At 74.8% G+C, this 57,671-nt stretch carries 43 protein-coding genes and 1 pseudogene; 10 read left to right on the plus strand and 34 right to left on the minus strand.

The window, feature by feature from the left end; translation table 11 throughout:
• The 13 genes and pseudogenes from ACZ6ZI_RS37195 to ACZ6ZI_RS37255 form a co-directional block, all read right to left on the minus strand.
• The coding region (locus ACZ6ZI_RS37195; RefSeq protein WP_469528934.1) for an amino acid adenylation domain-containing protein at positions 1 to 6,361 on the minus strand (6,361 nt) is incomplete at its 3' end.
• Positions 6,362 to 6,466: 105 nt separating this feature from the next.
• Positions 6,467 to 7,735: pseudogene (locus ACZ6ZI_RS37200) on the minus strand (condensation domain-containing protein); the annotation flags it as partial.
• Positions 7,736 to 7,941: 206 nt separating this feature from the next.
• The gene (entS, locus tag ACZ6ZI_RS37205) at positions 7,942 to 9,327 is read right to left on the minus strand and encodes an enterobactin transporter EntS (protein ID WP_469528823.1); all 1,386 of its coding nucleotides are present in this window, start codon (positions 9,325 to 9,327) and stop codon (positions 7,942 to 7,944) included.
• Between the two features lie 33 nt (positions 9,328 to 9,360).
• Positions 9,361 to 9,636: a phosphopantetheine-binding protein gene (locus ACZ6ZI_RS37210; protein WP_469528825.1), complete on the minus strand. Its 276-nt coding sequence runs from the start codon at positions 9,634 to 9,636 to the stop codon at positions 9,361 to 9,363.
• Between the two features lie 200 nt (positions 9,637 to 9,836).
• Entirely contained in the window at positions 9,837 to 10,049 is a 213-nt protein-coding gene (locus ACZ6ZI_RS37215; RefSeq protein ID WP_469528826.1) for an MbtH family protein, read from the minus strand.
• Between the two features lie 98 nt (positions 10,050 to 10,147).
• The gene (locus ACZ6ZI_RS37220; protein WP_469528827.1) at positions 10,148 to 13,003 is read right to left on the minus strand and encodes a condensation domain-containing protein; all 2,856 of its coding nucleotides are present in this window, start codon (positions 13,001 to 13,003) and stop codon (positions 10,148 to 10,150) included.
• A gap of 6 nt (positions 13,004 to 13,009) precedes the next feature.
• Entirely contained in the window at positions 13,010 to 14,410 is a 1,401-nt protein-coding gene (locus tag ACZ6ZI_RS37225; protein ID WP_469528830.1) for a lysine N(6)-hydroxylase/L-ornithine N(5)-oxygenase family protein, read from the minus strand.
• Between the two features lie 206 nt (positions 14,411 to 14,616).
• On the minus strand, positions 14,617 to 15,522 hold the full coding sequence (gene argB, locus ACZ6ZI_RS37230) for an acetylglutamate kinase (protein ID WP_469528831.1): 906 nt from the start codon (positions 15,520 to 15,522) through the stop codon (positions 14,617 to 14,619).
• Positions 15,523 to 15,547: 25 nt separating this feature from the next.
• A complete protein-coding gene (locus ACZ6ZI_RS37235) occupies positions 15,548 to 16,198 on the minus strand; it encodes an isochorismatase family protein (RefSeq protein WP_469528832.1) in 651 nt (216 codons plus the stop codon).
• A gap of 245 nt (positions 16,199 to 16,443) precedes the next feature.
• Entirely contained in the window at positions 16,444 to 16,797 is a 354-nt protein-coding gene (locus ACZ6ZI_RS37240; RefSeq protein WP_469528833.1) for a UBP-type zinc finger domain-containing protein, read from the minus strand.
• On the minus strand, positions 16,794 to 18,329 hold the full coding sequence (locus ACZ6ZI_RS37245; RefSeq protein WP_469528835.1) for an ATP-binding protein: 1,536 nt from the start codon (positions 18,327 to 18,329) through the stop codon (positions 16,794 to 16,796). The genes ACZ6ZI_RS37240 and ACZ6ZI_RS37245 overlap by 4 nt, the downstream gene beginning before the upstream one ends.
• A complete protein-coding gene (locus tag ACZ6ZI_RS37250) occupies positions 18,326 to 20,002 on the minus strand; it encodes an FAD-dependent oxidoreductase (protein ID WP_363062290.1) in 1,677 nt (558 codons plus the stop codon). The genes ACZ6ZI_RS37245 and ACZ6ZI_RS37250 overlap by 4 nt, the downstream gene beginning before the upstream one ends.
• Positions 20,003 to 20,200: 198 nt before the next feature.
• Positions 20,201 to 21,598 (minus strand): helix-turn-helix domain-containing protein, encoded by a 1,398-nt coding sequence (locus ACZ6ZI_RS37255; RefSeq protein ID WP_469528838.1) that lies wholly within the window; start codon positions 21,596 to 21,598, stop codon positions 20,201 to 20,203.
• 213 nt (positions 21,599 to 21,811) lie between these two features.
• Here ACZ6ZI_RS37255 and ACZ6ZI_RS37260 point away from each other — a divergent pair, with 213 nt between their 5' ends.
• Together ACZ6ZI_RS37260 and ACZ6ZI_RS37265 are read left to right on the plus strand one after the other, a co-directional pair.
• The gene (locus ACZ6ZI_RS37260) at positions 21,812 to 22,597 is read left to right on the plus strand and encodes a DUF4232 domain-containing protein (protein ID WP_469528840.1); all 786 of its coding nucleotides are present in this window, start codon (positions 21,812 to 21,814) and stop codon (positions 22,595 to 22,597) included.
• Between the two features lie 115 nt (positions 22,598 to 22,712).
• A complete protein-coding gene (locus ACZ6ZI_RS37265; protein ID WP_469528842.1) occupies positions 22,713 to 22,949 on the plus strand; it encodes a hypothetical protein in 237 nt (78 codons plus the stop codon).
• 55 nt (positions 22,950 to 23,004) lie between these two features.
• Here ACZ6ZI_RS37265 and ACZ6ZI_RS37270 read toward each other — a convergent pair whose 3' ends face one another.
• Both ACZ6ZI_RS37270 and ACZ6ZI_RS37275 read right to left on the minus strand, forming a co-directional pair.
• Positions 23,005 to 23,226: a hypothetical protein gene (locus ACZ6ZI_RS37270; protein ID WP_469528844.1), complete on the minus strand. Its 222-nt coding sequence runs from the start codon at positions 23,224 to 23,226 to the stop codon at positions 23,005 to 23,007.
• A gap of 171 nt (positions 23,227 to 23,397) precedes the next feature.
• A complete protein-coding gene (locus ACZ6ZI_RS37275) occupies positions 23,398 to 24,852 on the minus strand; it encodes a short-chain fatty acyl-CoA regulator family protein (protein WP_469528846.1) in 1,455 nt (484 codons plus the stop codon).
• Positions 24,853 to 25,088: 236 nt separating this feature from the next.
• On the opposite strand from ACZ6ZI_RS37275, the gene ACZ6ZI_RS37280 reads away from it, so the two are divergent.
• Genes ACZ6ZI_RS37280 through ACZ6ZI_RS37290 form a run of 3 tightly spaced genes read left to right on the plus strand, consistent with a single transcriptional unit; the run spans position 25,089 to position 28,694 of the window.
• On the plus strand, positions 25,089 to 26,630 hold the full coding sequence (locus ACZ6ZI_RS37280) for an MmgE/PrpD family protein (protein ID WP_469528849.1): 1,542 nt from the start codon (positions 25,089 to 25,091) through the stop codon (positions 26,628 to 26,630).
• A complete protein-coding gene (gene prpB, locus ACZ6ZI_RS37285; protein ID WP_469528852.1) occupies positions 26,630 to 27,535 on the plus strand; it encodes a methylisocitrate lyase in 906 nt (301 codons plus the stop codon). Before ACZ6ZI_RS37280 ends, prpB begins: the two co-directional genes overlap by 1 nt.
• A gap of 19 nt (positions 27,536 to 27,554) precedes the next feature.
• On the plus strand, positions 27,555 to 28,694 hold the full coding sequence (locus tag ACZ6ZI_RS37290) for a bifunctional 2-methylcitrate synthase/citrate synthase (RefSeq protein ID WP_469528854.1): 1,140 nt from the start codon (positions 27,555 to 27,557) through the stop codon (positions 28,692 to 28,694).
• Between the two features lie 41 nt (positions 28,695 to 28,735).
• On the opposite strand, the gene ACZ6ZI_RS37295 is transcribed toward ACZ6ZI_RS37290, so the two are convergent.
• The 5 genes from ACZ6ZI_RS37295 to ACZ6ZI_RS37315 all read right to left on the minus strand — a co-directional run bounded on the left by ACZ6ZI_RS37295 (position 28,736) and on the right by ACZ6ZI_RS37315 (position 34,295).
• On the minus strand, positions 28,736 to 29,491 hold the full coding sequence (locus ACZ6ZI_RS37295; RefSeq protein ID WP_469528856.1) for a class I SAM-dependent methyltransferase: 756 nt from the start codon (positions 29,489 to 29,491) through the stop codon (positions 28,736 to 28,738).
• Positions 29,492 to 29,546: 55 nt separating this feature from the next.
• Complete coding sequence (locus ACZ6ZI_RS37300; RefSeq protein ID WP_469528936.1) at positions 29,547 to 30,752, minus strand: aminotransferase class V-fold PLP-dependent enzyme; 1,206 nt, start codon at positions 30,750 to 30,752, stop codon at positions 29,547 to 29,549.
• Between the two features lies 1 nt (position 30,753).
• Positions 30,754 to 32,070, minus strand: a complete 1,317-nt coding sequence (locus ACZ6ZI_RS37305) for a pyridoxal-phosphate dependent enzyme (protein ID WP_469528858.1) — start codon at positions 32,068 to 32,070, stop codon at positions 30,754 to 30,756.
• Positions 32,067 to 33,557: a type III PLP-dependent enzyme domain-containing protein gene (locus ACZ6ZI_RS37310; protein ID WP_469528859.1), complete on the minus strand. Its 1,491-nt coding sequence runs from the start codon at positions 33,555 to 33,557 to the stop codon at positions 32,067 to 32,069. The genes ACZ6ZI_RS37305 and ACZ6ZI_RS37310 overlap by 4 nt, the downstream gene beginning before the upstream one ends.
• 186 nt (positions 33,558 to 33,743) lie before the next feature.
• Entirely contained in the window at positions 33,744 to 34,295 is a 552-nt protein-coding gene (locus ACZ6ZI_RS37315) for a GNAT family N-acetyltransferase (protein WP_469528861.1), read from the minus strand.
• Between the two features lie 293 nt (positions 34,296 to 34,588).
• On the opposite strand from ACZ6ZI_RS37315, the gene ACZ6ZI_RS37320 reads away from it, so the two are divergent.
• Both ACZ6ZI_RS37320 and ACZ6ZI_RS37325 read left to right on the plus strand, forming a co-directional pair.
• Complete coding sequence (locus ACZ6ZI_RS37320) at positions 34,589 to 35,326, plus strand: DJ-1/PfpI family protein (protein WP_469528862.1); 738 nt, start codon at positions 34,589 to 34,591, stop codon at positions 35,324 to 35,326.
• Between the two features lie 251 nt (positions 35,327 to 35,577).
• Complete coding sequence (locus tag ACZ6ZI_RS37325; RefSeq protein WP_469528864.1) at positions 35,578 to 35,955, plus strand: hypothetical protein; 378 nt, start codon at positions 35,578 to 35,580, stop codon at positions 35,953 to 35,955.
• Between the two features lie 218 nt (positions 35,956 to 36,173).
• Here the strand turns inward: ACZ6ZI_RS37325 and lysA are convergent, their stop codons facing one another.
• Positions 36,174 to 37,508: a diaminopimelate decarboxylase gene (gene lysA, locus ACZ6ZI_RS37330; protein ID WP_469528866.1), complete on the minus strand. Its 1,335-nt coding sequence runs from the start codon at positions 37,506 to 37,508 to the stop codon at positions 36,174 to 36,176.
• An 11-nt stretch (positions 37,509 to 37,519) separates the two neighbouring features.
• Positions 37,520 to 37,858: an SAV_915 family protein gene (locus tag ACZ6ZI_RS37335; protein ID WP_363062271.1), complete on the minus strand. Its 339-nt coding sequence runs from the start codon at positions 37,856 to 37,858 to the stop codon at positions 37,520 to 37,522.
• 320 nt (positions 37,859 to 38,178) lie between these two features.
• Between ACZ6ZI_RS37335 and ACZ6ZI_RS37340 the strand changes: the two genes are divergently transcribed.
• Positions 38,179 to 38,694, plus strand: coding sequence for a universal stress protein (locus ACZ6ZI_RS37340; protein WP_469528868.1), 516 nt, complete (start codon positions 38,179 to 38,181; stop codon positions 38,692 to 38,694).
• Between the two features lie 34 nt (positions 38,695 to 38,728).
• Here the strand turns inward: ACZ6ZI_RS37340 and ACZ6ZI_RS37345 are convergent, their stop codons facing one another.
• The 8 genes from ACZ6ZI_RS37345 to ACZ6ZI_RS37380 form a co-directional block, all read right to left on the minus strand.
• Positions 38,729 to 39,391: a spherulation-specific family 4 protein gene (locus tag ACZ6ZI_RS37345; RefSeq protein WP_363062267.1), complete on the minus strand. Its 663-nt coding sequence runs from the start codon at positions 39,389 to 39,391 to the stop codon at positions 38,729 to 38,731.
• Positions 39,388 to 40,296 carry an NAD-dependent epimerase/dehydratase family protein gene (locus ACZ6ZI_RS37350; RefSeq protein ID WP_469528870.1) on the minus strand — a complete coding sequence of 303 codons (909 nt, stop codon included), beginning with the start codon at positions 40,294 to 40,296 and terminating at the stop codon, positions 39,388 to 39,390. Before ACZ6ZI_RS37350 ends, ACZ6ZI_RS37345 begins: the two co-directional genes overlap by 4 nt.
• 7 nt (positions 40,297 to 40,303) lie before the next feature.
• Positions 40,304 to 41,017, minus strand: coding sequence for a nucleotidyltransferase family protein (locus ACZ6ZI_RS37355; protein ID WP_469528872.1), 714 nt, complete (start codon positions 41,015 to 41,017; stop codon positions 40,304 to 40,306).
• A gap of 77 nt (positions 41,018 to 41,094) precedes the next feature.
• Positions 41,095 to 42,096, minus strand: coding sequence for a GDP-mannose 4,6-dehydratase (locus ACZ6ZI_RS37360; RefSeq protein WP_469528873.1), 1,002 nt, complete (start codon positions 42,094 to 42,096; stop codon positions 41,095 to 41,097).
• A 174-nt stretch (positions 42,097 to 42,270) separates the two neighbouring features.
• The gene (locus tag ACZ6ZI_RS37365) at positions 42,271 to 43,680 is read right to left on the minus strand and encodes a hypothetical protein (protein ID WP_469528875.1); all 1,410 of its coding nucleotides are present in this window, start codon (positions 43,678 to 43,680) and stop codon (positions 42,271 to 42,273) included.
• Complete coding sequence (pelF, locus tag ACZ6ZI_RS37370; protein ID WP_469528878.1) at positions 43,677 to 45,272, minus strand: GT4 family glycosyltransferase PelF; 1,596 nt, start codon at positions 45,270 to 45,272, stop codon at positions 43,677 to 43,679. The genes ACZ6ZI_RS37365 and pelF overlap by 4 nt, the downstream gene beginning before the upstream one ends.
• A gap of 86 nt (positions 45,273 to 45,358) precedes the next feature.
• Positions 45,359 to 47,503: a hypothetical protein gene (locus ACZ6ZI_RS37375; RefSeq protein ID WP_469528881.1), complete on the minus strand. Its 2,145-nt coding sequence runs from the start codon at positions 47,501 to 47,503 to the stop codon at positions 45,359 to 45,361.
• Positions 47,504 to 47,904: 401 nt separating this feature from the next.
• Complete coding sequence (locus ACZ6ZI_RS37380; RefSeq protein ID WP_469528883.1) at positions 47,905 to 48,429, minus strand: hypothetical protein; 525 nt, start codon at positions 48,427 to 48,429, stop codon at positions 47,905 to 47,907.
• A 526-nt stretch (positions 48,430 to 48,955) separates the two neighbouring features.
• On the opposite strand from ACZ6ZI_RS37380, the gene ACZ6ZI_RS37385 reads away from it, so the two are divergent.
• Together ACZ6ZI_RS37385 and ACZ6ZI_RS37390 are read left to right on the plus strand one after the other, a co-directional pair.
• Positions 48,956 to 51,661, plus strand: coding sequence for a helix-turn-helix transcriptional regulator (locus tag ACZ6ZI_RS37385; protein ID WP_469528886.1), 2,706 nt, complete (start codon positions 48,956 to 48,958; stop codon positions 51,659 to 51,661).
• Positions 51,662 to 51,859: 198 nt separating this feature from the next.
• Complete coding sequence (locus tag ACZ6ZI_RS37390; RefSeq protein ID WP_469528888.1) at positions 51,860 to 52,873, plus strand: AraC-like ligand-binding domain-containing protein; 1,014 nt, start codon at positions 51,860 to 51,862, stop codon at positions 52,871 to 52,873.
• 75 nt (positions 52,874 to 52,948) lie between these two features.
• On the opposite strand, the gene ACZ6ZI_RS37395 is transcribed toward ACZ6ZI_RS37390, so the two are convergent.
• The 4 genes from ACZ6ZI_RS37395 to ACZ6ZI_RS37410 all read right to left on the minus strand — a co-directional run bounded on the left by ACZ6ZI_RS37395 (position 52,949) and on the right by ACZ6ZI_RS37410 (position 57,610).
• Positions 52,949 to 53,650 (minus strand): GPR1/FUN34/YaaH family transporter, encoded by a 702-nt coding sequence (locus ACZ6ZI_RS37395; protein WP_469528891.1) that lies wholly within the window; start codon positions 53,648 to 53,650, stop codon positions 52,949 to 52,951.
• 17 nt (positions 53,651 to 53,667) lie between these two features.
• The gene (locus ACZ6ZI_RS37400) at positions 53,668 to 55,542 is read right to left on the minus strand and encodes an amidohydrolase (RefSeq protein ID WP_469528940.1); all 1,875 of its coding nucleotides are present in this window, start codon (positions 55,540 to 55,542) and stop codon (positions 53,668 to 53,670) included.
• Between the two features lie 14 nt (positions 55,543 to 55,556).
• Entirely contained in the window at positions 55,557 to 56,546 is a 990-nt protein-coding gene (locus ACZ6ZI_RS37405) for an alpha/beta hydrolase (RefSeq protein WP_469528893.1), read from the minus strand.
• Between the two features lie 233 nt (positions 56,547 to 56,779).
• Positions 56,780 to 57,610: an alpha/beta fold hydrolase gene (locus ACZ6ZI_RS37410; protein WP_469528896.1), complete on the minus strand. Its 831-nt coding sequence runs from the start codon at positions 57,608 to 57,610 to the stop codon at positions 56,780 to 56,782.
• Positions 57,611 to 57,671 lie beyond the last annotated feature (61 nt).

The following is a 57,671-nucleotide window of genomic DNA, read 5'->3' on the forward strand; positions in this document are numbered from 1 at the left end:
GCGGACGCGCGGTGTCGTTCCAGCCGTGCAGGACGAGCTCGCGCTCGGCCTCGCCCATCACCTCCACCTGCGAGACCCGCACCCCCGGATCGGCGACCACGGCGGTCAGCACGCGCACGAGACGGTGGGTCAGGGCCCACACCGTCTCCTCGTCGAACAGGTCGACGGCGTAGCGCACCCCGCAGGTCATCCCCGTCGAGGCCGCGTCCTGCTCGGACGGGGTCCGGCGGAAGAGGATCTCCAGGTCGAACTTGGCCGCGCCGGCCGCCGGCGCGACCTCCTCGGCGGGGATCCCGGCGAACCCGCCGGTCGCCGCTCCGGCGGGACCGGAGCCGCCCTCGTAGGCCACCATCGTCTGGAACAGGGGATGACGGGCGAGCGAACGCTCCGGGTTGACGGCCTCCACCACCGAGTCGAAGGGCAGGTCGGCGTGGTCCAGCGCCGCCGTGACCGTCGCGGCCGTGCGCTCCAGCAGCTCCGTGAAGGTGGGCGCGCCGGACAGGTCCGCCCGCAGGACGACCGTGTTGACGAAGAAGCCCACGAGCCGGTCGAGGGCCTCGTCACCGCGCCCGGCGACCGGGCTGCCGAGGGGGATGTCCTCGCCCGCGCCCAGCCGGTGCAGCAACGCGGCCACGGCGGCCGTGACCACCGTGAACACCGTCGTCCCCGTCGAGCGGGCCAGGGCGTCCAGCCCCTCGACCAGCGCCGCCGGCAGCCGCGTCTCCACCGTCGCACCGCGGTGCGAGGGGATCGCCGGACGCGGCCGGTCCGCCGGAACGCTCAGCTCCTGCGGCAGCCCGGCCAGGGCCTCCCGCCAGTACCCGGACTGCCGGTGGGCGAGCGAGCCCTCCCGCCCCGGCTCGCCGAGCAGCTCGCGCTGCCACAGCGCGTAGTCGGCGTACTGCACCGGCAGCGGGGCGAAGTCCGGCGCCCCGCCGCCCAGTCGGGCCGCGTAGGCCCGGCCCAGGTCGGCCAGCAGCGGGCCGGCCGACCACTCGTCGGTGGCGATGTGGTGCACCAGCAGGACCAGCGTCCAGCCCTGTGCGCCGGCGTCCAGCAGGGTCACCCGCAGCGGGGGCTCCGCCCCCAGGTCGAACGGCCGACCCGCGGCCTCCTCCGTCCGCTCGGCCAGTTCCCCGGCCGGCACCCGGACCAGGTGGAAGGGCACCACGGCCGCCCCGGGCTCCAGCACCCGCTGGTACGGGCCGCTCGCGTCCTCGGCGAACGCGGTACGGAGCGACTCGTGCCGGGCCACCACGTCCGCGACCGCCGCCCGCAGCGCGGCCGGGTCCACCGCGCCGCGCAGCCGCAGCACGTGCGGGATGTTGTAGGTCGCGTTGGGTCCCTCCAGGCGGTGCAGGAACCACAGTCGGGCCTGGGCGTACGACAGGGGCAGCCGCTCGGGCCGCGCGGCCGCCACCAGGGCCGGGCGCACGGTCGACCCCCGCCCGTCCACACGGGCCGCCAGGGCGGCGACCGTACGGGCCTCGAACACGTCCCGCACCGAGCAGTCGTCGCCGGCCGCGCGGAGGCGGGCGGCCACCCGGGTGGCCAGCAGCGAGTGTCCGCCGAGTCGGAAGAAGTCGGCGTCGGCGCCGACGGACGCCAGCCCCAGGGCCTCCGCGAACACCGCGGCGACCCGCTCCTCGGCCGCACCGCGCGGCGCGCGGCCCACGGGCTCCTCGCCCGCCGCCGGGGCGGGCAGGGCCGCCCGGTCCAACTTGCCGCTGATCGTCGTCGGCAGCTCCGCCAGTCCCACCACGGCCGCCGGGACCATGTGCTCCGGCAGCAGCGGCGTCAACCGCGCGCGGATCGAAGCCGGGTCGGCGGTGCCGGTCACGTAACCGACCAGTCGCCGGCCGCCGGCCACGTCCTCCCGTACCACCACCGCGGCCGCGGAGACCCCGGGCAGGGCGGACAACGCGGACTCCACCTCGCCGAGTTCCACGCGGAAGCCGCGGATCTTCACCTGGTCGTCGGAGCGGCCCAGGAACTCCAGCAGGCCGTCGGCCCGCCACCGGGCCAGGTCGCCCGTCCGGTACATGCGCTCGCCGGGCCCGCCGAACGGGTCGGCGACGAACCGCTCCGAGGTCAGCGCCGCGCGCCCCAGGTAGCCGCGGGCGTTCTGCGTTCCCGACAGGTACAGCTCACCGGGCACCCCGACGGGCAGCGGACGCAGCCGGGAGTCCAGGACGTGGGCCCGCGCGTTGTCCAGGGGCCGTCCCACGACCGGGGTGGGGCAGTCGCCCACCCGCGCGACGAGCGCGTCGACCGTGAACTCGGTCGGTCCGTAGTAGTTGACCACCTCGACGTCGGGCAGCTCGCGCAGCTCCGTCCACAGCGCGGCGGGCACCGCCTCGCCGCCCAGGAGGAACAGCGCCGGCCGCCACGGACCGGCCAGCAGACCGGCGTCGACCAGCTGGCGCCCGTACGAGGGCGTCACGTCCAGCGCGTCGATCTCCGCGGCGCGCACGTACGCCACGACCGCCTCGGCGTCGCGCCGTTCGAACTCGTCCAGCACGTGCAGCTCGTGGCCGGCGACCAGCCACAGCAACTGCTCCCAGGAGGAGTCGAAGGAGAAGGAGGCGGTGTGCAGGGCCCGCACCCGGCGGCCCGACCGCGCGGCGACGGGCAGGTACAGCTCCCGCTCGTGGTCGCGGAACAGGGCGGTCAGGCCGGCGTGCCGCAGCACCACGCCCTTCGGGCGTCCGGTGGAGCCCGAGGTGTAGATCACGTACGCGGCGTTCTCGGGGTCCACCGCCACGTCCGGCCCCGGCACGGCCGCGGCGAGCCGGGCCTCGGTCAGCGGATCGTCCAGGACCACCGCGGGGGTGCCCGCGACGAGGTCCGCCACCGCGCGGGTGGTCACCGCGCACACCGGGGAGGCGTCCTCCAGCATGAACGCAAGCCGCTCGGCGGGGTGGTCGAGGTCCAGCGGCAGGTAGGCGCCGCCCGCCTTGAGGACGGCGAGCACGGCCACCACGGCGTCGACGGAACGCGGCACCGCGAGGGCCACCACGGAATCCGGACCCACGCCCTCGGCGACCAGTACGGCGGCCAGCCGGCCCGCCCGCTCCGCGAGCCCGGCGAAGGTCAGCCGGTCCTCGCCGGCCACGACGGCGACGGCGTCCGGGGTCAGGGCGGCCCGCTCCGCGAACACCTCGGCGACGTTCGCCGCCGGCACCGCGCGGTCCGTGGCGTTCCAACGCGCCATCAGGGCCCGCTCGTCGGCGTCGCGCAGCTCCCAGGCCGACACCGGGCGCGAGGGATCGGCGACCGCCTCGGCCAGGGTCCGCAGCAGCCGGTCGGTGAAGGTCTCCACGGTCGCCCGGTCGAACAGCCCGGTGGAGTAGAAGACCTCCAGCTCCAGGTCCTCGCTGTGCGCCGCGTCGGCGAAGGTGATGTCCAGGTCGAACTTGGTGACCCCGGGGTCCACCCGGTCCACCCGCGTGGGCAGGCCGAAGAGGGTGCGGACGTCCTGGGTCACCGTGCTGTAGGAGACCATCGTCTGGAAGAGCGGGTGACGGGCGAGCGTGCGCTCCGGGTTGACGGCCTCCACCACCTGCTCGAAGGGCAGGTCGGCGTGGTCCAGGGCGGCCAGGTCGGCGCCGCGGACGCGCTCCAGCAGTTCACCGAAGGACGGGTCGCCGGACAGGTCGGTGCGCAGCACCAGCGTGTTGACGAAGAAGCCGACCAGATCGTCCAGGGCGCTGTCCGAACGACCGGCGACCGGGCTGCCGAGCACGATGTCCTCGCCGGCGCCGAGCCGGTGCAGCAGCGCGGCCACGGCGGCGTGCACCACCATGAACACACTGGTGCCGCTCTCCCGGGCCAGCCGCCGCACGCCGAGGGCCAGCTCGCGCGGGACCTCGCGGTACAGCAGGGCCCCGGCGTGCGCGGCCACCGCCGGACGCGGCCGGTCGGCGGGCAGTCCCGCCTCCTCGGGCAGCGCGGCGAGCGCCTCCCGCCAGTACGCGGCCTGCCGCGCGGCGAGGGAACCGGGCTCCTCCACGGCGCCCAGCAGGTCGCGCTGCCACAGCGCGAAGTCGGCGTACTGGACCGGGAGGGGGGCGAAGAGCGGTTCCTCGCCCGCGCACCGGGCCTCGTACGCCCGCTCCAGGTCGCGCAGGAACGGGCCCATGGACCACTCGTCGCTCGCGATGTGGTGCAGCAGGACCACGAGCGCGTCGCCACCGCCCTCGCGGTCGCGCAGCAGGGTGACGCGCAGCGGCGCCTCGGCCTTCAGGTCGAAGAGGTGCGCGAGGGCCGCCGTCACCGCCTCGTCGAGACGGCCGTCGGCCACCTCGACGATCCGCAGCCGCACCCCGGCCTCCGCCGGGTCGACCACGCGCTGGTACGGGACTCCGTCGTGCTCCCCGTACACCGTCCGCAGGGCCTCGTGGCGGGTGGCGACGTCGGCGAGCGCCGCGTCCAGGGCGCCCGCGTCGAGCGTCCCGTCGAAGCGCACCGCGAAGGGGATGTTGTAGGTGGTCGCGGGTCCCTCGACCTGGTCGAGGAACCACAACCGGCGCTGCGCGTACGACAGCGGCAGCGGATCGGGACGTACGCCCGCCACGGGCGCCGTGCGGCCGGCGGACGTGCGTCCGGCGAGCCGGGCGGCGAGGCCGGCGACGGTGCGGGCCTCGAACACGTCGCGGATGCCGCACTCGGCGCCGAGGGCGGTCCGCAGCCGGGCGATCACCCGGGCGGCCAGCAGGGAGTGTCCGCCCAGGGAGAAGAAGTCGTCGTCGCCGCCGACCGAGGCCAGCCCCAGCACCTCCGCGAAGACCCCCGCGACGATCTCCTCGTGGGCGCCGCGCGCGGCACGCCCGCCGCCGGAGAGACCGGAGAGGTCGGGGGCGGGCAGCGCGCGCCGGTCGACCTTGCCGTTCGCGGTCAGCGGGAAGGCGTCGAGCGCCACCACCGCCGACGGGACCATGTACTCCGGCAGCACCTCGGCCGCGGCCGCGCGCAGGGCCGCAGGCTCGGGGGCGGGGCCGTCGGCGGACGGGGTGACGTAGCCGACCAGGGCGGGGAAGCCCGGCAGGTCCTCGCGGACCAGCACCACGGCACGGCCCACGCCCGGCGCGGCCGTGAGGGCCGCCTCGATCTCGCCGAGTTCGATGCGGAAACCGCGCAGCTTGACCTGGTCGTCGACCCGGCCCAGGAACTCGATGCGGCCGTCCGCGTCGCGCCGGGCCAGGTCGCCCGTCCGGTACATGCGCTCGCCGGGCTCCCCGTGGGGGTCGGCGACGAACCGCTGCGAGGTCAGCGCCGGACGGCCCAGGTAGCCGCGGGCCAACTGGGACCCGCTCAGGTACAGCTCGCCGGGGCGGCCGGGGGCCACCGGGCGCAGGGCGGAGTCCAGGACGTGGGCGCGGGTGTTCCAGAACGGCAGGCCGATGTCCGGGACGCCCGTGTGCGCCGGGTCCAGGTCGGCGGAGGTGGCCCAGACGGTGACCTCGGTGGGGCCGTAGACGTTGGTGACGGACAGGGCGGTACGGGCCAGGCGCTCGGCGAGCGCGGCGGGCAGTGCCTCGCCGCCGACCAGGACGCGCGTGCCGTCCAGGGAGGTGGGGCGCCCGTCCTCCAGCAGCGCGTGCCACAGGGAAGGGGTGGCCTGCATGACGGCCGGCCGGTGCGCGTCGACGAGGGCGGCCAGCGCGGCCGGGTCGCGGACGGTGTCGCGGTCGGCGAGGACCACCGTCGCCCCGCACAGCAGCGGGGTGTGGATCTCCAGCGCGGCGATGTCGAAGGCGATGGTGGTGACGGCGACGAGCCGGTCGCCGGGCACGAGTTCGAGGACGTCGGCCTGCATGTGCAGGAAGTTGGCGAGCGCCGCGTGGCCGATCACCACGCCCTTGGGACGGCCGGTCGAGCCGGAGGTGTAGATCACGTAGGCCGGCTGGTCCGCGGCGGGCGGCGCGGGCGCCGGGGCGGCGGTGTCGACGTCCGCCAGCGCGGCCAGGGTGTCGGGGGCGTCCAGCACCACGACCTCCACGCCCGGTACGTCGGGGGCGAGCGCGGCCTGGTCCAGGGTGGTCAGCACGCAGACGGGACGGGCGTCCTCGACCATGTACGCGAGTCGCTCGGCCGGGTAGTCCAGGTCCAGGGGGAGGTAGGCGCCACCGGCCCGCCAGACCGCGAGCAGGGCCACCACCAGGTCGGCCGTACGGGGCAGGGCCAGTCCGACGATGCCCTCGGGGCCCACGCCGCGGTCGGCCAGCACCCGGGCGAGCCGGGCCGCCCGGTCGTCGAGGCCCGCGTAGTCGAGGGTGACCCCTCCGGCGACGACGGCGGGCAGCTCCGGGTGGCGGCGGGCCTGCGCGGCGAACGCCTCGACGACCGTGCCCGCGGGCAGGGCGTGCGCGGTCGCGTTCCCCGTGCGCAGGGCGCGCTCCAGGGCCTCGGGCTCCAGCAGGTCGTGCCGGCCGACGGGGGCCTGCGGTCCCGCCGCGGCGGCGGCGCGCAGGAAGCGGGCGAACTCGCCGCAGCGCGCGCCGAGCGAGTCGGCGTCGTAGGCCAGGGGGTTGCCGTCGAACTCGAACCGGATCCGTCCCTCGGCGGCGTCGTGGTAGACGCCCAGGGTGAGGTCCTCGACGGGGCCGGCGGCGACGTTGTGCACGGTGCCCGGGGAGCCGGCGAAGTCGAGGTCGTTGTCGAAGGCCTTGACGTTCACCATGGGGCCGAGCAGCCCCTGCGCCCGGCCGGACAGGCCCAGTTCGCGGCGGATGTCCTCGGCGCGGTAGCGCTGGTGGCGGCGCAGGTCCCGGATCCCGGCGGCGACCTCGCCGACCAGTTCCGCCAGTTCCGCCCCCGGGCGGACCGCCACGCGCAGCGGCAGCACGTTGACGACCATCGCCGGCACCTTGAGCGCGGCCGAACCGAGCCGGGCCATGGCCGGCAGCGAGAGCAGCACGTCCCGGGTGCCGGTGGCCCGGTGCAGGAAGGCCGCGAAGGCGGCCGTCATCACGTCGGCCCAACTGGCGCGCGCGGCGCGGGCGATGTCGAGCAGTCCAGTGGTCTCCTCCACGGAGAGGGTGGCCCCCTCGCGCAGGAAGGCGTGGGCGGCGGGGAGCGAGGCGCCGCTCAGCGGTTCCGGCTCCGGGCAGTCCGCCAGCCGCTCCAGCCAGTAGGCGCGGTCCGCCTCGAACCGCTCGGAGGAGCGGTACTCCCGCTCCTCGTCGGTCACCACGCTCAGCCCGCCGAAGGGGGTCGGCGCGGGCTGCTCGCCGGCGACCAGCGCGCTGTACACCTCGGCCGTGCGGCGGGAGAGCAGGGAGAAGCCGAAGGCGTCGAGGGCGATGTGGTGGGCGCGCTGGTACCAGAGCGTGCGGTCCGGGCCGACCCGGTGCAGGGAGAAGACGTACAGCGGATCGCGCAGCGGGTCCACGGGGGTCGCCATGTCCCGGTGCATGAGGGAGAGCGCCACGCCGACCGGGTCCTCCTGGCCCGTGTGGTCGAGGGTCGCCACGATCGGGCCGGCGGCCGGGCCCGGCCACACCGTCTGGTACGGGACGCCGTCCGCGTCCTCGCCGAACCGGGTGGTCAGCGCCTCGGTCTCGGCGACGGTCCACCGCAGGGCGGTGACGAACAGGTCCGGGTCCAGCGCGCCGTTGATCTCGACGTACTGGCCCACGTTGTAGACCGGGGACTCGGGGTCGAGCCGCTGTCCGTACCAGACACCGGTCTGGGCCCCGGTGAGGGGCAGGCGCTGGGAGGGTCGGTCGCTCATGGGGATCGTGCTCCAGGGTTCGGCGACGGCAGGGCGCGTCGGCCTCGGGGCGGAAGGCCGGCGGGGCGGGCGGCCCGGAGGGCGGGCAGGCCGGGGGCCCGAAGGGCGGGATGCCTCGGGACGGGGCGAGAGGGTGGTGCTCGGTGCTCGGTGCTCGGTGCTCGGTGCTCGGGGCCCCGGGCGCGCGGGGCCCCGAGCGCGCGGGGTCAGCGCTCGGCGGGGCGGGGCGCGGGGTCCTCGGCGGGGTCGGAGGCGGGGCGGGGTGCGCCGGGGTGCTCGGTGCCGCGTTCGGCCGCGCCCGCGTCCCGGGTCCCGTCGTGGTCCCCGGCCCCGTCCTCGTGCTCGTCCTCGTGGGGCAGCGTGGCCCGGCGGAGGCCGGGTACGGCCACGGCCACGGCGACGGCCGCGACGGCGCAGACGGCGCCGTTCAACACGGCCGCTCCGGCCGGGCTGAACCAGCGTGCGACGGCGGCCACCTCGGCGTCCCCGACGACGCCGCCCGTGGTGCCCTGGGCGGTGATGACGCTGACGATGCGGCCGCGCAGCCGGTCCGGCGTGCTGTGCTGGACGAGGGCGTACTCCAGGATCTCGTACACCGTGCCGGCGGCTCCGCCGACGGCCAGCATCACGAAGGCGACGGCGACGTTGCCGCTGAGGCCGAAGCCGATGGTGGCGAGGCCCCCGGTGAAGGCGGCGGCGAGCAGCATCCGTCCGGGACGGGCGGTGCGCGACAGCCACCCGCTGGTGGCCGACACCAGGACGGCGCCGACGGCCGGGGCGGTGTACAGCAGGCCCAGCATGACCTCGTCGCCGTGGAACTGACGGTCGACCATCTCGGGGAAGAGCACGACGGGGACGTTGAACACGGCGACGACGCCGCCGAGGAGCACGAGCCCGCCGACCACACGGTTGCGCAGCGCGTACTTGAACGCCACCAGCGGCGATCCGCTGTCCTTCCCGTACTCCTCGTCCTCGTCCGCGCCGATGCCGGGGGGCAGCGGGCGGATGCGGGAGATGAGGAGGGTGGTGACGGCCGTGGTGACGGCGGCGAAGGCGTAGACGGGGCCGGGACCCCAGGCGGCGAGCAGCAGGCCGCCGAGGAACGGGGCGCTGATGGAGCCGATCTCGCCGGTGAGGGAGATCAGGGCGCCTGCTGCGGGGAGTTGGTCGGGGCGGACCAGGGTCGGTGCGACGGCCATCAGCGCGGTCACGCTGACGCCCGTGGCGAGGCCGTCCCAGGCCACGCACGCGTAGATCGCCCACAGGGAGGGATCGGGCAGCATGGCGTTCACGGCGAGTCCGGCGAAGGCGAGGGCGGCCGCACCGCGCGCGCAGACGATGAGCCGCTTGCGGTCGGTGCGGTCGGCCATCACGCCGCCCCACAGCGATCCGAGGAGCACCGTCACGCTCATGATCATGCTGGTGACGGCCACATCGAACGTCGACCGGGTCATCGCGTAGACCTGTGCGGACAGCGCCACGGTGGCCATGCCGAGGCCGAAGAGGGAGACCACCCGCGCGGTGAAGATGGCCCGGAAGTCGGGGCTCGTGCGCAGGGGGTCGATGTCGATGAGGAGGTCACGCAGGGGCACTGGGGGCTCCGTTGACGGCAGGGGTGTCGCGGGTCAGGCGGCGGGGGACAGGAGCGCGGCCCATTCGCGCAGGGTCGGGCGCTCGGCGAGGTCCACGAAGCTGATCCGTGCGCCTTCGGCGCGCCATCTCTCCACGAGGGTCATCAGCCGTATGGAGTCGAGCCCCTGGTCGATGAGGTCCTCGTCCGGGGAGATGTCGGAGGGCTCCACGTAGAGGACCTCGGCCACGTCGTGGACGAGCCGGTCGAGGTCGAGGGACCCGGGGGTGAGCGGGAGGGCGGAGGGGCCTGAGGCGGCGGTGTCGGGCATGGGTGCTTCCTTCGTCCGGAAAGGCGTGGCGAGGATACTTAGGTAAGCCTAACCTAAGTTATTGATCACGGAAGACGCCGGCGCCCCCGATTCCCCGTCGGGGAAGGTCCCCGACGAGGCGGGAGCGGTGCGGGAGTTGCCGGGGCCGGTGACGACGCACCGGCCCCGGTGCCGCGCGGGGCGCGCCGGCGGGCGCCGGATCAGCCCTGGGCGGCGATCAGGCTCGCGGGGCGCATGTCGGTCCAGTGGGCGTCGGTGTACGCGGCGCACCCGGCTCGGGTGTCCTCGCCGTGCGCGACGGTCCAGCCGGCCGGGACGGCGGCGAACGCGGGCCACAGGGAGTGCTGGTTCTCGGCGTTCACCAGCACGAAGTAGCGCGCGTCGTCGTCCTCGAAGGGGTTGGTGGTGGACATGGCTGTTCTCCTTGGTGACGGGGTGGAACGGTGGTGGGGGAGCGGTGGTTCGGTGAAGGCGCCCTCGGCGAGGACGCGTTCGGCGTGACGGGGGTGGTTCAGGAGCCGGCGCCGCCGGAGCGCGCGTCGCCTTCGGGCTCGGACCGACGGGCCGACAGCGCGCGGACGGTGGCGGTGGCCTCCTCGGCCAGTTCCCGGGCCTCGGCGGCCCCGAAGAGCCGGTCCGACCAGCGCCAGCGCAGCGTGAGCGCGGTCCTCCCGTCCGCCGGCGCCTCCGCGTACGCGGTGACCTCCAGCGGCCCCGTCAGGGGGAGCGGCGTGCCCGTGGGCTCCAGGGCCCGCCACTCGGAGGCGGGGGCGGGACCCCAGCCCCCGGAGCCCGGGGCGGCCCGCAGCGCGTTCCGGCGCCGGTAGCGGATCCCGCAGCGCGGCAGGTCCGCGAGGCGGCCCGCGGTCTGGGGGTTGAGGTGGCGCAGCTGGTCGAGCCCCCGGCCCCGGTCGGGGACCGCGGCCAGCTCGCGCACGACGCGCCCGTACGTCTCCGCGGGGCCGGTCGTCGAGGACGGGCCGCAGGCGTCGAGCGCGAGGCGCAGCAGGTGCGCGGAGGTGAGCCTGCCCGCCGTGCGCGGGGCCGCCTCCGGGCGGGGCAGCTCCAGGTCGACGAGCAGTCCGGTGCCGTCGTGCAGGCGGGGCCTGCCGTTCGCGAGCCGGGCCAGCGCCGTCAGGAGCAGGGCGTCGACGGCGTGTCCGTCGCCGGGTTCCGGACGGGATCCGGGCCCGGAGGGGGCCGGCGGCAGGGTCAGCAGGGTGGTCACGAGGTGGCCGCCCTCGGTGGCCGCCCAGGCCCTGCCGGCCGGAGCGGCGGCGAGCGCGCGCCAGTGGGGCAGCTCCCGTGCCCGGTCCGTGGACTGGGCCTCGGCGCTCAGTCGCGCCGCCCAGTCTACGAGGCCTCCGGCCGGGGCCATCCGGGCGTCGGCGGCGGATTCCCCGTAGGCGAACTCCTCGTACAGGGGGACCAGTTCGTCGGTCAGGGCCTGCCAGGTGACGTCGTCCACGGAGAGCTCGTGTCCCAGCAACAGCAGGCGACCCTCCTCGCGCGGACCGGCGTCGAACCAGACCGCGCGCAGCACGGTGGCCGTACGGGGGTCCAGCGCCTCGGCGGCGGTCCGCGCCGCGGCCGCGACCAGGCGCTCCCGTTCCTCCCGCGGACGCCCGGCGACGCCGATCCGGCGCAGGGTGGCGGGATCGGTGACCGCCGGGGCCGAGACGGCCGGTCGGATCTCCTGGGTCCACACCCCCTCGGTGCGGTGCAGCGCGAGCCGCAGCGCCGGATGCCGCCGGGCCAGGGCCGCGAGGGCCTGGCGCAGCGGAGCCGCCCGCAGCCCGGCGGGGACCCTCAGCAGCACCGACTCGTGCAGTCGCTCCACGGCGCAGCGCGCCTCGCGCAGCCGGTGCGCGGAGGGCAGCAGGGGCAGGGTGCCCGTCTCGGTGTCGTGTCCCGGTCCGCCGGGCCGGGTGCCCGTCGGGGCGCCGACCGCGCGAGGCGCGGCGGACGCGTCCGGTGCGCGGTGCGCGGACGGCGCGGCGGCGGGCCGGCGCAGTACCTCGCCGAGGGGACGGCCGGGTTCCCGGGCCAGGGCCACCAGGGCTCCCGCGCAGGCGTCGGCGTGCCGGGCCAGCGAATCCGCGTCGTACAGCGCCGGGTTCGCGTCGAAGTCCAGGCGCAGTCGTCCGTCGGGAAGCCCGGCCGCCGAGACGGACAGGTCGTCCACGGGCCCGGAGGCCAGGGTGACCACGTGCCCGCGGGTCCCGGCGAAGTCCAGCTCGGTCTCGAAGGGCCGCAGGTTGATCAGGGGGCCGGGGACGCGGCTGCCCGGCAGCGCCGGCCACAGGGCCTTGGCCAGTTCCTCGCCCCGGACCCGCTGGTGGCCGCGCAGGAAGGTCAGTTCGGCCGCCGCGCGACCCAGGAGGGTGCGGAAGGTGTCTCCGGACCCGACCGGGATCCGCGCCGGCAGGACGTTGACCGCCATCCCGGGCACGCGCAGGGTGCCGGGGGCGGTGCGGGCCGTGGCGAAGAGGGCGAGGGTGGCCTCCTTGGCCCCCGTCCGTTCGGTCAGGTGGACGGCGGTCGCGGCGACCACGGCCTCGCCCCAGGTCACCCCGGCCGTACGGGCGGCGGCGGAGACGGCCGCGCCGTCGGCGCGGCCGAGCACGACGGTCCGCCGCAGGGCGGTGTCGCCGGCGGGGGCCGTGCGGCCCGAGGGCCAGACGGGGTCCGGCAGGTCGGCGTAACGTTCCTGCCAGGCCGCCAGCTCGGTGGCGTGCGCGGCCGACGCGGCGTAGGCGCTCTCGGCGTCCGCGAGGACCGACACCGGGGCGAACGGCGACGGGGTCACCGGCGTGCGGCCGACCAGGGCCGTGTAGCGCTCGGCGATGCGCCGGCTGAGCAGGGCCACGCCGTAGCCGTCGACGACGAGCTGGTGGAAGTACTGCACGAGCAGGTGGTGCCGGGGTCCGGCGGTGACCAGCACCGCGCCCGCGAGATCGGGCACCGCGTCCGGCCGCACCGGGTCGACCAGCAGCTCCAGCCGGGGCGGGCAGGCGAGTTGGCGTCGCACGAGGTCCACGGCGGCGGCCACCGGATCGGCGGCTCCCGAGGTGTCCAGGCGGGGCAGCCTGCGCACCCCGGTCCGGGCCGGCGCCGGCGCCTGACGGTAGCGACCGGCCTCGCTGGTCACGCTGAAGCGCAGCCAGGGGGCCTCGTCGAAGGTCCGGCTGACGGCCTCGTCCAGGGCCTCGACGTCGAGCGGGCCGACCAGTTCGATGTACTGGCCGACGTTGTGCCCGGCGTACGAGGGGGCCGCGGTCTGCGCGGCGAGCACGTGGGCCTGGGCCGCGGTCAGGTTGACCGCGGGCGGCGCGGCGGGGGCCAGGGGGGTCTGCGTGGGGGACACCGGGGCTCAGCCCCGGTTCGCGGGGACGGCGGGCGCGGTGCCCGCGGCGGCGTCCGTCGGTCCGGTCCGCAACTCGTGTTCGGTCGCGCGCAGGAGCAGGGAGTCGCAGATCTCGCCCGAGCGCACCGCCAGCGTGGACAGCAGCGAGGAGGTGATGCCGTGCGTGTGCTCGGTCGCCGCGCCCTGGACGTAGACCCCGGCCCGCAGTCGGTCCGTGGTCTCCACCCGGTGGTCGCGACCGATGCGCAGGCGCCCCTGTCCGTCGGTGAGGCATTCCCCGGCCAGGTCGCCCAGCAGCTCCAGCGGGTCGGCCGGTCGGTAGCCGGTGGCGAGGACGACCGCGTCGCAGTCGAGGGTGGAGGTCCCGCCGCCGGTCAGCGAGCGCACGGTGGCCCGTACGCCGTGCTCCACGGGGGTGACGGAGACGAACTCGCAGGCGCCCGTGATCCGCAGCCGCTCCGTGCCAGTGATCTTCTCCTGGTAGGCGGTGCGGTACAGCTGCTCGATCAGGTCCCCGTCGACCACCGAGTAGTTGGTGTTCGCGTGGTAGCCGAGGAGCTGCTCCTTGACCTCCTGCGGCGCTCCGTAGAAGGTGTCCACCGCGGCCGGGTCGAAGATCCGGTTGGCGAACGGGCTGTCGTCGGCCGGGCTGTACCCGTAGCGCCGGAAGACCGCGTGGACCTCGGAGTCGGGGAAGGTCCGGTGCAGGTAGTCGGCGGTCTCCGCCGCCGACTGGCCGGCCCCCACGACCACGAACCGGCGGTGGCGACGGTTCGTCAACTTCGGTGCGCGGAACAGCAGATCGCGGTTGTGCCAGACGCGGGCCCCCGTCTCGACGCCGCGGGGGAGGCGGGGGACGAGGCCGGTGCCGATGACGACGTTGCGGGTGCGCAGGGTGGTGCCGCCGCCGTCCGCGTCCCGGGAGCGCACCTCCAGTTCGTCCACGGCGTCCGTGGCGCCGAGGGCCGGCGGCGCGGTGACCGTCTCGACCTCGGCCCCGTAACGGACCTGGTCCCGGAAGGCGCTCGCGCACCAGCGGAAGTAGTCGTGGAACTCGATGCGGGTCGGGAAGAAGGTCTTGTGGTTGACGAAGTCCGCCAGCCTGCCGCGGTCCTGGAGGTAGTGCACGAAGCTGTACGGGCTACCGGGGTTGCGCATCGTGACGAGGTCCTTCAGGAAGGACACCTGCATGGTGGCGCCTTCGAGGAGCATTCCCCGGTGCCAGCCGAAGTCCTCCTGCCGCTCGACGAAGGTGGCGTGCACCGCTCCACCGGACGTGCGCTGGAGGTTGTGCTCCTCGACGGCTATCGCCAGCGCCAGGTTGGCAGGGCCGAAGCCGATGCCCACCAGGTCACGGGTGCCGGGGACTCGGCTCCCCGGAGTGGTCTGCGCGTGTGGTGCGGACATGCCCATCCTTCCTCGGTCTCACCCATTTAGTTAGGTAAGGCTGGCCTAACATCACCCATTCGCGGGGTGCTGTCAAGCTGCGGCGTGTCGCCCGGACGTGGCTTGAACGCATCGTCAGTTCGCCCCTGACGTGGGCGATTGGGGAGGGCGTGACAAAAACCCCGGGGCCGGACGGCCGGTCGGGGTTCCTGTCTTCCGGGTGTCTTTCAGACGTGTCGTGAGGGTGCCGTGACGGCCGGTGCGTCGGGTACCACGACGGTCCCCGTGTGTTCGTCCGCGAACACCTCCAGCAGCAGGGCGTGCGGCACCCGGCCGTCGAGGACGTGCGCCATGCGCACGCCCGCGCGGACCGCGCGCAGGCAGCCCTCCATCTTGGGCGTCATCCCGCCCGTCAGCCCCGGCAGCATGGACTCCAACCGGCCGGCGGTCAGCCTCGGGATGACGTCGGTGCTACGGGGCCAGTCCGCGTACAGACCCGCCACGTCGGTGAGCATGATGAGCTTCTCGGCGTCCAGCGCCTCGGCGAGCGCGGCCGCCGCCAGGTCGGCGTTGATGTTGTAGACCGCGTCGTCCCGCTCCCCGCGTGCGATCGGCGAGACCACCGGAATCCGGCCACTCTCCAGCAGGGCGCGCAGGGTGTCGGGTCGGACCCGGACGATGTCACCCACCAGGCCGATGTCCACCTCCCGCCCGTCCACCCTCGCGGGCCGCCGCACGGCGGTCAGCGTACGGGCGTCCTCGCCGGTCATCCCGACCGCGAACGGTCCGTGCGCGTTGATGAGGTTGACCAGGTCCCGCTGGACCCGGCCGGCGAGCACCATGCGCACCACCTCCATCACCTCGGGGGTGGTGACCCGCAGTCCCGCCGCGAACTCGACCTCCAGGGCCAACTTCCGCAGCATGGCGCTGATCTGGGGGCCGCCGCCGTGCACGACGACCGGCCGCAGTCCCGCGTACCGCAGGGACACCACGTCCTGGGCGAAGGCCCGTTTGAGCTCCTCGTCGACCATGGCGTTCCCGCCGAACTTGACCACGACGGTGCGCCCCTGGAACCGTTCCAGCCACGGAAGGGCCTCGATGACGGTCCGGGCCCGTACTCCCGCCCCGCTCACCGCGCGTACGTTCTGCTGGGGCTGCTCATCGGGCGTCGAGCTCCTTGATCAAAGTGGTGGTGGTCCGGACGACGGCGCCGCGCGCGGCCGACCACCGCAGGGCGAGTTCGTGTTCCTCGGCGGACAGGTCGGCCACCGCGTCGGCGACCACGAACGGCTGGATGTCGTTCATGAAGGCGTCCGCCGCGGTCAACAGCACCCCGGAGTGGGCGAAGAGGCCGCAGACGATCAGTTGGTCCCGGTCGGCTGTCCGCAGGATCCTTCCGAGGTGGCTGCCCAGGAAGGCGTTGTGGCGGGTGTTCGTGACGAGGTGGTCGCCGCGGGCGGGGGCCAGGTTCGCGACGATGTGGCCGTCGCTGTCCGCCCCCGCGCCCGCGTCGGCGTCCCCGCCCGCGCCGGCCCCGATCGGCAGCCGGTCCGCGAGTCCGCGCCGGTGCGATCCGGGGGTGGGCTCGGTGCTGAAGACGACCGGGATGCCCAGTCGGCCCGCGGCCTTGCGCAGGCGGGCGATGTTGCCGACCAGCTCGCCGCGTGGCGAACTCCCGGGCGAGAAGGCCCGGATGAGATGGTTCTGCATGTTGTGGATGAGTAACGCGGCCCGCCCCGGGTCGACCCTCCAGGGTGCGACGGAGTGCGGGAGCGCGTCCTCGGTGGGCATCGGATATGGCTCGGCCATCGGAAGTCTCACTGCCGGCGTCCCCTCGGCAAGAGGCGGCAACGACCCGCCTCACTCTCGTTAGCTTAGCCTAACCTAAGTATCGCGGTTCGCGCTCGTGTTCGGTCACCGGACGCCGAAGAGGGCGCCCGGTGACGGGGGTCGGCGGAGCGGGAGAGGGACCGACGGGCAGCGGGGGCAGGGAGGGCGGGGGCGGGCAGGGCGGGGCGTACGGGGTCAGGGCGGGCCGTACGGGACCGGAGCCGTCAGCGACGGAGCTGCTTCGTCCAGTCCTGCGGAACCCGGTCGGCCGGTCCCGGGGCCGGCTGGTCCTCGGGGTGCCCGCTCGGCGCGGCCAACGCGGGGCCGGACTCGTACAGGGCGTTCGTGTCGTAGTTCCAGAACCACTCCTCGCCCGGCTCGTAGCTGCGCACCACGGGGTGCCCGGTGGCCTTCCAATGGGCGGTGGCGTGCTGCGCCGGCGAGGAGTCGCAACAGCCGATGTGCCCGCACAGGGCACAGCGCCGCAGGTGGAACCACCAGCCGCCGGCCGCGTCGCACGCGGCGCAGCCGGGGCCGGCGGGCGGGACGCTCGGGTCGATTCCGTTGATCTCGCTCACGCGCGCTCCTCGGCGGTGTCGGGGGACCCGGTCGTGGGCGGGGCCCCGGGGGAGTTCTCCGGTGCGTCCTCGGCGGACGGTTCGACCTCGGACGGCTCGCCCTCCGGGGCGGTCAGGGGCAGCAGCACCTGGAAACGCGTGTCACCCGGCGCGGATTCGACCTGGAGGCTGCCGTGGTGCTTGTTGACGACGATCCGCCACGAGATGTCGAGCCCGAGCCCGGTCCCCTCGCCGACGGGCTTCGTGGTGAAGAAGGGGTCGAAGATGCGGCCGCGGATGTCCGCCGGGATCCCGGGCCCGGTGTCGCGGAACTCCACCAGCAGCCGGTCGCCCTCGCGCGCCGTGCGGACCGTCAGCGTGCCCTCGAGGCCGGTGCTCCCGATGGCGAAGACGGCGTTGTCGACGAGGTTGGTCCACACCTGGTTGAGCTCCGCCGGGTAGGCCGGCACCGGCGGCACGGAACGGTCGTACTCCTTGACCACCCGCACCCCGGGGCCGATCTTGCCGGACAGCATCAGCAGGGTGCTGTCGAGCAGCTCGTGGACGTCGACGACCCGGTGCGGGGCCCGGTCCAGCTGCGAGTACTGCTTCGCCGCGTCCACCAGATGGGAGATCCGCGTGGTGGAGTCGTCGATCTCGTCCATCAACAGCTCGGTCTCGACCGTGTAGTTCAGCCAGCCGATCGCCGACGGAAGGATCTCCTCGGCCACCGTCGCCGCGACCTGGTCCAGCCAGTCCGTGTCCAGTCCGGCCTGCACGAAGGTCGGCGCGATCCGCCAGCCCTCCGCGATGCCGTGGTCGTCGAGCCAGTCCGCGAGCTCGTCCTCCCGGTCGGCGGCCTCCAGCGGGCCGATCGCCGGCGCCTTCGCGACGCGCTCGACGGTGCGCTCCTGGATCTCGATGAGATCGGCGATCACCTCGCGCGAGTACTGCCCCTGGGAGATGTGGGCCAGCTTGTGCCGCATCTTGCCGACCCGTTCCCGCAGCGTCGCGGTCGCCCGTACGGCCGCCGCGGCCGGGTTGTTCAGCTCGTGGGTGAGGCCGGCGGACAACGAACCGAGCGCCAACAGCCGCTCACGCTGCCCGATGGCCCGCTGGGTGTTCTTGGAGCCGAAGAACAACCCCTCCAGCAGATGGGCGGCCATCGGGAACCACTCGCGCATGATGTCCGAGAAGGACTGGGCGGGCAGGACGAAGAACCGCGTCGGCTCGGTCACCCGCATCGAGTTCGTGTACGTCTGCGGTACCTGCTCGCCCAGGTAGGCCTGCATGGCTCCCGCGTACACGCCGCGCTGCGAGGTCCGGCTCACCTCGACGTCGTCCCCGCCGACCCGGCGCGACAGGACCACCGTGCCCTCGATCATCACGTAGAAGCACGTGGCCGGATCGCCCTCGGTGTACACCGGACCCGGCTCGAAGCGCTCCACCCGCCCCTCGCCGCACAAGCGACCCAGCTGTTCCGGGGAGAGCTTCTCGAACAGGAACAACGAGGCGATCTCCGCCGGGGCGCACGGCATGACCTGTCCGCTCATGACTGCTCCAGGTAGCGGTGGACGAGCATCACGGCCATGGCTCCCTCTCCGACGGCGGACGCGACGCGCTTCGCGGACTGGGCGCGCGCGTCACCCGCCACGAACACGCCGGGGATGTTGGTCTCCAGGTGGTAGGGCGGCCGGTCCAGCTCCCACTCGGCCGGCGGCCGACCGTCCGGCGTCAGGTCCGGGCCGGTCAGGATGAAACCGTGCTCGTCGCGCAGCACCGTGCCGTCGAGCCAGTCGGTGAGCGGGGCCGCGCCGATGAAGACGAACATCCACTGGCAGTCGACGCGCTCGGTCTCCCCGCTGTCCACGTCCCGCAGCGTCAGCCGTTCCAGGTGCCCGTCCCCGTGCGCCGACTCCACGACCGTCCGGGTGCGCACCGTGATGTTCGACGCCTCCTCGATCTGCTGGATCAGGTAGTACGACATCGAGGCCCGCAGGGACTCCCCGCGCACCAGCAGCGTCACCGACTTCGCGCCCCGGGCCAGGTACATCGCCGCCTGCCCGGCGGAGTTGGCGCCGCCCACGATGTACACGTCGTGCCCCTGGCAGGAGGCCGCCTCCGTGAGCGAGGAGCCGTAGTACACCCCGCAGCCCGTCAGGTCCTCGCAGCCCGGCGCCCGCAACTGCCGGTACGAGACCCCCGTCGCCAGGATCACGCTGTGCGCGGCGACCGCCGAGCCGTCGGAGAAGCGCACGACGCGGGCCGCGCCGTTCACCTCCAGCCCCGTCACCTCGCGCGCCGTGAGGATCTCGGCGCCGAACCGGCCCGCCTGGCGCCGCGCGCGTTCGGTGAGCTGCGCCCCCGAGACGCCGTCCGGGAAGCCGAGGTAGTTCTCGATGCGGGAGCTCTGCCCGGCCTGCCCGCCCGTCGCCGACCGCTCGACCAGGACGGTGCGAAGCCCCTCGGAGGCCCCGTACACCGCCGAGCCGAGCCCGGCCGGGCCGCCTCCGATCACGACGAGGTCGTAGAAGTCCGAGGTCGGCGTCGTCGCGAGCCCCACGTGCGCGGCCAGCTCCGCCGCCTCGGGCGCGATCAGCGCGGTGCCGTCGGGGGTGACCACGAGCGGCAGCCGCTGCCCGTCGGCCCCCGCGGCCTCCAGCAGCCGTCGCCCCTCGGGTTCGTCCGAGGAGTACCAGCGGTAGGGCACCTGGTTGCGGGCCAGGAACTCGCGGACGTGCGAGGACGGCGCGGACCAGCGGTGACCGACCACCTTCGTGGCCGGGACCGGCCGGTACTCGCTGGAGCGCCAGGCCGTCAGCAGGTCGTCCAGGACCGGATACAGCTTCTCCTCCGGCGGGTCCCACGGCTTGAGCAGGTAGTGGTCGAGGTCGACCACGTTGATCGCGTCGATCGCCGCGTTCGTGTCGGCGTACGCCGTCAGCAGCACCCGCCGCGCGCCGGGATGGATGCCCAGCGCCTGCTCCAGGAACTCGATGCCGTTCATCTGCGGCATGCGGTAGTCGGCCAGGATCACCGCCACCGGATCGCCCCGCAGCTTCAGCTCCCGCAGCGCCTCCAGCGCCGATTCGCCGGATTCGGCCCGCACGATCCGGTACCCGGCGCCGTAGCGGCGCCGCAGGTCACGGGCGATGGCGCGGGAGACCCCCGGGTCGTCGTCCACCGTGAGGATGACGGTCCGCGCGGTTTCGGCGGCCTGTGCCATACGTCGTCTCCACCCCGAGTGCCCCGGGCGGGCGGCACGGAGCGCGGCCCGCGCCGCTTTGCGCCCATCGTATGTTCGATGCTCCGCCTCCGCCCCGGGACGACGCCGACCGTGCGCTCCCGGTCAAGGCCCGGTCGCTCCCGGTCAAGGGGACGGCCCCGGGGCGGCCGCCGTGCGGTGTCCGGGCAGCCGGGCGCGTCAGGAGGTGGTGCCCGCCTTGACCCATCCGTCCCCGCCGAGCGGGAACTCGAAGGCGGGCCGACCGTTCAGGCCGCTGGTGCGGAAGGGCCTGCCGTTGTGGTCGATCTTGAGCGTGCCGTGGCGGGAACCGCTGGACCAGGCCAGCTCCAGGTACCAGCTCACGTCGTACGCGGAGGCGTCCGCCTTGATGTGGAACACCTCGGGATCGGACTCGCTCACCTTGAACGGGAAGTTCGGCTGTCCCGCCTCGGGGACGACCGCCGGACGCGCGGCGTCGAGGGCCACGGTGAACGACCGGGTCGGCACGCCGGCGCCGCAGCCGACGCCCGGGTAGCCCATGGCGTAGTCGTTCCAGGCCAACGGGGATCGCTTGGCGGCGGTACGGACGGTCAGGCTGTCCAGCACCACCGTCTCCTTGCCGGAGCCCTGGAGGGTCAGGGTCACGTACTGCTCCCCCGAGGAGACGGCTCCCGAGGCCGCCACCCACGCGGGCGCGTCCCGTTCGGCGGGCGGCGGGCCCACCTCGGTCGGGGGCCGGTCGATCAGGTAGTGCTGGCCGCAGGGGCTCTCCCAGGTGTACGGCTGCGTGGTCACCGCCAGCGGCACACCGGCCCCGGCGGCCGGCGGCCCCGGCGTGCCGGCGGCCCCCGGGGCCCCGTCGGTCGAGGCCCCGCCGGTCGGGCTCGCGCCGGTCGGGGTCGCGGAGCCGGAGGCGGCGCCGGCCTTCGTGGCGGCGGGGCCCGGCTTGCCGTCCGCGGGTTCCGTTTCGCCGCCGCCGCCGGCGAGGGAGGCGGCGCCGACGGGACGGTCGCGGACGTCGGTGCCCCGCTCCGTGAGGTGCGCGGTCAGCGCGATCGTCCCGGCGACGACGGCCACCGCGATCCCGGCGAGGACGGCCCGGTGGAGGCGGCGCCGCCGTTTCGGCCCGGGCCCCTCGGCGGGGCCCGGAAGCCCGGCCACGCCGTCCCCGGCGCCGGCTTCGGCCCCCGCGCCGGCTTCGACGGCCGCGCCCGCGGGCCCGTCGCCGTCCCCGTCACCGGCAGCCGTCCCCGTCGCTTCGGGGGCGGGAGCCGAAGGGGGCTCGGCGGGCCGGCGTACGGCCGGCGCCGGCGTCCCCGCCGCTCCCGCGCCGGCGCCCTTGCGCGGACGGTTCGCGTCCGCCAGCACCCAGCTCCGGTGCAGGGCGAGGAGCTCCTCGGGCGATGCCTTGCAGAGCCGCGCGAAGCGTTCGAGGGGCGCGTACTCCGTCGGAACGACGTCGCCGCTGCAGTAGCGGTGCAGGGTCGAGGTACTCATGTGGAGCCGTTTGGCGAGCGTCCCGTAGCTGAGACCGGACCGGTCCTTCAACTCCCGCAACAGCCCGGCGAAACCGGATCCGGCCGTGTCCGACGACACTGTTCCTCCCACCCCCGTGGCCTGTCCCGCATCCCAGGGACGGGCCGTTCCCGCAGCTCAGAGCCTGCGCCGGCATCCCAGCGTCCCTGATGGCCCCTCGGATGTGGCGGCTGGGACGGATCACCGCCCAGGCTGGAGCCAATCCAAGCACACCGCTCCCGAACACCGGCTCCGACCGGCCGTCGGGGCACGCCACCTGAGAGGCGATCAGCCATGTCCGCGTTCCGCACCGCCCGTACCACCCCCACCACGGGCAGCGCCCGCACCTCCCGTGTCCGGTCCTCGCGCCGCCTCGCCGGCGCCGTCGCCGCGGCCCTCGCCGCGCTGGCCCTCACCGCCTGCCAGGACGGTACGGGCCTCAAGGACAACGGGGCCGCGCCCGCCCCCGAGGCCGCCGGCTCGCCCGCCGCGAGCGCCACCCCCGGTGCCCAGACGGGCGGGCAGGGCGCGTCCGCCACCCCGGCCGCGGGCTCCGCCACCGCGACCGGCGGGGCGAAGACGGGCGGCGGCGCACAGGCCGGTTCCGGCACGGCGGACGCGAAGGCGCCCTCGGACCAGGCCGCCGCGGGCGGCCGCGTCCTGTGCAACGGTTCCAACACCGCCGTCACCGTCCAGCCGGTCCCCCGACCGCTCAACCACATGCTGATCACGGTGAGGAACACCGGCTCGAAGACCTGCGACCTGACCTACCACCCCGTCCTCCGCTTCGACGAGATGCAGTGGGCGCCGACCGCGCGCAAGGACACCCAGCCCCAGGCCGTGGTCTCCCTGGCACCCGGCGAGTCGGGCTACGCGGGAGCCCGGCTGTCGGCGGCCGACGGCAGCGGGGAGGGCGGGACGACCGGGCGCCGGCTCACCGTCGCCTTCCAGGGGACGACCCCCCACAGCAGCGGCGGCGCCTCGGCCACCCCCGCCCTGCCGGCGGCGGGCCTCTACTACGACAGCTCCCTGGAGGTCACCTACTGGCAGCAGGACGTCGCGGACGCGATCGAACGCTGAGCGGCGGGCGCGGCGCGGGCGGGCGCCGCGCGGGCGGGCGCGCCGGCGCCGACGGGGCGCAGACTGGAGGCAACGCGGCGGGCGCGGTCCGCGTGCACGCGGAGGAGGGCCAGGCATGACCGAAGGCGCGATTCCCTACGTCCCCCCGGCGCGGGTCACCGTACTCGGCGTACACCCCGAGGACCCGCCGTTTCGCATCGTGGAGATCGACGGCGAGGTGGTGGGCACCGCCCGGTCCATGACGGACGTGATCCTGACGGCCGCGGCCGCCGGGATCACCCTCCACGACCTCGACGACCCGGCCGAGGTCAGGTGGGTCGGCGGCGGGAAGTACCACTGGCACCCGCACTGACGGCCCACCCGGCCCCGGCCCCCGCCGCCCGCCCCGAAGGCGCGCGTGGGCGGCGTCACCACTCGGGGTGGACGTCGTGGCTGTCGTGGCGGGTTCCGGCGGTGGTGGTCCAGGGCCGGAAGCGCCCCGGACCGGTCGAGTCGGGGTCGTAGGTGACCGGCTCGCGGGTGTCGTCGGTGACGATCACCGCCCCGGCCCGTTGGGCCGCCCGCAGGGCGTGCGTCCAGTGCCGGCCGCGGTGGCCGGTGCGGTAGTCGGGGATCTTGCACTGGGACATGGGTCTCACCACCTCGCCGCGGCCACGGGTCGGCCCCGTCGCGCCCGCTTTCCCGGCACCTGCCCGGCCCGGCCCCACCCATGCGTCCCGGCCGGCACGCCCCGCCGCGCGGGGGCCGCGCCGCGCACGCCCCGCCGCCCCCGCCCCGAGGGACACCGGTGGGGATCCGGGTCAGCGGCGGTCGGCGGCGGCCGGGTCGGCGACCACCGGGTAGGGCACGTGCGTGCGCAGGTCCGGATCCACCGCGAGGGTGCCGCCGGCCGGGGGCGCGGCCCGCTGGGCGCAGTCACGGCGCTCGCAGATCCGACAGCCCAGGCCGATGGGCGTGCCGGCGCGCGGGTCGTGCAGGGCGATGCCCCCGGCGTAGACCAGCCGCGGCGCGTGACGCAGCTCGCAGCCCAGCGCCACCGCGAAGTCGGCCCGGGGCGCGTCGTGACCGTAGCCGCCGCGGGTGACGGTGCGGGCGATCCAGAAGTACTTCTTCCCGTCGGGCATCTCGGCGACCTGCGTGAGGATGCGACCGGGGGCGGAGAAGGCCTCGTAGACGGTCCACAGCGGGCAGGTGCCGCCCAGGCGGGAGAAGTGGAAGTCGGTCGCGGACTGCCGCTTGGAGATGTTGCCCGCGCGGTCCGCGCGCAGGAAGGAGAACGGCACCCCGCGCCGGCCGGTGCGCTGGAGCGTGCTCAGGCGGTGGCAGACGGTCTCGAAGCCCACGCCGAAGCGGGCCCGCAACAGCTCGATGTCGTAGCGGAGTTCCTCGGCGGCCGCGTGGAAGGCGGCGTACGGCATCAGGAGCGCGCCCGCGAAGTAGTTGGCCAACCCGATCCGGGCGAGGCCCTCCGCCTGCGCGGAGGACAGGACGGCGGCGCGCACCGGTTCCTCCAGCAGCCGCGCGTGCTCCAACAGCGCGAGCTGGGTGGCCATCTGGAAGGCCCGCTGCCCCTCGCTCAGCCACGGCGACAGGAACAACAGCCCCGAGCCCGCGTCGAAGCGGCGCGCCTCGGCCGACCGTTCCGGCGCCGCCCGGATCACCCGGACGCCGTGCCGGGACGCCAGCCGTTCGGCGAGCGCGTCCGCGGCCCGCGCGACCCCGTGCGTCCCCATCGCCTCGGCGGTCCGCTCGGCCGCGGAGTCCAGTGCCGCGAAGTGGTTGTGGTGCGCGTAGAAGAAGTCCCGCACCTCGTCGTGCGGTTCCGCGGGCAACAGGGTCGCCGCCGCGCGGTCCTCGGGCGGGGCCAGGGCGACGACGCGCTCGGAGGCGTCACGGTAGCGCCGGTGGAGGGCCACGAGCGCCCGGGCCACGTCCGGATGGTCGCGGGCCACATCGGCGATCTCCTCCGGCGCGACACCGGCCCCGCACGCCTCGTCCCCGAGCGCCGCGCGCAGGTCGGTGGCCAGCCGCTCCTCGCCGGCCTCGGAGAAGAACTCCGGGTCGACCCCGAAGACCTCGGCGATCCGCACCAGCACGGGAGCCGTGAGCGGACGTCGGCTGTGCTCGATCTGGTTCAGGTAGCTGGTGGACAGGCCCAGGGCGCGGGCCAGTTCGACCTGGTTCATGCCCCGCTCGCGGCGCAGTCTGCGCAGCTTGGCGTGGGCGTAGATCTTCCGTCCGGCAGGGCGTCCCATGCGGATCGACGGCTCCCCTCTCCGCACCGTTTTTGTGAAGGTAGCATCCGCACCTTTCGCAGGATTCGCAGATTCGCAGCCCCGACATGGATGGATTACGCAGGTTGGAGCCGTCGCGCGCGGGGTGCGCCCGGGGAAGACTCGTGCCGTACACCGCATCCGCGGCTGCATCCACGTCAGAGTCGCAGCCGCAGCCGCATCCGCAGCCGCATCCGCCGCACGTCGCGAGGAGCCCCGTGATCGACCACCCCGTACGCGTCCACCCCAGCGCGGACCGCCTGCCCCGCGAAGGGCAGCTCGCCTGGAAGCTCGCCGCCGTGGCCACCCACACCCCCGACGCCGCCGACCTGGAACCCCGCACCACCGCGATGGCGATCAACCGGATCATCGACAACGCCGCCGTGGCCGTCGCCTCGCTGCGCCGCCGCCCCGTGGCCGTCGCCCGCTCCCAGGCCCTCGCCCACCGCTCCCGCGCCGGCGCCTCGGTCTTCGGGGTCGCCTCCGACACCCGCGTGTCACCGGAATGGGCGGCCTGGGCCAACGGAACCGCCGTCCGCGAGCTGGACTTCCACGACACCTTCCTCGCCGCCGACTACTCCCACCCCGGCGACAACATCCCCCCGCTCCTCGCCGTCGCCCAGCACACCGGGCGCACCGGCGCGGACCTGCTGCGCGCGATCATCACGGCCTATGAGGTCCACGTCGCCCTCGTCAAGGGCATCTGCCTGCACGAACACCGCGTCGACCACGTCGCCCACCTCGGCGCGGCGACCGCCTGCGGCCTCGGCGCGCTGCTGCGACTGGACACCGCCACCACCTACCAGGCCGTCCAACAGGCGGTGCACACCACCACCGCGACCCGGCAGTCCCGCAAGGGCGAGATCTCCAGCTGGAAGGCGTTCGCCCCGGCCTTCGCCGGCAAGGCCGCCGTCGAGGCGGTCGACCGGGCCATGCGCGGCGAGGGATCCCCCTCACCGATCTACGAGGGCGAGGACGGCTTCCTCGCCCGGATGCTCGACGGACCCGACGCCTCCTACACCGTCCCCCTGCCGGGCCCCGACGAACCGCGGCGGGCCATCCTCGACACCTACACCAAGGAGTACTCCGCCGAGTACCAGGCGCAGGCCGTCATCGACCTGGCGCTGCGGCTGCGCGCGAAGGTCGGCCCGCCGGAGCGGGTCCGCTCGATCGTCCTGCACACGAGCCGGCACACCCACGACGTCATCGGCTCCGGCTCCGGCGACCCGCAGAAGTACGACCCGGCGGCCGGCCGCGAGACCCTCGACCACTCGGTCCCGTACATCCTCGCCGTCGCCCTGGAGGACGGCGCCTGGCACCACGAGCGCTCCTACGCCCCCGAGCGCGCCCGGCGGGCGAGCACCGTGGAACTGTGGCGGAGGATCTCCACCGTCGAGGACCCCGAGTGGACCCGCCGCTACCACCACCCCGACCCCGCCCGCCGCGCCTTCGGCGGCCGGGCCGTGATCACCCTGGAGGACGGCGCCGTCGTCGAGGACTCCCTCGCGGTGGCCGACGCCCACCCCGCCGGGGCGCGCCCGTTCGACCGCGCCGGCTACACCGCGAAGTTCCGCACCCTGACCGACGGCCTCGTCACCCCCGCCGACCAGGTCCGCTTCCTGGAGGCCGCGGACGCACTGGCCGAGCGGGCGGGCCGCCGCCCGGGGCCCGCCCCCGACACCCTGGCCGCCCTCTTCCCGGTCGTGGACGCGCGGGCCGTCGCCGCGCACGACGCCGCACTGCCGAAGGGCCTGTTCTGATGCTGCACACCCACACCACCCCCGCCTCGCGCCGCCGGGAGTTCCGCGCGGCGCTGTCCGGCGGGCGGCTGCTGCGGATGCCCGGCGCGATCAACCCGTACAGCGCACGGCTCATCCAGGAGGCCGGCTTCGACGCCGCCTACCTCTCCGGGGCGGTGCTCGCCGCGGAACTGGCCCTGCCCGACATCGGCCTGACCACCGCGACCGAGGTCGCCGACCGCGCCCGGCAGATCACCCGCGTCACCGACCTGCCCGTCCTCGTCGACGCCGACACCGGCTTCGGCGAGCCGATGAACGCCGCGCGCACCCTCCAGCTCATGGAGGACGCCGGTCTGGCCGGACTCCACCTGGAGGACCAGGTCAACCCGAAGCGGTGCGGCCACCTCGACGGCAAGGCCGTCGTGACCCGGGAGGAGATGGCCCGCCGGCTGCGGGCGGCCGCCGAGGCCCGCCGCGACCCCGACTTCCTCCTCATGGCCCGCACCGACGCCCGCGCCGTCGAAGGACTGGCGGCGGCGATCGACCGGGCGAAGGCGTACGTGGACGCCGGCGCGGACGCCGTCTTCCCCGAAGCCCTGGCCGACGAGGCCGAGTTCGAGGCCTTCCGCAGGGCCGTCGACGTCCCCCTCCTCGCGAACATGACCGAGTTCGGCAAGGGTCCCCTCCTCGACGCGCGCACCCTGGAGGACCTCGGCTACAACATCGCGCTCTACCCCGTCACCCTCTTCCGCCTCGCGATGGGCGCGGTCGAGGACGGGCTGCGCACCCTCGCCGCCGAGGGCACCCAACAGTCCCTGCTGTCCCGCATGCAGACCCGCTCCCGGCTCTACGAGGTGCTCGGCTACCGGGACTACGCCGCCTTCGACTCGGCCGTCCTTGACTTCACGCTCCCGCCCGGAACCTGACCCGCACCGGAGGCCCGTCATGACCACCACCACGCCCGAGATCCACCGGGGCCTGACCGGTGTCTTCGTCGACACCACCGCCATCTCCACCGTCATCCGGGAGACCAACTCCCTCACCTACCGCGGCTATCCGGTCCAGGACCTCGCCTCCCACCGCTCGTTCGAGGAGGTCGCCTACCTGCTCTGGTACGGGGAACTGCCCGACCCCGCCGAACTGGGCGCCTTCCGGGCCGCGGAACGGGCCCTGCGCCCGCCGGCCCGCAGCACCGCCGAACTCCTCGCCCGACTCCCGCGGACCTGCCACCCGATGGACGTCCTGCGCACCGCCGTCAGCCTCCTCGGCGCCGAGGACCCGGCCGAGGGCGACGGCAGCGCCGACGCGAACCGGGCCAAGGCCCTCACCCTGTTCGCCCGCCTGCCCGTCGTCGCGGCCGCCGACCACCGCCGCCGGCGGGGTCTGCCCCCGATCCAGCCGGACCCCGCCCTCGGCTACGCCGAGAACTTCTTCCACATGTGCTTCGGAGAGGTCCCCGCCCCGGAGGTGGTGCGCTGCTTCGAGATCTCCCTCATCCTCTACGCCGAGCACAGCTTCAATGCCTCGACCTTCACGGCACGCGTGGTCACCTCCACCCTCTCCGACCTCTACAGCGCGGTCACCGCGGCCATCGGAGCCCTCAAGGGGCCGCTCCACGGAGGGGCCAACGAGGCCGTGATGCGCATGCTGGAGGAGATCGGATCCCCCGGGCGGGCGGGGGAGTGGCTGGAGGAGGCCCTCGCGGCCCGGCGCAGGATCATGGGCTTCGGGCACCGCGTCTACAAACACGGCGACTCCCGCGTCCCCCTCATGCAGGAGGCCACCGACCGGCTCGTCGCCCGCGCCGCCGACCCCGACACGGCCCGTCTGGCGGCCCTGCACGCCGAGCTCCGGCAGGCCGTGCTCGACCGCAAGGGCATCCACCCGAACCTCGACTACCCGGCCGGGCTCGCCTACCACCTCATGGGGTTCGACACCCCCGCCTTCACCCCGCTGTTCGTGATGAGCCGGGTCACCGGCTGGACCGCGCACGTCATCGAGCAACTGGAGCACAACGCCCTCATCCGCCCCCTCGGCTCCTACACGGGCCCCGCGCAGCGCCCCCTGCCGGCCCCCGGCCGCTGACCTCCCCACCGCGACGAGGTCGGGCCCCGTCGGCGCTCCCCTTAGCGGACCGCGACGACCACGTGGCTGTTGCCGAACTGCCAGACCGTGCCCACGTGCTCGAACCCCGCCTCCCGCAGCAGCGCGAGGTGGGCCGTGAGGGTCAGGTCGTTGCCCTCGCAACGGGGGTGGGAGTGGCGGCCCCGCGCGGCGAGCAGCGGATCCAGTTCGGGATCGGCCCGGACGCCCGACCACCAGGACTCCCAGTCCTCGTGCGCGAGCGCCTGTCGCCGCTCCGCCCGCCGCCGGCCGATGTCGACGGCCAGTTCGTGCACCTTGGGGGAGTCCGGCTCCAGGTGGTCGCCGTTGACGAGGACCCCGCCCGGCCGGATCCGCTCCGCCAGCTCCCCGTACGTGCGTCGCAGGGCGGCCTCCCCGAGGTAGTGCAGGGCCGTCGTCGAGACGGCGGCGTCCACGGGGCGGTCCAGGGCGAGGGCGTCCAGCCAGCCCGGCTCCCCGATCGAGGCCTCGACGAACCGCAGGGCGCCGCCGTGGTGCGCCCGCCCCAGTTCCAGCAACAGCGGATCGGCGTCGACGCCCACCACCTCGGCGGCGGGCATGCGTCGTGCCAGGCGGGCCGCCAGCGACCCCGGCCCGCACCCCAGGTCGAGCAGGAGGGGGCCGGCGCGGTCCTCCGTCACGCGCTCGACCACGTCGGAGATGACGGTGAACCGTTCCTCGCGGTCGATCGCGTAGCGCTGCTGCTGTCGCTCCCAGCGCTCCACCCACCGGCCGGCCGCCACCGTGCCCACGTCCATGTTCCCGTCCGCCCGTGCTCTCGCCGCTCCCGCGGCCCCGAACTCCACATGAAAATCATTGCAGACTGGCGAGGGTGGCGAGCAGCTTCTCGATCTCCTCACGCGTGTTGTGGACGTGCAGGCTCACCCGCACCGACCCGTCCGACTCCTTCGCGCCCGCCTGGCAGTGGCTGTCGGAGCGCACCATGAACCCGTGGCTGTGCAGGATGAACCCGAGATCGCCGGAGGAGATCGCCCGGTGCCGGAACGCCACGATGCTGCGACGCCGTTGGACCTCGGAACGGGCCGTCAGGCTGGAGCGGCAGCCGAGCACCTCGTACGCGTCCAACCCGCTCAGCCCGTCCGTCAGCAGGGCCGCCAGGGCCACCGTCCACGCCTCGATCCGCTCCGTGCCGGCCGCGTCGAGCCAGTCGAAGGCCGCCGTCAGGCTCACGATGCCCACCGTGTTCGGGGTGCCCGCCCAACCCCCGGGGCGGAAAGCCGGACCCCGCGCGCCCCGGGACCAGATCGCTCCGGACCCGGGCAACGCCAACGCCTTGTGCCCCGAGAACACCACGAAGTCCACGTCGAGTTCGGCGACGGACAGCGGCAGGTGGCCGACGCTCTGCGCGGCGTCGAGGCAGATCGGCACCCCCGGACCGACCACCTCGCGGATCCGGTGCACGTTCATGTCGGAGCCGTAGACGTGGTGCACGTGCGTGGCCGCCACGAAGCGGGTGCGCGGGCCCACCGCGGCCGCGAGCGCCACCGGATCGTAGTCCCCGGAACCCGCCTGGCGGGGCAGCTCCCGCACCCGGATCCCGACCCCGCGCCGGGCGAGCAGCTCCGCCACCTCCCGCCACGGCGCGAGGTTCGCCTCGTGATCGGCGAACGGGACGACGATCTCGTCCCCGTCGACCAGCAGCTCCGCCAACCAGTCCCGGGCCACGCTGCGCAGCCCTTCGGTCGCCCCGCTCGTGAAATGCGTCGACGACCGGTCCGGGCGGGGGTCGCCCAGGAACTCCTTGACCCGCTCGCGGGCCCGCTCCACCAGCGCCGTCGTGGCGTTGGCCCACGGATACGAGCCGCGCCCCACGTTGGCGTTGGAGCGCGTCAGGTATCCCTGTACGGCGTCCAGCACGGCCTGCGGCTTCTGCGAGGTGGCCGCGCTGTCCAGGTACGCCGACCCCGGGTCGGCCGCGATGATCGGGAACTGGGCGCGCAGCGCGAGCTGCCACGACCGCAGCGTCTCCAGGGTGTCCTGCGGACGGGCGGCGCCCACCTCAATCACGCACCAGCGGGGCGCCCGCGTCCCTCCAGGCGATGATCCCGCCCGCGAGGCTGCGCACGTCGGGATGGCCCATCCGGGTCAGCAGGGCGGCGAAGCGCGCCGACTGCTCCCCGACCGGACAGGCCAGCAGGACCGGCTGCCGCCTGCCGAACGGCAGCCCACCCCGGACGAGTTCCTCGAACAGCTCGTCGACGATGTTCACCGACCCGTCGATGTGCAGCGCCGCGTAGGCGAAGGGGCTGCGCAGGTCGATCACGAGCGGCCGCTCCGCCGCGATCCACTTGCGCGCCCCCGCCGGTTCGACGACCTGCGCGGCCCCCACCTCCTCGGCGGTCACCGAGGCCGGCGAGTTCCGTGCGTGCGGGCGGCCCAGCAGGTCCGGGCGGCGCTGCTTGACGTAGCCGAGGTAGCTCTCCACCCGGTCGCAGACGATGAACACCGCCGTCCGACGCTCCGTCGAACCGGCGTCCAGGGGCCGCAGATGACGCACCGCGCCGTGGTACGCGGCGCCCCCCGTGGGCCCGGCGAGGATGCCGCAGCGCCGCACGAGGGTGAGCATGCCCTCGATGGCCTCGTCGGAGCCGACCGCCTCGATCGCGTCGTACGCCGCCGGGTCGAAGAGGCCGACCTCGTGGACCTCGTCGATGGTGCGGATCCCGGGGATGAAGTCGGACTTCTCCCCCACCAGCCCGACGACGCGCACCCGAGGGTCGTGCGCGCGCAGCGCCCGGGCCACCCCGCCGGACGAGCCCGCCGTGCCGACGCAGGCCAGGAACCAGTCGGGGGCCCGGCCGTCGAGGTCCGCCACGATCTCCGGGCCCGTGCCCGTCGCGTGCGCCTCGGTGTTGAGCGCGTTGAAGTACTGGTCGGTGTGCAGGTGGGCGCCACCCCGGTTCAGTTCCCGGTGGAAGAGGGTCAGCGGGTCCTCGGTGTCCATCGGGTCCAGACACTCGCTGCGCCCCGGCAGCTCCTCGATCTCGGCGCCCAGCAGCAGGAGCAGGTCCTTGACCTCCGGGACGCGCATCCGGTTGGTGACGCTCTTGAAGGACAGCCCGTGCATGCCCGCGATCACGGCCAACGCCTTGGCCGTGTTGCCGCTGGACAGCTCGACGATCGTCTCGCCGCGCTCCCGCGCTCCCGGCAGGGCGGACCGGGCCATGTTCCACGCGGCGCGGTCCTTCACCGAGCCGAAGGGGTTGAGCATTTCGAGCTTCGCGTAGAGGTCGATGTGGCGCAGCCCGTGCACCTCGGGATCGATGCGGACCAGCGGGGTGTTGCCGATGGCCTCGGTGATGCTGTCGTACCTCATGCCCGTCCCCCCGGATCGTTGATCGGCCAGTACTCCTCGTCCAGACACCAGTGCCAGCCGCCGAGCGCCGCCCCCTCGGCCCCGGCCGCGCCCTCCCGCCGGACGGCCACCTTGCGCGCCACCGGCTGCCCCTGGGCCCGGGTGGCCCCGAAGTCCATGCAGTAGCCGGCCGTGTTGACGAAGGCGAGCAGGTCGCCCGGCCGCGCCGGCCGCGGCAGGAACACCGTCCGGCGGGTGATCAGGTCGGACTCCAGGCAGAGGTTGCCCATGAGGTGGACGCCGACCGGCTCCGAGGGCCCCGCCGCCTCCTGCCCGCGCGGCAGGAGGATCGGGTCCACCAGGATCCCGTGGTCCTCCAGCGCCACGTCGTTCGCGTTCATCGCCAGGCGTACGAGCGCCGGGCCCGCGTCCGAGGCGCGTACCTCCAGGACCCGGGCCAGGGACAGGCCGCACTGGTCGGCCAGGGCCCTCCCCGGCTCCGTGTGCAGGTCGTAGAGGCTCTCCAGCAGCAGGGTGCCCAACGCGCGGCCCAGCGTGGGGGCCGGGCGCGACAGCAGCTCGTCGAGGTAGGCGGCGCCGGCGACCGGCCGGTGGGCCGGATACAGGCTCAGGGCGCCGCGCAGCGTACCGCCCTCGGCGTGCAGCCCGTAGCCGTGACCGCCCCAGGTCAGGGGCGGGCGCCGACCCATCACGGCGGCGGCCAGCTCGCTCGTGTAGCGGTCCCACTGGGCGCCGTGCGCGAGGTAGTCGACGCCGAAACCGCCGCCGATGTCGACGGCGCGCGGCTGGAACCCCCGTAGCCGCAGGTCGTCCATGGCGCGCAGACAGCCTTCGAGGGCGATGGCCTTCTCGTCCGCGCCCGTCGTGTCGAGGTGGTACGCGACGCCGACCGGTTCGAGGTGGTCGCGGTGGCGTTCGAGCAGGTCCAGCAGGGGCCCCAGGGCCTTCACGGAGGTACCGAAGCGGCTCCGCCGGGACAGCACCCGCGGCCCCGAGGCCTCGAACTCCGCCAGGCGCGGCACGACCCGCAGGCGGGGCAGGTCGTGGCGGCGCACGAGCGCGGCCGCCGCCTCCAGCTCCTCGGGCCCGTCGGCGTTCAGGGTGACGCCCGTGCGCGCGGCCAACCACAGGAAGGCCGGGTCCTTGGGACCGGTCGCCATGACGCGGTCCGCGGTGAAACCGTCGCCGAGGGCGTGCCGCAGCTCGCCGAGGGAGGCCACGTCGAGCGCGGCGTCCGTGGTGGTGAGGCGCCGCACGAGGGAGCGGGAACGGTTGGCCTTGTGGGCGAAGTGGATCCGCCCGCCCAGGTGGTGGCGCCGGTAGACGGAGCGGAAGCCCTCGGCGTTCTCCGCGATCTGGTCGGGTACGAGGACGTTGAGGGGCGAGCCGAGGGCGTCCACGAGCATGTGCAGGAACGGAGCCGCGCCCAGCAGCGCCGCGAGCCGCGGGGCCAACCGGGGTTCCAGGTAAAGGGGGCCGGTGCTCATCCAGCTGTCCTCCCGGCGGGCTGATCGTACGACGATGTCCGGCGCGTTCCTGATCATGCCCGGTCGGCCCGGTCCGGACGCGTGTCGACGGGAGACGACCGAAACGCGCCGGGCCCGCGCGGTGAGGGGGAGACCCACGGGACCGAAGGAGGCGAGGGGGACTGGGGAGGAGGCTCCGGGGGCGCCTCACAGGGCCAGGAACATCAGGATCTCGTCACGGTCGTCACCCGGCGCCACGCGCAGCGCGCCGGGCCACCGTCCGATCTCCCGCCATCCCAGACGCCCGTAGAACTCCTCCAGCCCCAGGCCCGCCCGGACGGTGAGGTGCAGCTGCTCCAGCCCCATCCCGTCCCGGGCGAGCTCGCGGACCCGTCCCATCAGCGCCGCGCCGATGCCGCGCCCGCGGAAGTCCGGGTGGGTCTGCACGTGGTTGACCACGCCGTGGTGCGCGACGAGGGGATGCGGATCGCGGCTCACGGCCAACCAACCGACCGGCCTGCCGTCGAGGGTGGCGATCAGCAGGCGGTGCAGCCGCGGGTCGAGCCCGCCGATCAGCAGGTCGGCGACCGCCTCGCCCTGTGCCGTGCTGACCGGCGGCATGGGGAAGGCGCCGTGGATGACGGCGCCCCCGGAGTTGACGACCCTGACCCAGCAGTCGACCAGGGCCTCGCGCAGTCGCGCCGTCATCTCCCGCGGCCGGCGGATCTCCAGGAAGGCGGGCGTGTGCTCGATGCTCACGCACCCACCCTGCCAGAGACGGCCGCGCGCGTCAGGACGCCGCCTCCGGGCCGTTTCCCCGGCTGTTTCCCGGCCGCGCGCCGGCTGGGCCGCGGCCCGTGGCGCCGGGTGTGGCGTCGGCTGTGGCGCGGCCCACAACGCGCGCCGGGAACCGCCCCGTCCACCGCCCCGACCACCCTCGTGGACCGCCTCGCCGGTCACGCGCGCGGACCGGAGCGCCGCCACCGCCACCACCGCGGCCGACACCACCGGGACCACCGCCACCACCGCCACCACCAGGACAGGACGAGCCGATGAACCGTAGGGACCTGCTGCGCGCCTCCACCGCCCTCGGCGCCGCCGCCGCGGTGACGGGGGCCGCCACCGCGCCGGCCGGGGCGGCGCCGCCCCGGGCCGAGACCGCGAAGGGCGGGCCGCTGCGCGTGCACGTCGTCATGTTCGACGGAGTCGAGGAACTCGACTTCGCCGCCCCGTACGAGGTCTTCTCCGCCGCCCGGTTCTTCACCGACCGCGAGGTCGACGTCCGCTACGTGTCCTGCGCCGGCCCGGGCGCCGTACGGGCCGCGTACGGGACCCGGATCGAGGTCGAACACGGCTGGTCCCCGCGCTCGGCGGACGTCGTCGTGGTGCCCGGCGGCGGCTACGCGCGCCGCGACGCCCCCGGCGTGTGGGCCGAGATCGCCCAGGGCACGCTCCCCCGCGAGCTGGCCGCGGCGCCCCGCCGCGGCCTCACCCTCGCCGGGCTCTGCACCGGCGTCATGCTGCTGTCCGCCGCCGGTCTGACCACGAACCGCCCCTGCACCACCCACCACAAGGCGCGCCCCGACCTCGGGGCCCGGGGCGGCCTCGTGAAGAACGCCCGCGTGGTGGACGACGGCGACCTCGTGACCGCCGGGGGCATCACCTCCGGCCTGGAGCTCGCGCTGTGGCTCGTCCGCCGCGAGCTGGGCGCGGACGCCGCGCTCGGGGTGGAGGCCATGCTGGAGTACGAGGCCCGCGGCACCGTGTGGACCCGCCCCGGCCGAGCGTAGCCCGGCCCCGGCGGATCGCGGCGCGGGTACCGCGCACGGCCGCCCCGGGCCGAGGTCCGCACCCCGCGGCGGCCGGCGCCCGGACAGGCGGCCCCGGTCCGTCGAGGGCGCGCGGCGCGGCCCCGCCCTCCGCTTCGAGGCCACCGTCCTGATCGCCGTGATCGGTGAGTGGCTGTGACTGCCGGGGGCGTCGGCCCCGCATGCCATGCTGACCGCGGTCAGGTTGAACGGGGCGAGGGGAGATCGTACAGATGGGTGCCCGGTACTACGGCGCCGACAGCGAGAACGGCGACCGCGTCGACGACCCGTCCGAGGACGCGCTGTTCATGCTGATCAGCGACCTCAACGACTCCGACAACACCTTCGTGGTCGTCCAACCTGATGAGGACGACCCCGTCTGGTTCGCCTCAGTGGCCATGCTGGACGAAGACGGCTACGAGATCGTCCGCCGCGACACCACCCGCAACGAGCACGAGGTCACCACCTCGACCAGCATCAACGACATCGCCCGCGACCTCACCATCTGGATGGCCGCCCGCGGAATCAGCGCTCGCCAGCCCCGATCCCACCCCGGCGTCGGACCTCTGCGGCCTCCTCCCGCGCCGCGGTTGCCTCGGCTCTGGCCCTGAGCCGGTCCTCCTTGAAGACCAGCGCACCGGCCAACGCGTCCAGGGCCTCAGCGATCCTCTCCCGCCAGTCAGCGAACTCGACGAAGTCGGCATCGGACGGCTGCCGCGACTTCACCGAGCGGAGATGACGCAGGGCGTGCTTCAGCACGGGGTCAACCACGAGGCTTCTTTCGATCGGTACGCGGTTGACCCCATCGTGCACCACTTTCAAACACGCCCTAGTCGCCGACGTCCCGGCTGCGGAAGTCCTGAAGGGTTTCGCGCCGCACCAGCAGCCGGGCCGTGCCGCCGTCCACCGCCACCACCGGGGGCCGGCCGACCATGTTGTAGCCCGAGGCCATCGACAGCTGGTACGCGCCCGACACCGGTACGGCCAGCAGGTCCCCGGGCCGGACGTCCTCGGGCAGCGACACGTCCGCGGCGAGGACGTCGCCCGCCTCGCAGTGCCGGCCCACCACCGTGGCCGCGCACGGCTCGGCGGCGGAGCGGCGGCCGACGAGCCGGGGCGCGTAGCGCACCCCGTACAGGGCCGGGCGGGGGTTGTCGCTCATGCCCCCGTCCACGGCGACGAACGTCCGCGCGGCGCCGCGCTTCACCGCGAGCACCCGGTACAGGGCCACCCCCGCCGGCCCCACGACCGCCCGGCCCGGCTCGATCGCCAGCCTCGGCACGGCGAGACCCGCCGCCGCGCAGCTCGCCACCAACTCGGCACGCAGCCGGCGGGCCAGCGCGGTCAGGTCCAGCGCCGCCTCGCCGGGACGGTACGCGACGCCGTGGCCGCCGCCCATGTCCAGCTCGGACAGCACCACCCCGTGCGCGTCGCGGACGCGGGCCATCAGCCCCACCATGCGCCGCACGGCGGCCACGTACGGTTTGACCTCGGTGATCTGCGAACCGATGTGGCAGTGCAGGCCCGTCAGTTCGAGCCGCGGTTGGCTCAGGATCCGGGCGATGGCGTGCTGCGCGGACCCGTCCGTCAGGGACAGCCCGAACTTCTGGTCGTCGGTGCCCGTACGGATCTTCTCGTGCCCGCCGGCCATGATGCCCGGCACCACCCGCACCATCACCTTCTGCGGGCCGCCGGTCCCCACCGCCGCGGCGAGCCGGGCGATCTCGGACGGGCTGTCGATGACGATCCGGCCCACCCCGAGCCGCAGCGCCGCCTCCACGTCGTGCGGCGACTTGGCGTTGCCGTGCAGCAGCACGCGCTCCGCCGGGAAGCCCGCCGTCACGGCGAGTTCGAGCTCGCCCGCCGAGCACACGTCCAGCCCGAGCCCCTCCTCGTCGATCCAGCGGACCATGGCCCGGGACAGGAAGGCCTTGGCGGCGTACAACACGTCGGCGTCCGGGAAGGCGTCCCGGTAGGTGCGGCAGCGGGCCCGCACCTCGCCCTCGTCCAGCACGTACACCGGGGTCTCGAACCGGTCGGCGATCTCGGCGAGGGACACCCCGCCGACGGCGAGACCGCCCTGCGGCAGCCGGCGCGCCGAGGCCGGCCAGACGGACAGGTCGTCGGCGTCCGCGCGCGTCTCCGAGGCTGCGGTCACGGTCATGACGGCCCCCCTCAGACGCTGTGGACGGTGAGCCGGTCCGACCGCACGGCCGTCGGAGCGGCCGCGGGAGCCGACAGCGTCGGATCGACGGTGATCAGCCGCGCGCCCAGCGGCTCGCACAGCTCCCGCAGCAACGCCTCCGACAAGCGCACGCACCCCTGCCGCTCGCCGAGGGTGGCCGTGAGCCGCTCCCTGCGGGTGAACCCGACGGCCGTCCGCGCGCCCAGCGGCGTGCGGAACAGGCGGATCACCGCCCCGCTCCCGTCTCCCGGCCGGACGGGCACGTACAGCAGCCCGGCCGGGATCCGTTCTTCGGGCTCGGGGTCTTCTTCGTACCGGAACAGACACATGGGGCTCTCCCTGGGGAACCGCGGACGATGGTCGGCGCTCCGGTCGCGGGGAGGCGGTCGGAGCGCGTCACCGAAGCTATCCCCGCCCCCGCGTCCCGCGCGCCGCCCCCTGACGCGACCTTGACGCGGATCGGCCGAGTCCATACACGTCGCTGACGGCCGGCGGGCCGCCGGCCGGCGCCCGCGTCAGGGAAGCGTACGGGTCCGGGCCCCCGGCGTCAGAGGACCGTCAAGGCGGCTGCCGGGCATCCCTCCCGCGTCGTTCCATGGGCCGCGAACGCCGAAGTGGGGCGGGCGGACGACAGGAGGGCGGGGCAGCCGTGCGAGGACGGGTGGTGGCGGGTACGTGCGGATCCCTCGGGAGCCTCACGGCCCTGCACCGGGCGGCGGAAGAGGCCCGAACGAGGGACGCCGAACTGTGGGTCGTATTGGCCTGGCAGCCACCCCTCGGCGGTCCGGGCGGCCGGGGTGGCGGCGGGACCCCGCTGTTGACGGGCTGCCGCGAGGGGGCCGTCCGACGGCTGCGCGAGATCCTGCGCACCGCCTTCGGCGACGGCCCGCCGGGCGTGACCCTGGCCGGCCTCGCGGTCCGGGGAACCCCGGGCGCGGCGCTCGTCGACACCGTCCGCGACCCCGGCGACCTGCTCGTCGTCGGCACGGGGTCCCGTACGCCGCTGCTGCGGGCCCTGTGCCCGTCGGTGTCGCGCTACTGCCTCGCCCACGCCCCGTGCCCGGTCCTCGCGGTGCCGCACAGCCCGCTCCAGGCCGACCTGGAGGCCGTGCACCGGCGGGGCGGCCGGCGTCGACCGCTGAACGTCGCGGACCTGACGGGGTGAGCGCCCCGCCCGCGCGGACCGCCCCGCGCGCCGGCTACCGGTCCGCCGCGTCCAGGGCCGGGGTCAACCGGTTCCAGGGGTTGGGCAGTTCGCCGGTCACCGGCCCCGAGACCGCCGCGCCCCGCTCGCGCGCGGTGCGGACGGCCAGCGGGACCAGGGCCTCGGGCACCCCGTAGACGAGGTGGCAGAACCGCTCGGGCGGGAGCCGGCCCGTCCACGACGGCCGCGTGAACGCCGAGACGTACGTCGACCAGTGCCCCTCGAAGGTGACGGTGAGGTCGGCGAGCCGGACGTAGCCGGCCGTCGGGTGGACCCCCGGGTTCAACACCACGGTCGTCACCCCGAGCCGGCGCAACGACCGGACCAGCCGGCGACAGCCGGCCAGTCCCTCCCGCGTCGCCGTCACCCGGTCGAGGAAACAGCCGTCGGCCCCGTACCACTCCCGGTAGCGGCACATCTCCTGGATGATCTCGGCCTGCCCGCGGGACCCGTAGTCGGTGTCCACGTACGCCAACAGCCGCGCGCCCGCCGTACGCAGAGCCGAGGCCGCCGCGGCGAACGCCGGATCGGGGCGCGCGCCCGGCCCGTCGGCCGGATTGAGCACCACCCCGTACGTGGCGGCGGCGCCCGTGATCAGGCGGTGCCAGGCTCCGGGGTCCTCGGCGGGGTGCACGTACAGCGGAACGAGCAGGCTCATGGGCTCCCGGTTCCTCCCGCGGCGGTCGCCGCCCACAGCGTGGCGAGCGTGTCGTCGAGGCCGTGGGCCGGGCGCCAGCCGAGGGCCTCCTCGGCGGCCGTGATGTCGGAGCACTGCCACGACACCTGGGCCGAGCGGGCCGACCCGCCGGCTGCCTCCTCGATCCGGCCCCGGAAGCCCGCCCGCGCGGCCAGGACCCGCACCAGCTCGCGGACCGGCACGGCCCGACCGGCGCCGATGTTCAGTACGGGCGGCAGCGGCCCCGGCGCGGTCACCGCGAGCGCAACCGCCCGGGCGACGTCGCGCACGTCGACGAAGTCCCGGTGCGCGGACAGGTCGCCCAGCCGGAGCACCGCCTCCGGATCCGGGCCGGCCTCGCGCAGCAGGGCCGCGATCCGGCCCGGCAGCCCGGTCGGCGGGGCGCCGGGCCCCACCGGGTTGCCCACCCGCAGGACCACCCCGTCGAGCCCCGAGGAGGCCACCGCGACGGTACCGGCGAGTTTCGTCGCCCCGTACGGGGTGACCGGGCGGGTGGCGGCCCACTCGGCCACCCGGGTGTCCGGTTCGCCGGGCCCGTACTCGGCGGCCGAACCCAGGTGGACCAGGCGCGCGGCGGGCGCCGCCTCGCGCAGCGCGGCGCACAGCGCGGCGGGACCGCGGGCGTTGACCTCGGCGAGCGTCACGGCGTCGCCGCCGGTCGCGCCCGCGCAGTTGACCACGGCGTCGGGCGCCGCCGCGGCCAGGGTGTCCGCCAGCCGCTCGGGACGGTCGGCGGCGAGGTCGAGGCCGAAGTCCGCGGCGGGTGAGCGACCGCCGTCGAACACCCGCGCGCCCGGGAGGGCGCGCAGGTGGTCGACGACGTGAGCGCCCAGGTAGCCGGTACGGCCCAGGACGAGAATGCGCATGACGTGCTCAGGCTCCCTTGAGCAGCAGGGACTTGCGGGTGGTGAACTCGGCGTTGGCCCGGTCGTAGTCGTCGGGGCGGCCTATGTCGAGCCAGTAGCCGTCGAACGCGTAGGAGTGGGGCAGGTTCTGACTGCGCAGCAGGTCCAGGACGAGTTCGTCGAAGCCGAGCGGCAGGCCGGGGGTGTAGCCGTCCAGGGTGGCCCGGCTCAGACCGTACACGCCCATCGAGACGTGGTAGTCCATGCTCGGCTTCTCGGTGAAGCCGATCACGCGACTGGCGTCGGTGGTCAGCACGCCGAAGTCGATGTGCACCTTGCGGGGGTAGGTCGCGATGGTCAGGGGCGCCCCCGAGGCCTCGTGGCTGCGCAGGACGTCGGCGTAGTCGAGGTCGGTGAGGACGTCGCCGTTCATCACGAGGAAGTTCTCGGGGAGCCGGTCGCGCAGGTTCAACAGCGGGCCGATGGTGCCGAGGGGGCTCTCCTCGGTGGCGTAGTCGATGCTCATGCCCCACTGCGAGCCGTCGCCGACGTAGGCCCGGATGATCTCCCCGAGGTGGCCGATGGCGATGGTGCAGCGGGTGAAGCCGGCCCGCGAGAGCTGGCGCAGCACGATCTCCAGGATGGCGTGCTGGTCGCCGATGGGCACGAGCGGCTTGGGCAGGGCCGTGGTGTAGGGCCGCAGCCGAACGCCCTTGCCGCCCGCCAGGATCACTGCGTACATGGGGTCTCCTCCTTGGTCGCGTGGGGGGACTTCGAGTGACGTGGGTCGTGGGTGAACGTCGGCGGAACGCGTGGGGGTCAGATGTTGTAGATGCCGGTCTTGTAGCGGCTCAGGTTGGCCGGGTCGCGGAAGAACTCGACGGTGTGCGCGAGGCCCTGCTCCAGCGTGTGCGCCGGCTGCCACCCGGTGGCCTCGACGAGCCGGCTCGCGTCGGCGACCAGGCGCATCACCTCGGAGGCCGGCGGGCGCAGGCGCGCGTCGTCCTCGCGGACCTCGATCGGGGCGTCCATGACCTTGCCGATCAGGCCGACCAGGTCCGCGACGGAGATCTCGCCGCCGGTACCGGAGTTGAACGTCCGCCCCACCACCCGTTCCGCGGGGGCGGTGCCGACGGCGAGGAAGGCCTGGGCGGTGTCCTTGACGTAGCTGAAGTCGCGAGTGGGCCGCAGGTCGCCGAGGGTGATGACGCGTTCTCCGGCTGCCACCTGGCCGATCACGGTGGGGATCACCGCCCGCATGGACTGGCGCGGCCCGTAGGTGTTGAACGGGCGCAGCGTCACCACGGGGGTCTCGAAGCTCGCGTGGTAGCTGTCGGCCAGCCGGTCCCCGCCGGCCTTCGAGGCGGCGTACGGGGACTGGGTGTTGATGGGGTGGTCCTCGGTGATCGGGACGGTCTGCGCGGTCCCGTACGTCTCGCTGGTGGAGGTGTGCACCAGGCGGGGCGTGCCGAGGGAACGGACGGCCTCCAGCACGTTCAGGGTGCCGGTGACGTTGGTGTCGACGTAGCTGTGCGGCGCCCGGTACGAGTAGGGGATGGCGATGAGCGCGGCCAGGTGGTAGGCGGCCTCGGCGCCTTCGAGCAGGCCGCGGACGGAGCCGGGGTCGCGGACGTCACCGAGGACGATCTCGACCTGGTCGAGGACGTCCGGCGCCAGGGTCTCCAACCACCCGTAGGAGGAGAAGGAGTTGTACTGGGCCATGGCCCGGACGCGGTAGCCGCGGGCGACCAGGGCCTCGGTGAGGTGGGAACCGATGAAGCCCTCGGCTCCCGTGACGGCGGCGAGCGGTGCGGAAGTCAACTGCCTTGCCCTTCTGGTGGATGGGACCCGCGTCCGGGGACGAGGGGCGGAAACAAGCACGAACAACGACGAACGATGACGAACGACAATGAACGGAACGAACGGTGACGAGCGGGGGCGAAGAGGAAAGCGGGGACGGAAGCGGGGAGCGGGTGGACGCTCCCCGGCCGGCCGTCAGGTGTGTCGGGCCGGCCGCCCGAGGATCCACAGCGCACAGCCCGCCAGCAGCAGCGCCGCCGGACCGAAGGCCAGTGGCAGGACCGTCGGGCCCGGCGCCAGGCCGAGCGCCGTGACCGCGCCGGCCCCGCCCGCCGCCGCCGTACAGATGACGGCCGGCGGCCAGGCCACCCCGAAGGCCTGGAGCAGCAGCGCGGTCCACAGGGTCGCCGCGAGCGCGAGCAGCGCGACCGGGGCGGCGCCCGTCAGCAGGGCCACGGGCAGCAGGAGCACCACGTACGCCGACAGGCACAGCGCGAGCACCCCGGCCGACCTCAGCAGGAACCCGACGGGTGTGGCCGCCGCACCGAGCGCGGTGACGGACAGTCCCCGGAAGCGGTACAGCAGCCATTCGGCCGGCCCCATGCTCACGGTGAGGGCGATCACCGCGTACGGTTCCTGCCGCCCCTCCAGCAGCACCAGCACCGCCGCCGCCAGGCCGAACAGGCCGTACGGCAGGGAGCGCGACAGCCGGGGCCGGGGGCCCGCGTCGGCCGCCGCAGGGGCGGCGTGGGCGGCGCGCAGCGACCGGGCGGCCGCCCCCAGCGTCGCGAGGAGCGCGAGGACGGGGAGCCCCGTACGGATCACCGGCCCCGGCTCCCACCACGGCAGGACGGCCCCGCCGGCGATCAACGGGGTGAGCGCCGCCAGCAGCAGGCGCTCGCGGCCCAGCACCAGCAGGACGCCGGCCGCGGCGAGGTAGAGGGACTGCGCGGCCGCCGCCCAGATCACCGGCCCGCCCCCGGCGGGCACCGCCGCGGCGGCGGTGGCGCACAGGGCCCCGACCGGGGCTCCCACCAGCAGGGTGCGGCCCGCCTCCCGACGGCCGGTCACCATGCGCAGGTAGGCCCGGTGTCCGAGGGCCTGTCCCCAGGCCCAGGAGACGATGCCGGCGACGACCAGCGCGCCGGCGTGCCGGCCCGGGTTCCACAGCGGCGCCGTCAACAGGTACGCCAGGCCGGGCAGGGCGAACAGCACCCCGCGCAGCAGGCATCGCACGTGGTCCGGTCGCCACGGGTCGGGCCCCTTGGAGGGTTCGACGAAGACCCGGGGCACCCGCTCGAACAACGCGGCCGCCAGGGAGAAGATGTTCGGGTGCCCGTACCGTTCCCGGATCACGTCGGCCGAAAGGCCGTCCGCCTCCAGCAGCGCGGCCACCTCGTAGGGGTGGACGGCCGGGCCGACGCGGTCGGCCAGTTCGGCGGCGAGCCGGCTGACCTCCTCCTCGTTCGGTCCGAAGGAGGGCAGCCGCAGGGTGAGGGTGGCGTCGGTGCGCTGGTGTCGCGGTGCCCGCCGGGTGTCGGCCAGCCGCAGCGTCAGCGTGTCCTGGTTGGACCCGCCGGGTTCGAGTGACATCGGCCCGCTCATCCGGCCAGACTCCCCGCTCCGGCGCCGCCGCCGGTCCCGGTCCCGGTGAGGACCCCGCCGGCGGGCACCGGCCCGACCGACGCCGGTACGCCGCGCACGCCGACGGTGCCGGCGGAGGCCGCCGGGACCCGCGCCAGGCGTGCCGCGCGGTCGAGTTCGGGCAGTTCCAGGTAGATGGAGCGGAAGGTGTCGATGGTCTGGCGCAGGGTGAACTGCTCGATGACCCTCAGCCGCGCCGCCTCGCCCATCGAGGCCCGGCGCCGCGCGTCCCCGAGCAGTTCCAGGGCGGCGCCGGCCATGGCGGCCGGGTCGCGCGGCGGGACCACGAGGCCCGCGTCGCCGACCGCCTCCCGCACCCCTCCCACGTCGGTCGAGACGGTCGCCCGCCCGCAGGACATGGCTTCGATGAGGGTGAAGGGGAAGCCTTCGCTGATGCTCGACAGCATGACGACGTTGCCCGCGGCGTAGGCGTCCTTGATGTCGTCGACCCGGCCCTCGAAGGTGACGGAGTCCGCGTGCCCGAGGTCGCGGGCCAGCGCCTCGCAGCGCTCGCGGTACGCCTCCCCGCCGCGCGGGGTCCCGCCGAACAGGCGCAGCCGGGCCTCGGGTACGCGTTCGCGGACCAGGGCGAAGGCGCGGATCAGCGTTTCGAGGTCCTTGATCGGGTCGACCCGGCCGGCCCAGCTGAGCGTCGGCACGTCCGGTTCCGGCCCGGCGGGCGGGAAGGCGGCGGGGTCGACGCCGTTGTAGACGGTACGGATGGACTGCGGGTCGGCGCCGCCCTGCTCCTCCCACAGCCGGTTGTAGCGGTTGCCGGGGGTGATCAGGGCGGCCCGGCGGTAGCTCTCCTCGGCCAGCAGCCGGAAGAAGCCGAGGACGACGGCCTTCACCGGCCAGCGGTACGGGGCGGTGCGGTAGCCCAGGTAGCGCTCGCGCAGGTAGACGCCGTGTTCGGTCAGGAGCAGGGGGACGTCGTGCCGTTCCAGCGCGGCCAGTCCGGGCAGGACGGCGACGCCGCCGCTGACGGCGTGCGCGACCCCGTGTTGCGGTGGGGGAGCGGCGAGCGGGCGCAGGGCGTGCTCCAGCAGGGAGGTCGCGGTGAGGGCGTCGTGCAGGGTCGGCCGGGCCTCGCGCACGGCGAGCCCGGGGCGGTTCCAGACGGCGGACAGGACGGCGATGGCGCGGTCGCCGCGCAGGAACGGGCCGAGGGCGCCGTCGGCCGCCGCGTGCGCCATCGTGTAGAGCGCGGGCGCGAAGCCGGCCTCGGCGCACGGGTCCAGCAGCGAGGTCACGAAGCGTTCGTAGGCGTCGGACAGGCGTCGGTGGGCGCGTCCGCGCGGGGCGCGGCCCTCGGGCGGGGTGCCCCACATCGGGACGGCCCGGACGCCCAGGACGTGCCCGGGCAGGTCCCAGACCACGGGTTCGCGACCGGTTCCGGTGACCGCGATGACCTCGAAGTCGATGTCGGGCATGCCCTGGACGAGTTGGTCGCACCAGACGCTGACGCCGCCGTGACTGTGGGGATACGTGCCTTCGGTGAGCAGGGTGACGCGCGTCGCGCCGGGGCGTCGCGCGCCGTGGTGAACGTACATGCGGGTGCTCCACGGCAGGTGTGTGGGGGTGGGTCGGACCGGTCCCGGCCGCGTGGTGGCGGCGGCCGGGACCGGCGTACGCCGTCTCAGCGCCGGTCGGTTTCGGCGCCGGACTCCCGTACGGCCGCGGGGACGTGGGTGCCCGGGGCGGGGGCGACGGCCGGCGCCGACTGCGGCGCGGTCACGGCGGACGGGGCCGCGGGCGCCGACGCGGGCAGGGCCAGCGTCAGCGGGGTGCCCGTCGAGGGGGTCCAGCCGGAGACCTGCCCGGCGTACGGGCTGCCGTACGCGGCGCCGGTGGGGCCGCCCTGCCGGGTGCCGGCGGGCAGGGTCGCGGTGACGTCGAGCCCGGCGGGGGCGGTGACGGTCACGGTGTCGCCGACGCGGTAGGCGGTGACCTGCCCGGCCTTGACGGCGGCCTTCCAGGCGCCGCGGCGCTGGAGTTCGAGGCCGGTGTCCTTCATCCGCTGGTTGACCAGGGGCGTGTTGTCGGCGAAGAGGGCCTGGTAGCCGTCGATGACGCCGTTCAGCACGGGGTAGGCGAGGCGCTCCTCGGCCAGGTTGGACTGGTGGATGAAGTGCGGCTTCGGATCGTTGGACAGGACGTGCCCGAGCGCGGTCCGGGTCTCGATCGGCACGATGTGGCCGGCGTACGCCGTGGCCGGGTCGAGCGGGGCGGGCAGGCAGGTGGTGGTGTCCGCGTGGTCCTCGCAGATGCCGCTGCCGCCCTGGGCCCGGGAGGTGTAGATCCAGTTGTACTCGTCGACGGCCTCGGCGGCCTTGCCGACGTTGTAGTACACGTTCACCGGGTAGCGGGCGACGGTGGCGGCCGAACCGACCCGGCGCTGCTCGGGGTCGCGGGAGTTGTCGGAGGCGAGCCACTTGATGCCGGTGCCGGTCAGGGAGAGGGCGAGGTTGGGGTTGTCCTGGGGCTGCTGCGGCAGGACGGCCATGCCCGAGTGCTCGCCGGTGACCAGTTCGTCGTTCTGCAGGGGCAGCCCGAAGCTCTGTCCCCAGACGCGGTTGAGGACGATCTCGTCGTCGATGGCGGTCCGGCTGACCCACTTGGTGCCGCCGCCCGGGTTCGTGGCGCACCGCCACGGGACCACGCTGGTGTCCTGTTCGCAGCCGAGGAAGGCGTGCGTGTAGGTGTGGTTGATCCAGCGGAACTCGGCGCGGTCCGCCTGGAGCCGGTCGGCCAGCTCGTCGACCCCGTTGTTGTCCTCGCGCTGGTCGAGGCTGCCGGCCCCGTTGTAGACCATGTCGAGGGTGAAGTCCTTGGAGTCCTGCCAGGACTTGGCGTACGAGGCGTCCGCGGCGGTCATCCGGATGGGGTTGGGCGTGCCGGTCCCGGCCGCGCAGTCGACGTCGCCGGGGGTGCAGTTGAGCACGGTGTCCCAGCGGTCGTCCGCGGCGAAGACGTCGTCGACGTGGACGGCGAAGTAGTTGCGGGAGGCGCCCAGGTGCACGCCGCCGGTCATCCACTCCACGATGCCGCGGGCCAGCAGCCGATACTGCTGCTGGTAGCGGTTGTAGACGAAGGTGACGACGAGTTCGCGCCGCCCGTCGTGCCGGTACTCGCCGACCAGGGATCCGCGTCGGGCCGTGCCCGGGATGGGGGCGTCGACGTACGGGGTGAAGTCCGCGCCGGGGGCGGGCTGTGCGAGGTAGGCGTAACTCTCGCCCACGGTGGGGGAGTTGTCCTCGAAGGGCACCGCCCCTTCGAGGTAGCCGAAGGGCCCGGAGCGGCCGGCGGCGGTGACCTGGGCCTGGACGCCGTCGACGCTGCCGGCGTAGCCGCCGGGGACGAAGTACTGGAGGCCGACCTGGGGGCGCGCGTACGTGTAGGCGTCGACCTGCGGGATCGAGTACGCCTGCTCGTAGGCCGCCAGGGCCGTCATCTCGGTGGAGCCCGCCGAGAACGGGTTGTCGTTGGGCAGCACCACCGCCTGGTACTTGGCGCGCGGCCGGCCGTCGACCGTGTCGGCGAGGAAGGCCGGGTCGATGGTGGGCCGGTCCGGGCGGGTGAGGTCGATCTGCGTGTACGGCGTCCCCGCCGATTCCAGCTCCGCCGTGATGGCCTGCACGGCCGGTCCGCCGTCCGTCACGACCAGCACCCGCAGGTCGACGCGGGGTGTCGTGGTGTCGGCCTGGGCCGTGCCCGCGGGCAGGCCGAGCGCGACGATGAGTGCGCCGACCGATAACGCGGCGGTGCGTATCCTTCGCTTCATGCGGTGAAGTCCCCTCCCCGGGCAGGGGTGAGCACGCTTCGCACGAAGCGGACGCTCCCCCATGGCGCGACGCCGATGTCCCCCTCAGAAACCGGTCGTCGACGCATCCGTCGCGTCACATGGTGGTGCCTGTGTGTAGCTTTCGTGGTGATGTCGCGAAAACCGACGAAAAAAAGTAGGTGCCCAAAGGGCGTCGATCCGGGACCGGCCGGTCTTCGCGGGGTCGCCGGCGGACCTCAAGCGGAAGCCCGCGGCGGCTCGATGGCCGGTCCGGGCACGAACGCGGCACCGGCGGACCGAAACGGTCCGCCGGTGCGGCACTTCAGAGGTCCAGACCACTCGGGTATCGGCGGGCGGCGCTTTCCGGCCACCTCCCCGTGGCGTGGGACCGAGCCGAACCGTCAGGCGCAGAGCACGCGGGTCTCGGGCGTGTAGGCCGGACCGCCACTGGTGTTCGTGCTGTCGCTGAACTCGGCGTAGTAGTAGGAGTAGAAACCTATGTTGCCGTTGCAACCGGAGTCGGCGGCGACCTGGAGGGTCAGGGTGACGGTGCGGCTCTGGCCGGGCGGGATGGTGGCGCCGTAGTTGGTGCCGAGGTCGGACGGACCGGTGCCGGAGCAGGACGTGGCGCCCGTGGGCGTCGCCAGGCTGCACCCGGTGAAGCTGTACTTCAGGTCGGGGCGCTGGGTGGTCAGCCAGGTCGGGCTGATCGTCTGGTAGACGAACCAGATGTCGTAGGTCTTGTTGTTGGTGAGCGTCATCGAGAGGTTCACCGTGCCGCCGGGGGTCACCGTGGCGGAGTTGGAGGTGAACGTGAGCGCGGCCGGCGCGGGGTCGGCGCTCGCGGCCGGGGCGAGGCCGAACAGGGCCAGGACGAAGGCGAGGACGGTGGCGAGGCCGAGGCGGCTCTTCAGAGGTGATCGCATGGCCCGGGAGGCTAGGGCCGCCTCGAACACGCCGTCTGCCCCTCGGGGGGCGGGGGCGCGGAGAACGGCCGGAAGTGCGCGCCCTGTGAAGGTCCCGCGACGAACCCGTGGCGGGCGGTCACGGAACGTGTACCGGCAGTCCACGGGCAGTGTCGGGTGGTGTCCGACGGGGCGCACGGTGCCGGACGGACCCCTCGCGCCCCGGACGAGTGATTGGCGCGTACGTGTCACCACCGCGGCCCGGAACGTCCCCCACCGGTTCGCGGCCCACCCTACCGGCCCCGCGCGCGGGTGCCCGACGCCGCCCCGCCGCCCCGCCCTTCGGCGCCCGATCCGGCCCGACGGCCCGTCAACCGGACGATCTGCGGGCCGTATCCGCTCCGACCGGCAACCCTCCCGAATTCGCCACGGAACGCACTGCGACTAAGCTCCGCCGGGTACCGCCCGCCTTCCTGTTCGAACGGGTGGGGACCACGGGATCACCACCCCCGCGCACCCCCGCGCGAAGAGTTCCAGGAGTTGCGTTTTGATCGGGCGTCAGCAAGAACGGGCGATCCTCGCCGAGGCGTTGTCGCCCCGCACCGCGGCGGCCTCGATGCTGCTCCTCGGCGACCCCGGCGTCGGCAAGACGATGCTCCTGGACACCGCCGTCGAGGAGGCCCTGAGCACCGGAACCAGGGTGCTGCGGGTCCGGGGCAACGCCGCCGAGGCCGAACTCGCCTTCGCCGGTCTGCACCAGTTGCTGCTGCCCGTCCTCGACTCCGTCGACGGCCTGCCGGCCCGTCAGCGCGCCGCGCTGGGCGCCGCGTTCGGCCTGGGGGACGACCCCACCCCGCCCGACCACATGATGATGAGCCTGGCCGTCCTCACCCTCACCTCGCAGGTCGCCTCGACCGGACGCCTGCTGCTCGCCGTCGACGACGCCCAGTGGCTCGACCCCGGCAGCTGCCAGGTGCTGGGCTTCCTCGCCCGGCGCCTGGCCGGCGAGTCCATCGCCCTCCTCGTCGCCGCGAGGGGCTGCCGCCGCCCCGACTGGCTGGACCCGGCCGTCCCGCAGCTGCTGCTGCCCGCCCTGTCGCCCGCCGAGGCCGAGGAACTCCTCGGAGCCCAACCGGAACCGCCCGTGGGCCCCACCCGCCGACACGTCCTCGCCGCCGCCGCCGGCAACCCCCTCGCCCTGATCGAACTGGCCCGCACGGCCGCCCGCGACGGCCGGCTCCCCGCCGTGGGCCCCGTACCCGTCACCGACCTGCTGGAACGGGCCTTCACCAGCCAGGTCGACGAACTGCCCGAGGCCACCCGCGAGGCACTGCTCGTCGCCGCGGCCGCCGAGGGCGCCGCACTCTCCGACGTCCTCGCCGCCCTGCCCACCGACCCCGACCCGCGGGTGTGGCTCCCGGCGGAACGGGCCGGCCTCGTCCGGGTCCAGGCCGACCGCATCCACTTCCGCCACCCCCTGATCCGTTCGGCCATCTACGGAGCCGCCCCCTTCGCCGACCGCCGCCGCGCCCACCTCGCGCTCGCGGCCGTCCTCGACGCCGACCCCGACCGGCGCGCCTGGCAGCTGTCGGCCGCCACGCTCGCCCCCGACGCGGAGGTCTCCACCGCCCTGGAGACCACGGCCATGCGGGCCTTCGCCCGGGGAGCCGTCGCCGAGGCCCTCGCCGGCCTGGACCGGGCCGCGCGGCTGAACCCGGACCCCACCGAGCGGACGCGCCTGCTGTCGACCGCGGCCTACGCGGCCGTCGTCGTCGGAGACGTCGACCGGGCCGGCGCCCTCGCCGCGAGCGCCTCGCTCCTCGGCGGGGCCCCGGACGCCGTGCGGTGGATCTCCGCCCTGAGCGGCCTGGTGGAAATGCTCACGCTCCGCATGGAACGCGCCTTCGCCCTGGTCCTGCCCGACGAACTGCCCGGCTCGACGCAGATCGACGCCGGCGTCTCCACCATCGCGACCGGCATCGCCTACCACAGCGGGATCCCCGCCCAACGCGAACGGATCCGCCCGATGCTCGCGGCCCGCGGCGCGCAGGACGGCATGGCCGACCACCCCTTCCACCTCTGGGACATCGGCGCCACCGACCCCTTCGCACACGGGAACGCGGTGCGCGAGCGGCTGCCCGCGCTCACCACCGCGCCCGGCCTGATGCCCACCGAGCACCACACCCTCGGCGTCCTGTGCATGCTGCTCGACGAGACCGAGACGGCGGTCGCCCTGCTCGGCGAGGTGGTCAACCCGCAGTGGGAGGACGCGGCCGACTTCCACGCCGGCACGGCCGCCGCCGACCTGGCCTGGGCCAACCTCGACAGCGGCCGGTGGGCGGACGCCCGGCTCGGCGTCGAGCGGCTCGCCGACCGCTTCCTCGCCGGCCGGCGGGGCCTCGGCTCCGCCCGCGCACTGGCCGCCCTCGCGACCCTGTGCGCCCTCACCGGGGAACCCGAGACCGCCCTGCGCCACGCCGCGGCGGTGCTCGCCGTCACCGAACCGGCCCGCGCCCTCGCCACCGTCGCCCGCGCCCGGCGCGCCGCCGGTCTGGCGGCCACCGCCCAGGGCGACCACGCCGCCGCCTTCCACCACCTGCGGGCGCTCTACGACGCCTCGGGAACCCCCGTCCACTACCACCTGTCGTGCTACGCCGTCGCCGACCACGCCGCCGCAGCCGTGCTCACCGGACACACCGAGGAGGCCCGCGCCGCGCTGGAGGCCGTCACCGTCGAGGTCGGCGACGGCGCCTCGCCCCGACTGCGGCAGATCCTGCTGAGGGCCCGCGCCCTCCTCGCCGGACCCGCCGAGGCCGACGCGTACTTCCACGCGGCGCTCCGGGACCCGGCCGGAGCGCGCTGGCCCTTCGAACGCGGCCAGGTCCGGCTGGAACACGGCGAATGGCTGCGCCGACAGCGGCGCATCGCCGACGCCCGCGCGGCCCTGACCGAGGCCCGCGAGGTCTTCGAGGGCCTCGGGGCCCCGCACTGGGCCGCCCGGGCCGAGGCGGAGCTGCGGGCGGCCGGCGTCGCCGTCGAGTCGCCCCGGCCCAGCGCCCTGCGCTCCCTGACGCCGCAGCGGCAGCGCATCGTACGACTGGCCGCGCGGGGCCTGACCAACCGGGAGATCGGCGAACGCCTCTTCCTGTCCCCCCGGACCGTGGGCACCCACCTCTACCAGGCGTTCCCCGTGCTCGGGGTGAGCGCCCGCGGCCAACTGCGCGACGTCGTCGAGCGGGAACCGGGCGAGTGAACGGACGAGCGGGCGGGCGAGCGGGCGGACGGGTGGGCGGACGGGTGGGCGGACGGGTGGGCGGACGGGTGGGCGGACGAAGGAGCGGGCGAGCGGTCGGAGCCCCGGACACGAGGCAAGTCATGTGACGGATGGCCGCGGCGCCGCCGCCTCCGAGAGTGGGAACAGGAACACCCCGCACCGCACTCGGAGCCACCCATGCCCCTCGCCCTGTCCTCCTCCTCCCCGCTGTCGCCCTCCGAACGGGTCGACCGCTGGCACGATCTGGTGTCCGGCACCTTCATCCCGCTCGACCTCGTCCTGCACGAACGCGAATCCTCCGTCGGGACGATCACCAGCCGGCGGCTCGGCCCCCTCCAGGTCTCCGTGGTCGAGGCGGGCCCGCAGACGGTCTCGCGCAACGACCGCCGCATCGCGCAGGGCGGCGCCGAGTACCTCACCGTCACCCTCCAACACCGGGGCACCGCACGGCTCCTCCAGGACGGCCGCCGGGCCCTGGTGGGCCCCGGCACCTTCACCTGCACCGACGCCGGACGCCCCTACCGGCGCGAACAGCCCGACGACTTCCGCTTCACCGCCTTCCGGGTGCCCAAGCAGGCCCTGGGCCTTTCGGACGGCGACCTGCGCGCGGTCACCGGCACCCTGTTCAGCGCCGGCTCCGGAACCTCCGGACTGGTCGCCGGGTACCTGACCCGCCTCGCCGAACAGGCCGCCGCCCTCGACGCGTACACCGCCCACCAGCTCGCCCTGACCGCGACCGACCTGCTGGGGGTCCTGGTCCGCGAACGGCGCGGACTGCTCGACCCGAGGGCCCCGGAGGCGGCCCGGGGCCTGCTGGCCCGCGTCAAGGAACACGTCCTGCGGAACCTGGGCGACCCCGCGCTCTCGCCGGAGCGGATCGCGAGCGCCCACCACGTCTCGGTGCGCTACCTGCACAAACTGTTCCGGGCCGAGGGCACCAGCGTGGGCCGCTGGATCCACCGCGAACGGCTGGAGCGGTGCCGGCGGGAGCTGTCCCGCCCCTCGACGACCGCCCCGACCGTCTCGGCGGTGGCCCAGCGCTGGGGCTTCGTCAGCCCCTCCCACTTCAGCAGGGCCTTCCGCGCCGCCTACGGGATGTCCCCCCGGGAATGGCAGGCGCACGCCCGGAGCGCCCCCGGACCCGAACCCGTCGCCGCCCGCCCGGACGCGGAGCGCCCGGGCACGGTCTGACCGCACCCGGGACACCGCACCCGGGACACCGCGCCGGGGACACCGCGCCGGGGACACCGCGCCGGGGACGGCCCCTCACAGGGTGCGGCGTACCCCCGCCTGCCGCTCCAGATCGCGCAACTGCACCGCCAGGTCACCATCGACCGCGTGGTGCGCCGGCCCGCTGCGGCCGATCGGGAGCACCGGCGCGCCCCGCATGTCCTCCAACATCAGCGCGAACGCCGCGTAGCAGGCCGCGAGGGCCACCAGGAGGCCCAGCGCCCCCGCCGCGTGCGTGAGCCACGGCGACCCGGTCAGTCCCGCCAGGCCCCCCGCCGCCCAGCGCGGCAACGAGACCACCAGGACCAGCCACAGGGCCCGCTTGGGCCGCGTCACCGCCGCCATCAGCGCCCCGAAGCACAGGAACGCCAGGTTGAACACGCCGAGCACCCGCGGCCCCCCGGCCGCGCCGGTCCCCACGACCAGCGCGTACGCCAGCCAACTCCCGGCGAAGGTGCCCATCAGCGTCGCCGCGATCACGTCCCGCGCCCCGAACGCGAGGACGGACACGAGGAGCTGGAGGACGAAGGCCGGCAGCACGCACAGGGCGACGGCCCGCCGCTCCGGCCCCTGGAGGATCCCCAGTTGCAGACAGCCCGTCATCACGGAGGCGATCGCCACCGTGAAGAACCCCAGAGGCATCGGCGAGGCGATGGGGCGCAGGGTGATCCGGGTCATGGACCGCAGGTCCGGCTCGAAACGACGACCGGGACCCTCCCCTTCGACATCCGTACTCATCCGCGGACTCCCCTCGTTCAGTGCGCGAAGCACGGGTCGACGGGCCCCGGGACACCCGGCCCCGGCCCGGCGTCGGCGCGGGCGACCCGCCACAGGCGGTGCTCCTCGGACTCGCCGACGGCCTCGACCACGGCGTCGGCCTGGCGCGCCCCGCCGGCCGCGTACCCGCCGAAGTGGGCGACGGGGCTCCACGCCGGGGCGATCGGCGGGACGGCCTCGTCGAGGCCCGCGTACTCCTGCGCCGCGTGGACGACGCGCCCGCCGACGACCGTCAGCACCGACTCGATGTCGGGGATCGCCTCCTCGGGCACGGTGAAGTAGTCCCGCGACAGGACGGCGAGATCGGCGTAGTACCCCTCCCGCAGGACGCCCTTGACGTCCTCCTCGCCGGTGAGCCGGGCCCCGCCCCGCGTGTACAGGTCGAGCGCGGTCCGCCGGTCCGGCCGGTTCGCGGCCGGGTACAGGGCCGTACCGCCGACGGTGCGTCCGCTCACCAGCCAGTGCAGCGACACCCACGGGTTGTACGAGGACACGCGCGTGGCGTCCGTCCCGGCGGCGACCGTCAGACCGCGCTCCAGCATGGCCCGGACGGGCGGGGTGCGGGCCGTGGCCCGCGCGCCGTACCGGTCGAGGAACGCCGTGCCCTGGAAGGACATCCGGTTCTGCACGGACAGGGCCCCGCCGAGGGCGGCGACGCGGTCCAGGCTGTGGTCCGAGACGGTCTCCGCGTGGTCGAACAGCCACCGGTTGCCGGCGGGGAAGAGCCCCTCGGCCGCGAGCCTCTCGAAGACGGCCAGGTGGCGGCGGATGGTCTCGTCGTAGGTGGCGTGCAGCCGAAAGCCCCAGCCGCTCTCCGCCAGCAGCCGCACCGCCCGCTCGAACCCGACCTCGTAGTCGGCGTCGAGCGCGGGCCGGGGCTCGGCGAAGTTCTCGAAGTCGGCGGCGGCCCAGGTGAGGTTCTCGCCGGCGCCCGCCAGGCGCAGCCACGCGTCGCCGTCGCCGGGCCTGACCGTCCGCGTCCAGCGCCGCAGGTCGTCGAGCTCCTGGCCGGCGGTCTGCGGGAACAGGTAGTAGGCGATGCGCAGCGTGAGTTCCCCCGAGCGGGCCAGGTCGACGACCGTCCCGTAGTCGTCGGGGAAGTTCTGGAAGCCGCCGGCGGCGTCGAGGGCCGAGGTGAGCCCGAAGCGGTTCAGCTCGCGCAGGAAGTGGATCGTGGAGGTGCGCCGGTCGGCCTCGCCCAGGGTCGGGGCCTTGGCCAGCGTCGAGTAGAGGACGAGGGCGCCCGGCGCCGCCAACAGCACCCCGGTCGGCTCCCCGTCCCGGCCCCGGACGATCTGCCCGCCGCGCGGGTCGGGGGTCTCCCGGGTGAACCCGGCGGCCCGCACGGCGGCCCGGTTCATCAGGGCCGACCGGTACAGGTGCAGGACGAACACGGGGGTGTCGGGCGCGGCGGCGTTCAGCTCGGCGACCGTCGGCATCCGGCGTTCCGCGAACTGCTCGGCGGTCCAGCCCCCGACGACCCGGATCCACTGCCCCTTCGGCGTCCGACCCGCCTGCTCGCGGAGCATGGCGAGGGCCCGGCGCAGACTGCGCACCCCGTCCCAGCGCAGCTCCAGCACGTAGTTCAGGCCGCCCCGGATGACGTGCAGGTGCGAATCGTTGAGACCGGGGACCACCCGGCGGCCCAGGGCGTCCACGACCCGCGTGGCGGGCCCGACGAGCCCCGCGAGGTCGCGGTCGTCCCCGAGGGCCAGGACCCGGCCGTCGCGGACGGCGACGGCGCCCGCCTCGGGCCGGGCGGGATCCCCGGTGTACACCTTGGCGTTGCGGAGGAGGAGGTCGGCCGCGCCCCCGGCGGGGGCGGCGACCGGGCGTATGCCCCCCACGGGCATGCTCGGCGCGCCGCTCACGCCAGGGCCTCGCGCAGCGTGTCGACGGCGAGCCCGACGGCGAGCCGCGCCGCCCGCGTGTCGCGCAGCGCGTCCAGCATCACGAAGTCGTGGAGGGTACCCAGGACGCGCAGGGCCGTGACGGGGACGCCGGCGGCCCGCAGCGCGGCGGCGTACGCCTCGCCCTCGTCGCGCAGCACGTCGGCCTCGGCGGTGATCACCAGGGCGGGCGGGAGCCCGGCGAGCCGCTCCGCGCCGGCCCGCAGCGGGGAGGCGGTGGGCTCGGCGCGCTGGGCCGGGTCGGTCGTGTACTGGTCCCAGAACCAGCGCATGGCGTCGCGGCGCAGGAAGTACCCCTCGGCGAACCGCTCGTAGGACTCGGTGTCGAAGGAGGCGTCGGTCACCGGGTAGAACAGCACCTGCGCGGCGAGCCGGACGTCGCCGCGCTCCTTGGCCATCAGGGTGAGGGCGGCGCTCATGTTGCCGCCGACGGAGTCGCCCGCGACGGCGATCCGGGAGCCGTCGAGGCCGTACCGCCCGCCCTCCTCGCCGATCCAGCGGGCGACGGTGTGGTTCTGCTCGATGGCGACGGGGTAGCGGGCCTCGGGGGAGAGGTCGTACTCCGGGAAGACCACCGCCGCCCCCACGCCGACGGCGAGCTCGCGGACCAGCCGGTCGTGGGTGTGGGCGTTGCCGAAGACCCAGCCCGCCCCGTGGATGTAGAGGATCACCGGCAGCGGGCCCGCGGCCCCGCGCGGACGCAGGATCCGGGTGCGGACCCCGCCGGTGGGGCCGCCCGGCACGGTCACCCACTCCTCGTCGACGGGCGGCAGGACGACGCCCTCGCCGCTCTGTACGTCGTCCACGGCCTTGCGGCCCTCGGCGACGGGGATCTCGTAGAGGAACGGCGGCCGCGCGGTGGCGTCGGCGAAGGCCCGGGCGGCGGGCTCCAGGACGGGCGCGTGCGGGGTGCTCGGCGCGGAGGGGGTCGGGGGAACGTGGGACAAGGCGGTGCTCCTTGGGGAGTCGGTGGGAATCCGGGAAGGGACGGGGAGGGGAGGAGGCCGGCGGGAGAGGACGGGGGAGGGGAAGGGGGGAGAAGACGGGGCGGGGACGACGGGGCAGGGGACGACGGGGCAGGGGACCGGGCGGGGCGCCCGTGGCGTACGAGGCCCAGGATCGGCCCGGTGGCCGCCCCCGGACGGGAGACGACCACCGGCACGCCGGACGGGGGGCCCGCTCAGCCGAGGAAGGCGAGCAGCGCCTCGTTGACCTCGTCGGCGTGCGTCCACAGCAGGCCGTGCGGGCCGCCCGCCACGATCCTCAGCTCTGCGCCGGGGATCCGCCGCGCCAGCGGGATCGCGGTCGAGTCGATGGGCAGCGTGCGGTCGGCGTCGCCGTGGACGATCAGCACGGGGACGTCGATGCGGGGCAGGTCCTCGCGGAAGTCGGTCAGCCAGGCCCGGACGCAGTCGAGGGTGGCCTTGGCCGAGGCGCCCGCCGCCACGTTCCAACTCGCCCGGACCGCCTGCTCGCTGATCCGCTCGCCGCCCAGCACGTCGACGTTGTAGAAGTCGGCCAGGAAGTCGCTCATGAACGCGAACCGGTCGGCGCGCAGCGCCGCCTCGATCCCCTCGAAGACCCCGGCGTCCACCCCGGCCGGGTTGTCCTCGGTCTTCAGCAGGAACGGCGGGACGACCCCGATCATGACGGCCCCGGCGATCCGCCCGGACCCGTGGGCGCCGAGGTAGCGGGCGACCTCGCCCGAGCCCATCGAGAAGCCGACGAGGGTGACCTCGCGCAGGTCGAGGGCGGTCAGCACCGCGTGCAGGTCGGCGGCGAACGTGTCGTAGTCGTAGCCGTCCGCCGGCCGGTCGGAGCGCCCGAAGCCGCGCCGGTCGTAGGTGACGACCCGGTGTCCGGCGGCCAGCAGTGCGGCGGTCTGCCGTTCCCAGGAGGCCCCGTCGAGCGGCCAACCGTGGATCAGCACGACGGGACGGCCCGCGCCGTGGTCCTCGTAGTAGAGCTCGACGGGCGCGGAGGCGCCTTCGGCGACCTTGATGTAGGGCATGTGGATGTGCTCCTGTGCGTTGTCGTTGGGTTCTCGTCCGGGGCGTGGCCCGGAGGGGGGC

The organism is Streptomyces sp. NPDC103540, from assembly GCF_055584445.1.

What these genes read in the sequence shown, in the direction of transcription:
- ACZ6ZI_RS37335 (WP_363062271.1), bottom strand. Translation starts at nt 37,858, where the DNA reads ATGTGTCTGTTCCGGTACGAAGAAGACCCCGAGCCCGAAGAACGGATC.
- ACZ6ZI_RS37320 (WP_469528862.1), top strand. Translation starts at nt 34,589, where the DNA reads ATGAACCGTAGGGACCTGCTGCGCGCCTCCACCGCCCTCGGCGCCGCC.
- ACZ6ZI_RS37400 (WP_469528940.1), bottom strand. Translation starts at nt 55,542, where the DNA reads ATGCCCGTGGGGGGCATACGCCCGGTCGCCGCCCCCGCCGGGGGCGCG.
- ACZ6ZI_RS37355 (WP_469528872.1), bottom strand. Translation starts at nt 41,017, where the DNA reads ATGTACGCAGTGATCCTGGCGGGCGGCAAGGGCGTTCGGCTGCGGCCC.
- ACZ6ZI_RS37290 (WP_469528854.1), top strand. Translation starts at nt 27,555, where the DNA reads ATGACCACCACCACGCCCGAGATCCACCGGGGCCTGACCGGTGTCTTC.
- ACZ6ZI_RS37265 (WP_469528842.1), top strand. Translation starts at nt 22,713, where the DNA reads ATGACCGAAGGCGCGATTCCCTACGTCCCCCCGGCGCGGGTCACCGTA.
- pelF (WP_469528878.1), bottom strand. Translation starts at nt 45,272, where the DNA reads ATGTACGTTCACCACGGCGCGCGACGCCCCGGCGCGACGCGCGTCACC.
- ACZ6ZI_RS37310 (WP_469528859.1), bottom strand. Translation starts at nt 33,557, where the DNA reads ATGAGCACCGGCCCCCTTTACCTGGAACCCCGGTTGGCCCCGCGGCTC.
- ACZ6ZI_RS37305 (WP_469528858.1), bottom strand. Translation starts at nt 32,070, where the DNA reads ATGAGGTACGACAGCATCACCGAGGCCATCGGCAACACCCCGCTGGTC.
- ACZ6ZI_RS37215 (WP_469528826.1), bottom strand. Translation starts at nt 10,049, where the DNA reads ATGTCCACCACCAACCCCTTCGAGGACGACGACGCGCGCTACTTCGTG.
- ACZ6ZI_RS37375 (WP_469528881.1), bottom strand. Translation starts at nt 47,503, where the DNA reads ATGAAGCGAAGGATACGCACCGCCGCGTTATCGGTCGGCGCACTCATC.
- ACZ6ZI_RS37270 (WP_469528844.1), bottom strand. Translation starts at nt 23,226, where the DNA reads ATGTCCCAGTGCAAGATCCCCGACTACCGCACCGGCCACCGCGGCCGG.
- ACZ6ZI_RS37365 (WP_469528875.1), bottom strand. Translation starts at nt 43,680, where the DNA reads ATGAGCGGGCCGATGTCACTCGAACCCGGCGGGTCCAACCAGGACACG.
- ACZ6ZI_RS37260 (WP_469528840.1), top strand. Translation starts at nt 21,812, where the DNA reads ATGTCCGCGTTCCGCACCGCCCGTACCACCCCCACCACGGGCAGCGCC.
- ACZ6ZI_RS37295 (WP_469528856.1), bottom strand. Translation starts at nt 29,491, where the DNA reads ATGGACGTGGGCACGGTGGCGGCCGGCCGGTGGGTGGAGCGCTGGGAG.
- ACZ6ZI_RS37210 (WP_469528825.1), bottom strand. Translation starts at nt 9,636, where the DNA reads ATGCCCGACACCGCCGCCTCAGGCCCCTCCGCCCTCCCGCTCACCCCC.
- lysA (WP_469528866.1), bottom strand. Translation starts at nt 37,508, where the DNA reads ATGACCGTGACCGCAGCCTCGGAGACGCGCGCGGACGCCGACGACCTG.
- ACZ6ZI_RS37350 (WP_469528870.1), bottom strand. Translation starts at nt 40,296, where the DNA reads ATGCGCATTCTCGTCCTGGGCCGTACCGGCTACCTGGGCGCTCACGTC.
- ACZ6ZI_RS37225 (WP_469528830.1), bottom strand. Translation starts at nt 14,410, where the DNA reads ATGTCCGCACCACACGCGCAGACCACTCCGGGGAGCCGAGTCCCCGGC.
- ACZ6ZI_RS37410 (WP_469528896.1), bottom strand. Translation starts at nt 57,610, where the DNA reads ATGCCCTACATCAAGGTCGCCGAAGGCGCCTCCGCGCCCGTCGAGCTC.
- ACZ6ZI_RS37395 (WP_469528891.1), bottom strand. Translation starts at nt 53,650, where the DNA reads ATGAGTACGGATGTCGAAGGGGAGGGTCCCGGTCGTCGTTTCGAGCCG.
- ACZ6ZI_RS37390 (WP_469528888.1), top strand. Translation starts at nt 51,860, where the DNA reads ATGCCCCTCGCCCTGTCCTCCTCCTCCCCGCTGTCGCCCTCCGAACGG.
- ACZ6ZI_RS37345 (WP_363062267.1), bottom strand. Translation starts at nt 39,391, where the DNA reads ATGAGCCTGCTCGTTCCGCTGTACGTGCACCCCGCCGAGGACCCCGGA.
- prpB (WP_469528852.1), top strand. Translation starts at nt 26,630, where the DNA reads ATGCTGCACACCCACACCACCCCCGCCTCGCGCCGCCGGGAGTTCCGC.
- ACZ6ZI_RS37245 (WP_469528835.1), bottom strand. Translation starts at nt 18,329, where the DNA reads ATGAGCGGACAGGTCATGCCGTGCGCCCCGGCGGAGATCGCCTCGTTG.
- ACZ6ZI_RS37235 (WP_469528832.1), bottom strand. Translation starts at nt 16,198, where the DNA reads ATGGCCGAGCCATATCCGATGCCCACCGAGGACGCGCTCCCGCACTCC.
- ACZ6ZI_RS37275 (WP_469528846.1), bottom strand. Translation starts at nt 24,852, where the DNA reads ATGGGACGCCCTGCCGGACGGAAGATCTACGCCCACGCCAAGCTGCGC.
- ACZ6ZI_RS37250 (WP_363062290.1), bottom strand. Translation starts at nt 20,002, where the DNA reads ATGGCACAGGCCGCCGAAACCGCGCGGACCGTCATCCTCACGGTGGAC.
- ACZ6ZI_RS37325 (WP_469528864.1), top strand. Translation starts at nt 35,578, where the DNA reads ATGGGTGCCCGGTACTACGGCGCCGACAGCGAGAACGGCGACCGCGTC.
- ACZ6ZI_RS37380 (WP_469528883.1), bottom strand. Translation starts at nt 48,429, where the DNA reads ATGCGATCACCTCTGAAGAGCCGCCTCGGCCTCGCCACCGTCCTCGCC.